Annotated in this window: 54 protein-coding genes and 1 tRNA gene; 24 read left to right on the forward strand and 31 right to left on the reverse strand. The window is 60.4% G+C overall.

What is annotated here, in order from left to right; translation table 11 throughout:
• Nucleotides 1–269: 269 nt before the first annotated feature.
• From msrQ to IE188_RS15990, 3 genes are all read right to left on the reverse strand, one after another.
• Nucleotides 270–914: a protein-methionine-sulfoxide reductase heme-binding subunit MsrQ gene (gene msrQ, locus IE188_RS15980; RefSeq protein WP_191287530.1), complete on the reverse strand. Its 645-nt coding sequence runs from the start codon at nt 912–914 to the stop codon at nt 270–272.
• Nucleotides 914–1,834: a protein-methionine-sulfoxide reductase catalytic subunit MsrP gene (gene msrP / locus IE188_RS15985; RefSeq protein ID WP_191287531.1), complete on the reverse strand. Its 921-nt coding sequence runs from the start codon at nt 1,832–1,834 to the stop codon at nt 914–916. The genes msrQ and msrP overlap by 1 nt, the downstream gene beginning before the upstream one ends.
• A gap of 105 nt (nt 1,835–1,939) precedes the next feature.
• Entirely contained in the window at nt 1,940–3,427 is a 1,488-nt protein-coding gene (locus IE188_RS15990) for an FMN-binding glutamate synthase family protein (protein ID WP_191287532.1), read from the reverse strand.
• A 389-nt stretch (nt 3,428–3,816) separates the two neighbouring features.
• Here IE188_RS15990 and IE188_RS15995 point away from each other — a divergent pair, with 389 nt between their 5' ends.
• On the forward strand, nt 3,817–4,056 hold the full coding sequence (locus IE188_RS15995) for an EF-hand domain-containing protein (RefSeq protein WP_191287533.1): 240 nt from the start codon (nt 3,817–3,819) through the stop codon (nt 4,054–4,056).
• 81 nt (nt 4,057–4,137) lie between these two features.
• Here IE188_RS15995 and clpB read toward each other — a convergent pair whose 3' ends face one another.
• Nucleotides 4,138–6,753, reverse strand: a complete 2,616-nt coding sequence (gene clpB, locus IE188_RS16000) for an ATP-dependent chaperone ClpB (RefSeq protein WP_191287534.1) — start codon at nt 6,751–6,753, stop codon at nt 4,138–4,140.
• A 221-nt stretch (nt 6,754–6,974) separates the two neighbouring features.
• Here clpB and pyrF point away from each other — a divergent pair, with 221 nt between their 5' ends.
• Entirely contained in the window at nt 6,975–7,694 is a 720-nt protein-coding gene (gene pyrF / locus IE188_RS16005; protein WP_191287535.1) for an orotidine-5'-phosphate decarboxylase, read from the forward strand.
• A gap of 156 nt (nt 7,695–7,850) precedes the next feature.
• Complete coding sequence (locus IE188_RS16010) at nt 7,851–8,579, forward strand: hypothetical protein (protein ID WP_191287536.1); 729 nt, start codon at nt 7,851–7,853, stop codon at nt 8,577–8,579.
• 21 nt (nt 8,580–8,600) lie between these two features.
• Here the strand turns inward: IE188_RS16010 and IE188_RS16015 are convergent, their stop codons facing one another.
• The 3 genes from IE188_RS16015 to IE188_RS16025 are packed head-to-tail and all read right to left on the reverse strand — an operon-like array spanning nt 8,601 to nt 10,243.
• Nucleotides 8,601–8,870, reverse strand: coding sequence for an NfeD family protein (locus IE188_RS16015; protein ID WP_191287537.1), 270 nt, complete (start codon nt 8,868–8,870; stop codon nt 8,601–8,603).
• Nucleotides 8,870–9,757, reverse strand: coding sequence for an SPFH domain-containing protein (locus IE188_RS16020; RefSeq protein ID WP_191287538.1), 888 nt, complete (start codon nt 9,755–9,757; stop codon nt 8,870–8,872). Before IE188_RS16020 ends, IE188_RS16015 begins: the two co-directional genes overlap by 1 nt.
• 12 nt (nt 9,758–9,769) lie before the next feature.
• Entirely contained in the window at nt 9,770–10,243 is a 474-nt protein-coding gene (locus IE188_RS16025) for an NUDIX hydrolase (protein WP_191287539.1), read from the reverse strand.
• A gap of 61 nt (nt 10,244–10,304) precedes the next feature.
• On the opposite strand from IE188_RS16025, the gene IE188_RS16030 reads away from it, so the two are divergent.
• Nucleotides 10,305–11,558, forward strand: coding sequence for a DNA polymerase IV (locus IE188_RS16030; RefSeq protein WP_191287540.1), 1,254 nt, complete (start codon nt 10,305–10,307; stop codon nt 11,556–11,558).
• Nucleotides 11,559–11,560: 2 nt separating this feature from the next.
• Here the strand turns inward: IE188_RS16030 and IE188_RS16035 are convergent, their stop codons facing one another.
• Nucleotides 11,561–12,421 (reverse strand): N-formylglutamate amidohydrolase, encoded by an 861-nt coding sequence (locus IE188_RS16035; RefSeq protein ID WP_191287541.1) that lies wholly within the window; start codon nt 12,419–12,421, stop codon nt 11,561–11,563.
• 165 nt (nt 12,422–12,586) lie between these two features.
• Between IE188_RS16035 and IE188_RS16040 the strand changes: the two genes are divergently transcribed.
• Nucleotides 12,587–12,661 (forward strand) — tRNA-Val (locus tag IE188_RS16040).
• Between the two features lie 81 nt (nt 12,662–12,742).
• Complete coding sequence (gene ykgO / locus IE188_RS16045; RefSeq protein WP_005850168.1) at nt 12,743–12,868, forward strand: type B 50S ribosomal protein L36; 126 nt, start codon at nt 12,743–12,745, stop codon at nt 12,866–12,868.
• A gap of 126 nt (nt 12,869–12,994) precedes the next feature.
• Here the strand turns inward: ykgO and IE188_RS16050 are convergent, their stop codons facing one another.
• From IE188_RS16050 to IE188_RS16085, 8 genes are all read right to left on the reverse strand, one after another.
• On the reverse strand, nt 12,995–14,473 hold the full coding sequence (locus IE188_RS16050) for a peptidoglycan-binding domain-containing protein (RefSeq protein ID WP_191287542.1): 1,479 nt from the start codon (nt 14,471–14,473) through the stop codon (nt 12,995–12,997).
• Between the two features lie 140 nt (nt 14,474–14,613).
• Nucleotides 14,614–15,813 (reverse strand): phenylacetate--CoA ligase family protein, encoded by a 1,200-nt coding sequence (locus tag IE188_RS16055; RefSeq protein ID WP_191287543.1) that lies wholly within the window; start codon nt 15,811–15,813, stop codon nt 14,614–14,616.
• A gap of 66 nt (nt 15,814–15,879) precedes the next feature.
• Complete coding sequence (locus tag IE188_RS16060) at nt 15,880–16,728, reverse strand: ABC transporter ATP-binding protein (RefSeq protein ID WP_191287544.1); 849 nt, start codon at nt 16,726–16,728, stop codon at nt 15,880–15,882.
• A gap of 77 nt (nt 16,729–16,805) precedes the next feature.
• Nucleotides 16,806–18,092, reverse strand: a complete 1,287-nt coding sequence (locus tag IE188_RS16065) for an ABC transporter substrate-binding protein (protein WP_191287545.1) — start codon at nt 18,090–18,092, stop codon at nt 16,806–16,808.
• A gap of 110 nt (nt 18,093–18,202) precedes the next feature.
• Complete coding sequence (locus tag IE188_RS16070) at nt 18,203–19,279, reverse strand: branched-chain amino acid ABC transporter permease (protein WP_191287546.1); 1,077 nt, start codon at nt 19,277–19,279, stop codon at nt 18,203–18,205.
• Nucleotides 19,280–19,282: 3 nt separating this feature from the next.
• Entirely contained in the window at nt 19,283–20,269 is a 987-nt protein-coding gene (locus IE188_RS16075; RefSeq protein ID WP_191287547.1) for a branched-chain amino acid ABC transporter permease, read from the reverse strand.
• A gap of 9 nt (nt 20,270–20,278) precedes the next feature.
• Nucleotides 20,279–21,109, reverse strand: coding sequence for an ABC transporter ATP-binding protein (locus tag IE188_RS16080; RefSeq protein WP_229836936.1), 831 nt, complete (start codon nt 21,107–21,109; stop codon nt 20,279–20,281).
• Entirely contained in the window at nt 21,106–23,271 is a 2,166-nt protein-coding gene (locus tag IE188_RS16085) for an AMP-binding protein (RefSeq protein ID WP_191287548.1), read from the reverse strand. Before IE188_RS16085 ends, IE188_RS16080 begins: the two co-directional genes overlap by 4 nt.
• A 215-nt stretch (nt 23,272–23,486) precedes the next feature.
• Here IE188_RS16085 and IE188_RS16090 point away from each other — a divergent pair, with 215 nt between their 5' ends.
• From IE188_RS16090 to IE188_RS16100, 3 genes are all read left to right on the forward strand, one after another.
• A complete protein-coding gene (locus IE188_RS16090; protein WP_191287549.1) occupies nt 23,487–25,409 on the forward strand; it encodes a hybrid sensor histidine kinase/response regulator in 1,923 nt (640 codons plus the stop codon).
• The gene (locus tag IE188_RS16095; protein WP_191287550.1) at nt 25,406–26,107 is read left to right on the forward strand and encodes a response regulator transcription factor; all 702 of its coding nucleotides are present in this window, start codon (nt 25,406–25,408) and stop codon (nt 26,105–26,107) included. Before IE188_RS16090 ends, IE188_RS16095 begins: the two co-directional genes overlap by 4 nt.
• A 343-nt stretch (nt 26,108–26,450) precedes the next feature.
• On the forward strand, nt 26,451–27,389 hold the full coding sequence (locus tag IE188_RS16100) for a COG3904 family protein (RefSeq protein ID WP_191287551.1): 939 nt from the start codon (nt 26,451–26,453) through the stop codon (nt 27,387–27,389).
• A gap of 312 nt (nt 27,390–27,701) precedes the next feature.
• Here IE188_RS16100 and IE188_RS16105 read toward each other — a convergent pair whose 3' ends face one another.
• The gene (locus IE188_RS16105; protein WP_191287552.1) at nt 27,702–29,021 is read right to left on the reverse strand and encodes an ammonium transporter; all 1,320 of its coding nucleotides are present in this window, start codon (nt 29,019–29,021) and stop codon (nt 27,702–27,704) included.
• Between the two features lie 19 nt (nt 29,022–29,040).
• Complete coding sequence (locus IE188_RS16110) at nt 29,041–29,379, reverse strand: P-II family nitrogen regulator (protein WP_191287553.1); 339 nt, start codon at nt 29,377–29,379, stop codon at nt 29,041–29,043.
• 237 nt (nt 29,380–29,616) lie between these two features.
• Here IE188_RS16110 and IE188_RS16115 point away from each other — a divergent pair, with 237 nt between their 5' ends.
• Nucleotides 29,617–31,830 (forward strand): transglycosylase domain-containing protein, encoded by a 2,214-nt coding sequence (locus IE188_RS16115; protein WP_191287554.1) that lies wholly within the window; start codon nt 29,617–29,619, stop codon nt 31,828–31,830.
• A 25-nt stretch (nt 31,831–31,855) separates the two neighbouring features.
• Here the strand turns inward: IE188_RS16115 and IE188_RS16120 are convergent, their stop codons facing one another.
• The 3 genes from IE188_RS16120 to IE188_RS16130 all read right to left on the reverse strand — a co-directional run bounded on the left by IE188_RS16120 (nt 31,856) and on the right by IE188_RS16130 (nt 33,787).
• Nucleotides 31,856–32,299 carry a MarR family winged helix-turn-helix transcriptional regulator gene (locus IE188_RS16120; RefSeq protein WP_191287555.1) on the reverse strand — a complete coding sequence of 148 codons (444 nt, stop codon included), beginning with the start codon at nt 32,297–32,299 and terminating at the stop codon, nt 31,856–31,858.
• 146 nt (nt 32,300–32,445) lie between these two features.
• On the reverse strand, nt 32,446–33,060 hold the full coding sequence (locus tag IE188_RS16125) for an MlaC/ttg2D family ABC transporter substrate-binding protein (protein WP_191287556.1): 615 nt from the start codon (nt 33,058–33,060) through the stop codon (nt 32,446–32,448).
• A complete protein-coding gene (locus IE188_RS16130; protein ID WP_191287557.1) occupies nt 33,044–33,787 on the reverse strand; it encodes an MlaA family lipoprotein in 744 nt (247 codons plus the stop codon). Before IE188_RS16130 ends, IE188_RS16125 begins: the two co-directional genes overlap by 17 nt.
• A gap of 208 nt (nt 33,788–33,995) precedes the next feature.
• Between IE188_RS16130 and IE188_RS16135 the strand changes: the two genes are divergently transcribed.
• The 5 genes from IE188_RS16135 to IE188_RS16155 all read left to right on the forward strand — a co-directional run bounded on the left by IE188_RS16135 (nt 33,996) and on the right by IE188_RS16155 (nt 39,596).
• A complete protein-coding gene (locus IE188_RS16135) occupies nt 33,996–35,750 on the forward strand; it encodes a type I secretion system permease/ATPase (protein WP_191287558.1) in 1,755 nt (584 codons plus the stop codon).
• Nucleotides 35,743–37,038: an HlyD family type I secretion periplasmic adaptor subunit gene (locus IE188_RS16140; protein WP_191287559.1), complete on the forward strand. Its 1,296-nt coding sequence runs from the start codon at nt 35,743–35,745 to the stop codon at nt 37,036–37,038. Before IE188_RS16135 ends, IE188_RS16140 begins: the two co-directional genes overlap by 8 nt.
• Nucleotides 37,039–37,151: 113 nt before the next feature.
• Nucleotides 37,152–37,613, forward strand: coding sequence for a RidA family protein (locus IE188_RS16145; protein ID WP_191287560.1), 462 nt, complete (start codon nt 37,152–37,154; stop codon nt 37,611–37,613).
• Nucleotides 37,610–38,377, forward strand: coding sequence for a glycerophosphodiester phosphodiesterase family protein (locus tag IE188_RS16150; RefSeq protein WP_191287561.1), 768 nt, complete (start codon nt 37,610–37,612; stop codon nt 38,375–38,377). The genes IE188_RS16145 and IE188_RS16150 overlap by 4 nt, the downstream gene beginning before the upstream one ends.
• Nucleotides 38,378–38,408: 31 nt before the next feature.
• Nucleotides 38,409–39,596 carry a GNAT family N-acetyltransferase gene (locus IE188_RS16155; RefSeq protein WP_191287562.1) on the forward strand — a complete coding sequence of 396 codons (1,188 nt, stop codon included), beginning with the start codon at nt 38,409–38,411 and terminating at the stop codon, nt 39,594–39,596.
• Here the strand turns inward: IE188_RS16155 and IE188_RS16160 are convergent.
• Nucleotides 39,593–40,087: a peroxiredoxin gene (locus tag IE188_RS16160; protein ID WP_191287563.1), complete on the reverse strand. Its 495-nt coding sequence runs from the start codon at nt 40,085–40,087 to the stop codon at nt 39,593–39,595. The genes IE188_RS16155 and IE188_RS16160 overlap by 4 nt on opposite strands.
• 82 nt (nt 40,088–40,169) lie before the next feature.
• Here IE188_RS16160 and IE188_RS16165 point away from each other — a divergent pair, with 82 nt between their 5' ends.
• Nucleotides 40,170–41,378 carry an NAD(P)/FAD-dependent oxidoreductase gene (locus tag IE188_RS16165; RefSeq protein ID WP_191287564.1) on the forward strand — a complete coding sequence of 403 codons (1,209 nt, stop codon included), beginning with the start codon at nt 40,170–40,172 and terminating at the stop codon, nt 41,376–41,378.
• Nucleotides 41,375–41,950, forward strand: coding sequence for a 16S rRNA (guanine(966)-N(2))-methyltransferase RsmD (gene rsmD, locus IE188_RS16170; protein WP_191287565.1), 576 nt, complete (start codon nt 41,375–41,377; stop codon nt 41,948–41,950). Before IE188_RS16165 ends, rsmD begins: the two co-directional genes overlap by 4 nt.
• On the opposite strand, the gene map is transcribed toward rsmD, so the two are convergent.
• Together map and sfsA are read right to left on the reverse strand one after the other, a co-directional pair.
• The gene (gene map / locus IE188_RS16175) at nt 41,932–42,780 is read right to left on the reverse strand and encodes a type I methionyl aminopeptidase (RefSeq protein WP_191287566.1); all 849 of its coding nucleotides are present in this window, start codon (nt 42,778–42,780) and stop codon (nt 41,932–41,934) included. The genes rsmD and map overlap by 19 nt on opposite strands.
• 36 nt (nt 42,781–42,816) lie before the next feature.
• Nucleotides 42,817–43,515, reverse strand: a complete 699-nt coding sequence (gene sfsA, locus IE188_RS16180; protein ID WP_191287567.1) for a DNA/RNA nuclease SfsA — start codon at nt 43,513–43,515, stop codon at nt 42,817–42,819.
• Between the two features lie 38 nt (nt 43,516–43,553).
• On the opposite strand from sfsA, the gene IE188_RS16185 reads away from it, so the two are divergent.
• From IE188_RS16185 to IE188_RS16200, 4 genes are read left to right on the forward strand one after another with little or no spacing between them, the layout of a single operon-like run.
• A complete protein-coding gene (locus tag IE188_RS16185) occupies nt 43,554–44,282 on the forward strand; it encodes a competence/damage-inducible protein A (RefSeq protein ID WP_191287568.1) in 729 nt (242 codons plus the stop codon).
• On the forward strand, nt 44,279–45,010 hold the full coding sequence (locus IE188_RS16190) for a GNAT family N-acetyltransferase (RefSeq protein WP_191287569.1): 732 nt from the start codon (nt 44,279–44,281) through the stop codon (nt 45,008–45,010). The genes IE188_RS16185 and IE188_RS16190 overlap by 4 nt, the downstream gene beginning before the upstream one ends.
• Nucleotides 45,011–45,021: 11 nt before the next feature.
• Nucleotides 45,022–45,597 (forward strand): peroxidase-related enzyme, encoded by a 576-nt coding sequence (locus IE188_RS16195; protein WP_191287570.1) that lies wholly within the window; start codon nt 45,022–45,024, stop codon nt 45,595–45,597.
• Nucleotides 45,594–46,535, forward strand: coding sequence for an OmpA family protein (locus IE188_RS16200; protein WP_191287571.1), 942 nt, complete (start codon nt 45,594–45,596; stop codon nt 46,533–46,535). Before IE188_RS16195 ends, IE188_RS16200 begins: the two co-directional genes overlap by 4 nt.
• Nucleotides 46,536–46,546: 11 nt before the next feature.
• Here the strand turns inward: IE188_RS16200 and IE188_RS16205 are convergent, their stop codons facing one another.
• The 7 genes from IE188_RS16205 to IE188_RS16235 form a co-directional block, all read right to left on the reverse strand.
• Nucleotides 46,547–47,452, reverse strand: coding sequence for a LysR family transcriptional regulator (locus IE188_RS16205; RefSeq protein ID WP_191287572.1), 906 nt, complete (start codon nt 47,450–47,452; stop codon nt 46,547–46,549).
• Between the two features lie 131 nt (nt 47,453–47,583).
• A complete protein-coding gene (locus IE188_RS16210) occupies nt 47,584–48,504 on the reverse strand; it encodes an AEC family transporter (RefSeq protein WP_191287573.1) in 921 nt (306 codons plus the stop codon).
• 31 nt (nt 48,505–48,535) lie between these two features.
• Nucleotides 48,536–50,563, reverse strand: coding sequence for an NADPH-dependent 2,4-dienoyl-CoA reductase (locus tag IE188_RS16215; RefSeq protein WP_191287574.1), 2,028 nt, complete (start codon nt 50,561–50,563; stop codon nt 48,536–48,538).
• A gap of 82 nt (nt 50,564–50,645) precedes the next feature.
• Nucleotides 50,646–51,131 (reverse strand): DUF523 domain-containing protein, encoded by a 486-nt coding sequence (locus tag IE188_RS16220; protein ID WP_191287575.1) that lies wholly within the window; start codon nt 51,129–51,131, stop codon nt 50,646–50,648.
• A gap of 3 nt (nt 51,132–51,134) precedes the next feature.
• Nucleotides 51,135–51,515 carry a hypothetical protein gene (locus IE188_RS16225; protein ID WP_191287576.1) on the reverse strand — a complete coding sequence of 127 codons (381 nt, stop codon included), beginning with the start codon at nt 51,513–51,515 and terminating at the stop codon, nt 51,135–51,137.
• A gap of 13 nt (nt 51,516–51,528) precedes the next feature.
• The gene (locus IE188_RS16230; protein ID WP_191287577.1) at nt 51,529–52,302 is read right to left on the reverse strand and encodes a DUF6478 family protein; all 774 of its coding nucleotides are present in this window, start codon (nt 52,300–52,302) and stop codon (nt 51,529–51,531) included.
• A gap of 115 nt (nt 52,303–52,417) precedes the next feature.
• Complete coding sequence (locus IE188_RS16235) at nt 52,418–53,083, reverse strand: hypothetical protein (RefSeq protein WP_191287578.1); 666 nt, start codon at nt 53,081–53,083, stop codon at nt 52,418–52,420.
• Nucleotides 53,084–53,266: 183 nt separating this feature from the next.
• On the opposite strand from IE188_RS16235, the gene IE188_RS16240 reads away from it, so the two are divergent.
• The 3 genes from IE188_RS16240 to IE188_RS16250 are packed head-to-tail and all read left to right on the forward strand — an operon-like array spanning nt 53,267 to nt 56,469.
• Nucleotides 53,267–54,214: a CPBP family intramembrane glutamic endopeptidase gene (locus tag IE188_RS16240; RefSeq protein WP_191287579.1), complete on the forward strand. Its 948-nt coding sequence runs from the start codon at nt 53,267–53,269 to the stop codon at nt 54,212–54,214.
• A 30-nt stretch (nt 54,215–54,244) separates the two neighbouring features.
• Nucleotides 54,245–55,198 carry an acetyl-CoA carboxylase, carboxyltransferase subunit beta gene (accD, locus tag IE188_RS16245; RefSeq protein WP_191287580.1) on the forward strand — a complete coding sequence of 318 codons (954 nt, stop codon included), beginning with the start codon at nt 54,245–54,247 and terminating at the stop codon, nt 55,196–55,198.
• A 32-nt stretch (nt 55,199–55,230) separates the two neighbouring features.
• Complete coding sequence (locus tag IE188_RS16250) at nt 55,231–56,469, forward strand: bifunctional folylpolyglutamate synthase/dihydrofolate synthase (protein ID WP_191287607.1); 1,239 nt, start codon at nt 55,231–55,233, stop codon at nt 56,467–56,469.
• The last annotated feature ends 459 nt before the right edge of the window (nt 56,470–56,928 follow it).

Here is a 56,928-nt window from a genome sequence, read left to right on the forward strand (position 1 = left end):
GCCGGTGAAGGGGGTTCTAGGCCTACCCGCAAAGAGTCGCAACCCCTTTTTTTAGAAAAATGCATCTTTTTGCCGATTTCCGATTTTTTCTTTGTTTTTGGTGGGTTGCGGCAATGTTCGGCAAAATCTGCGCGTCCGTGCGCAACAAAAATAGCCTGCGACCAAACCTTCCCCAACGGCAATTGTCCGCGATCCGCTTCGGGTCATGAATCGAGGGCAGGCACTGGCGTGAATCAGCACGATCTGTCAGGCCGGACCGTGGGAAATCATCAGGACACTGACCGCCGGGCTACCCGCGCACCCTGCTCGCGGCTCTTGCGTTTCTTCGCCGTCTGAATCACCCGCCATGCCAACAGCGCCAGGATGATCGCCAGATAAACAAGCGCGTCCTTTTCCCAGGTCTTGCCGATCATGACGAAGTGAACACCGCCCAGAATCGCGATCGGATAGACCAGCCGGTGCAGCTTGCGCCAGCGCGGGCCAAGTTTGCGCACCGACCAGTTGTTTGACGTGATGGCCAGCGGCACCATCAAAAGGAACGCGGCCATTCCGATGGTAATATAGGGGCGTTTCAGGATGTCTTTCCAGATTTCAGACAGGATCTGAACATCCAGGACAAGCCACACCAGAAGGTGAACCGAAACGAAATAGAATGTCAGCACGCCAATCGCGCGCCGGAAGCGGATCAGGTTGAGGCCGATCATGGCGCGCAACGGGGTCACGCACAGACCAAGGATCAGGGCTTTCAACGCCAGCCGACCCAGTTCATGTTCCAACGCCTTGACCGGCTCGGCCCCCATTCCGCCACTGGCCGCAAGATAGAACAGCCAGGCGGGCCAAAGCGCCCCGACCACATAAAGCCCCCAGACCGGCATCTTGCGCGCGGCGGCATTGATCCGGTCAACAAGGGACATCAGTGGTTCACCACCAGGTCCATACCATCATAAAGGCGCGCGACTTCTTCTTCATAACCGTTGAACATCAGGGTCTCTTGCCGCTTGGCAAACAACCCGCCGCCGATCGGTTTTTCATAAGCCTGCGACCAGCGCGGGTGGCTGACCTGGGGATTCACATTGGAATAAAACCCATATTCACTCGGTTGCAGCATGTTCCACGTTGTCTGCGGCTCTTTATCCGTCAACGTCACGCGCACAATCGACTTGATCGACTTGTAGCCATATTTCCACGGCACGACGAGGCGCAGCGGCGCGCCATTCTGTTTCGGCATCGGGTCGTCATAGATCCCGGTGGCCAGGATCGTCAGCGGATGCATCGCCTCGTCCAGCCGCAGACCTTCACGATACGGCCATTCCAGACTAACGGTTTTCTGCCCCGGCATTTCGTCCGGCCGATAAAGGGTTTCAAAGGCCACGTATTTGGCCGCGCCCTGCACTCCGGCGAGCGAGAGCAACTGGTTCAGCTCGAACCCGACCCAAGGCACGACCATCGACCAGGTTTCAACGCAGCGAAAGCGATAGATGCGTTCTTCGAGTGTGACCTTGCCCAGAATGTCCTCAAGCCCGTATGTGCCGGGCCGGTCCACCATCCCGCCGATCTCGACCGACCAGGGATCAATGGTCAGTTGATGCGCGTGTTTGGCCGGGTCGGTCTTGCCGGTGCCGAACTCGTAAAAATTGTTGTAGGACGAGATGTCCTCAAGCGCGGTCGTCTCAAGATCAGCCGAATATGGCGACGCATCTGATGACGCGCCCAGCGCCGGCCCCAGTGTCAGCCCCGCTGTCAGCCCGGCCGCACCGCCCATCAACTGGCGTCGGTTCAGGTAATCGGCGCGGGGTGTCACGTCGGAGTATTTCAGGACGGTCTTGTAAGCCATTTGCTTGCCCACCTTTCATGGTCGTCTGTCCTTGACGTATGACAGGGCGGGCACAAATCCAAACCACAATGGCTCACGTCCGCGCCATGGAATTGTAACAATCCCTCAGTCCAGCGGCGGTATCGCAGGATAGATGTGATTCATCGGCACCGAACGCCCGTTCTCCTGCACCAGACGCACATGCTGCCGTCCCATCTGTCGCGGCTCGGTCACACCGACGGAATGCGCAATGGTTTCCACCTCGTGGATGATGCCTGCGGCGTAGCGGGCCACCTTGTCCGCCTTGTCCTCTGGCACCAGACCTTTTTGCAAGCGCGGATCGTGCGTCGTGATCCCGGTGGGGCAGGTGTTGCGGTTGCATTTCATTGCCTGAATGCAGCCCAATGAAAACATGAAGCCACGTGCCGAGGTGACAAAATCAGCACCTGCGCAGATCGCCCAGGCCACGTCGCTGGGATTGATCAACTTGCCCGAAGCAACCAGACGGATTCTGTCCTTCAACCCGTGGCGATCCCGCAGGTCGCAGACCAGGGGCAACGCTTCGCGGATCGGCAGACCGACCAGATCAATCAACGGCATGGGGGCGGCGCCCGTGCCACCTTCGCCGCCGTCTATGGTGATGAAATCGGGCGCGTCCTGCATCCCGCGCCGGGTGATCCTTTCAAACAACTCTTCCAAGGGCTCAACTGACCCGACCACCGTTTTGACTCCGACCGGCTTTCCGGTCACCTCGCGGATATGGGCCAGGACATCCAGAAGATCGTCCCAATCATCAATCTCGGGATGCCGGTTGGGCGAGATCGAGGCGACACCTTCCGTGATCCCCCGGATCGCCGCAATTTCGGCCGAGACCTTGGCGGCGGGCAGGATGCCCCCTTTGCCGGGTTTTGCCCCTTGCGCCAGCTTAAGTTCGAACATCTTCACTTCGGGATACGCCGCGATCTCGCGCAGCTTGTCATCGGACAGGTTGCCCTCTGCGTCCCGCACCCCGTATTTCGCGGTGCCGATTTGAAACACGATGTCACCGCCACCCTTCAGGTGATAATGCGACAATCCCCCCTCGCCCGTATTCATCCAGATCCCGGCCTTGGCGGCGCCTGCCGACAAAGCCTCGACCGCCGGTCGCGACAAAGCGCCAAAGCTCATGCCTGACAGGTTGAAGAACGACTTGGCCGCATAAGGGTGCCGCGTCGTTGGCCCGATCTGTAGGGGTTCGGTCTTTGTGTACTGATCGCTGACAGGGGGAAATGCCGCGTTCACGAAGATTGGCGTGCCGGTGATACCAAGGTTCCGCGTCGACCCGAAGGCCACTGTGTTGCCATGGCCTGATGCCGCCCTCTCGACCCAATCCCGCTGGGCACGGTTGAACGGTAGCTCTTCGCGGTCCATGGCAAAGAAATACTGTCGGAAAAACTCGCCCAGATTGGTGAACACTGCCCTGAAGCGTCCGATCACCGGATAGTTGCGGCGCACAGCGTCATGGGTTTGCACCCGGTCGATGAAATAGAGCACGACCAGCAACAAAAACCCAAGGACCACCAAAAAGAACAACGCCTGCGCCAGCAGCTCGACCGCCCAGAACATGGATTGCATCGACACCCCTCCGTGATTCGGATCGAGTCTAACGCCAACGGCCTGAACGAAAAGACCGTTAGGTTACGCGGGCAAACGAGGCGATTCGCCGGGGCGGGAATCACCCGCAGCTGCGAGTCACCACAAGCACAAAGATGCCAAGGGGGTGTGACTGTGGTTTCTCGGCTGCGAATCGCCGAAAACACACCTTTGAATAGGAGCCGTTCTGCCGGGTTTCGACCCCTTTGCCTTCCCTTGCGGAACTTCGCCTGTAAGTGGAGGTCAATTTTGCAATTTAGCGCCCAAACAGAGTGTCTTAGCGCATTTCAGGTGAAGCAGTCAGGTGGTCGTGGTTTCTGTGTCTCTGCATCCAACACTGGGTGCGAACAATAACTCTTGGAGTATATCGTATGAAAACCACATCTCTTGCCGCCGCCCTTCTTATCGCTGGTTCGTCTGCTGTTTTCGCTGACATCGCCACGTTGGACGCAAACGAGGACGGAGAAGTCACCATGGAAGAGCTGGTCGCAGTTTATCCTGACGTGACGGCCGAAGCCTTCTCGACGGCAGACGCGGATGAAAGCGGCACCCTGAACGCTGACGAGCTGGCAGCAGCACAGGAAGCAGGCACGATCCCGAGCGAGATGTAAGGGCACTTAGCCACTTCCCCACTCACGGCAAAGCCCCGTCGGTTTACACCGGCGGGGCTTTCATCTGTTTAACGGCCTTGATCAATGAACCACGGCATCTCGTGGCGGGTGCTGGTTCGAACGCGACACACGGTCACCGATGATCAGGCCCTCGGACCCGGCGGACACCGAAATGGTGTCGCCGTCCATAACATCCCCGGCCAGAATCATTTCGGCCAGTTGGTCCTGAAGCGCGCGTTGGATGACACGCTTCAGCGGGCGCGCACCGAATACCGGATCATACCCTTCATCGGCCAGCCACTTGTGTGCGCCCTCATCCAGCTCAAGGGTGATGTTGCGACGCGCCAGGCGACGGGCCAGACGTTCCAACTGGATATCCACGATCCCGTCCATGTCGTTCCGGCTCAGGCGGTCAAAGATGATCGTTTCATCCAGACGGTTCAGGAATTCAGGGCGGAAATGTGCCCGCACCGCATCCATCACGTCACGCTTGGCATCGGACGAATCCGCCCCATCGGGCAGCTGGCTCAGCGCCTGCGCGCCAAGGTTCGACGTCAGGATGATCAGCGTCTGCTTGAAATCGACCGTGCGGCCCTGACCATCGGTCAGAACCCCATCGTCCAGAACCTGCAACAGCACGTTGAACACATCGGGGTGGGCTTTTTCAACCTCGTCGAACAGGACGACCTGATAGGGCCGCCGCCGCACAGCTTCGGTCAGCACACCGCCTTCGTCATACCCGACATAGCCCGGAGGCGCACCGATCAGACGGGCGACCGCGTGTTTCTCCATGAACTCGGACATATCAATACGCACCATCGCGTTGTCGTCATCAAAGAGATACTCGGCCACTGCTTTGGTCAGCTCGGTTTTACCCACACCGGTCGGGCCAAGGAACAGGAACGACCCAAGCGGGCGGTTCTCGTCGTTCAGCCCGGCACGCGCCCGGCGCACGGCATTGGACACAGCCGTCACGGCCGAAGTTTGACCGATGACCCGCTTGTGCAGTTCCTCTTCCATGCGCAAAAGCTTCTCGCGTTCGCCTTCCAGCATTTTCGAGGTCGGAATACCTGTCCAACGCTCAACCACACTGGCGATCTGCTCGGGCCGCACGGCCTCTTCGACCATCATGTCGCTTTCGGCGTTTTCGGCTTCTTCCAGCTTTTTCTGAAGGCCGGGAATGACACCGTAAGACAGCTCACCGGCACGAGCCAGATTGCCTTCGCGCTTGGCGGCGTCCAATTCGGCACGGGCGCGGTCCAGTTGCTCTTTCAACCCGCGCGCACCTTCAAGCTGATCCCGTTCTGCCTGCCATTTGGCGGTCATTGACGCGGATTTCTCCTGCAGATCGGACAGTTCGCCTTCCAGCTTTTCCAGCCGGTCTTTCGACGCCTTGTCATCCTCCAGCTTCAACGCCTCGGCTTCGATCTGCATCTGCATGATCTGACGATCCAGCGCATCCAATTCCTCGGGTTTCGAATCCACTTCCATACGCAAGCGGCTAGCGGCTTCGTCCACAAGGTCAATCGCCTTGTCCGGCAGGAACCGGTCGGTGATATAGCGATGGCTCAGCGTCGACGCGGCCACAAGGGCGCTGTCGGAAATCCGAACGCCGTGGTGCAGTTCGTACTTCTCCTTGATACCGCGCAGGATCGAGATCGTGTCCTCGACCGTCGGCTCTTCGACCATCACCGGCTGGAACCGGCGGGCCAGGGCCGCGTCTTTTTCGACATATTTGCGGTATTCATCCAGCGTGGTGGCCCCGACGCAGTGCAGCTCTCCGCGCGCCAGCGCAGGTTTGATCAGGTTGGCGGCGTCCATCGCCCCATCCGATTTACCGGCACCGACCAGCGTGTGCATCTCGTCGATGAACAGGATGATCTCTCCTGCCGCCGCCGTCACTTCGTTCAGAACGGCTTTCAGACGCTCTTCAAACTCGCCGCGATATTTCGCGCCGGCGATCAGTGCCCCCATATCCAGCGCGAGCAGCTTCTTGTTGCGCAGGCTTTCTGGCACATCACCATTGATGATGCGCAGGGCCAGCCCCTCGGCAATCGCGGTTTTCCCCACGCCGGGCTCGCCGATCAGAACGGGGTTGTTTTTGGTGCGGCGCGACAGAACCTGCATGGCGCGGCGAATTTCTTCGTCGCGGCCAATGATCGGGTCAATCTTGCCCTCTGCCGCAGCCTCGGTCAGATCGCGGGCATATTTTGACAAGGCTTCATAGCTGTCTTCGGCACTGGCACTGTCGGCCGTGCGCCCCTGACGCACCGCGTTGATGGCGGCGTTCAGCTTCTTGGCATCCACGGCACCGGCATCAAGCGCATCACGCGCCTTGGATTTGATCATGGCCAAGGCGGTCAACAACCGCTCGACGGGCACGAAGCTGTCCCCGGCCTGTTTGGCCAATTTCTGCGCCTCGTCCAGCACGCGGGCGGTGGCGTTGTCCATGTAAACCTGCGCGGCATCGCCCGTCACTTTCGACAGCTTGCCGATGGCCTCGTCCACGGCGGTGCGGACACGTTCGGGCGACCCACCTGCCTTGCGGATCAGGTTGGCGCTCATCCCTTCTTCGTCGTCCATCAGGGCTTTCAACAGATGCTCGGGAACCAGTCTTTGATGGTTTTCGCGCATCGCAATGGTCTGTGCGGCCTGAATGAAACCACGCGACCGTTCGGTGAACTTGTTCAAGTCCATATCACTCTCCTTCTAAAGCGCCCAAGACCGGAATGCCCACCCTTGCGGCACATCCCATTGGGCCTTGGAACAAAGATGGGAACGGGTCGGAAAAATGCAAGACAGCCTGCGCGCATCTGTGCCGGAATCCGCACACATATCCCCGTGGATCACGCCCATTTGCCTTTGTGCCAATCTGTGTTTAGGACAAGCCAACCGCGCCGCAAAAAAAGGAGCCTTCCATGTCCGATGACCGCCTGATCTTTGCCCTTGATGTCCCAAATGCACTGGACGGACTGCAACTGGCCGGGACGCTGGGGGATGCGGTCAGTTTCTATAAGATCGGGCTGGGCATGTTGACCGGGGGTGGGCTGGCGCTGGCCAACGAGCTGAAAAGCGAACACGGCAAGCGTATCTTTCTGGATATGAAGCTGTTCGACATCGGCAACACGATCGAAGCCGCCGTGCGGGGGCTTGCACAGTTTGATCTGGATTTTCTGACCGTCCACGGCGACCCCAACGTGGTGCGCGCCGCACAGGAAGGCAAAGGCGGCAGCGACATGAAAATCCTTGCCGTGACCATCCTGACCTCGCTGGATCGCGAGGATCTGGACGCGGCGCTGATCAAACAGGGTTCGGTGCAGGATCTGGTGCTGGAACGCGCCGCCCGCGCGCTGGAGGCAAGCGCCGATGGCGTCATCGCTTCGCCGCAAGAGGCAAGGCTGATCCGCGCCCTTCCCGAAGCAGAGGGCAAGCTGATCGTCACCCCCGGCGTACGCCCGGCAGGCACCGACCAGGGCGACCAGAAACGAACGGCCACCCCCGCGCAGGCGATTGCCGATGGCGCGGATCACGTGGTGGTGGGGCGTCCCATCCGCCACGCAAAAGACCCCAGGGCTGCCGCTCAGGCGATCATCGCCGAACTGAACTCGCCACAAGCGCGGCGGGCCAATCGCGGCTGATCTGCGGGGTTTCACGTCACGCTCTTGCAATCGTGAGGCCACGACCCGCCCTGCCGCCTTGCGCAGCAGGGGCAATCTTTCGATCATGGGGGCGATGTGCTTTCCAGACAGCACATGCAGCCAGGACCGCTGGTCCAGTCATTCGCGAGGTGCCCCATGCCCGAAACACGCCCCAACCCGGATATGTCGACCGTTCTGCGGCTCAGGCGGGCCATTGGCGCCATCGGGCTGACGCTTCCCTTTGTGCTGCTCACAAATGTTTATCTGTTCGACATTCCGATGCAGGAGTCGATTTCGGATTTCTTCTATACGGAACTGCGCGAGGTTTTCGTGTCGGCAGCCGCCGGTGTCGGTCTGTTCCTGGTGGCGTATGAGGGATATTGCCGGGAACCTGACGAGATCCTGTCCGACCGCGTGATCTCGTCCGTCGCGGGGGTTGCCATCTTCGCGACAGCCTTCGTGCCGACGCTGTGTGATCGCGAAAGCTGTTATTTTCCCCCGGCGCTGTTTGACCGGCTGATCCCGCCGTCGATGGATCAGATCCAGCAGAACATACATTTCTCGGCGGCGGGGCTGTTTCTGGTGTTCATGTCCATCACCTCGATCCGGCTGTTCACCCGCTGCACGGCAGACGACCCCGGACCGCACAAGAAACGACGCAATCAGTGTTATCAGATTTTCGGCTGGACCATCCTGGCGATGGTGATCCTGATCGGCGTGGTCAAGCTTTTCCTGCCCGAGCTTGGCAAGGCCTGGGACGCCGCGTGGTCTTTTACCTTCTGGGCGGAAAGCGTCGCCTTGTGGGCGCTGGGGCTGAGCTGGCTGTTGAAAGGCGGCACCATGGCCGAGCAGATGCCTTTTCTGTTCGAGGCCGAAGCCGCATAGGCCCGGCCCCGGCCGTCATTGTCACAGCTCGTTGATGTCGATGTCGATACGCTTGGACTGCCCTTTGCGCACACCGACCACACGGCGCAGCACCAGCCAGGTCACCAGTGAGATCGCGGCAAACAGCACCAGAATCCATGGCAGGCTTGGGGTAACGCCGATCAGCAGCAGCAGGCCGATGGCAGCAGCCCCGACCGCAAACCCCACGAATATGAAGCCGGGCGCCAGCATTTCAAGAATGCCAAGCGCGATGGCCCCCGCGATCCAAACCCACCATGTGGCCCACAGCATTACGGTCTCCCCTTCAACAGTTTGAACGCATCGCCAAACGCATCCAGCGCATTTGCCGGCAGGATGATAGTCTGCTTGCCTTCGCCCTTGCCGACAGCGGTCAAAGCTTCGACCTGTTTCAACGCGACCTGGTATTGCGCGGCTTCAAGCCCATTCTCGGCGATGGCTTTGGCGACAACCTGTGTTGCATAGGCCTCGGCATCCGCCGAAATCCGGCGCGCCTTGGCGGTTTGCTCGGCGGCATACAGTTCGGCATCGGCAGCCAGTTCAACCGCGCGGCGCTTCCCCTCGGCTTCTGTCACTTGTGCGCGACGCGCCCGTTCGGCGTTCAACTGCTGCAACATCGCCTCACGCGTGGCGTTGTCCAGGTTCACGTCCAGTATTTCGGCCCGCGTCACCTCGATCCCCCAATCATCCACCGCATCCGCGACCTGTTGCTTGATCTTTGCAATCAGTTGCTGGCGGTTTGACTGAACCTCGTCCAGTTCCATTTCGCCGATGCCCGACCGCACGATCCCCGCAACCGTTGTCGAAATCGCGGCATCCACATCACGGATGCGATAGACGGTCTTTTCGGGTTCAAGAATGCGATAGAACACGCTGGTGTCGACCTGCACCAGCACGTTGTCCGAGGTAATCGCGTCCTGGCTGGCGGTGGGCAACTGGCGCTCCAGTATAGACACACGATGGCGGACACGATCCAGGAAAGGCACGATGAAGTTGATCCCCGGCCCCAGAACCGATTGCAACCGCCCAAACCGTTCGACGACGAATTTCTGACTTTGCGGCACGATCTTGACGCCCAGAAGGACGACAATGATCAGAAACACCGCCAACAACAGCAATACGCTGTTGCCGCCAAGCAGGTCTGCGGGGATGTCATTCATGGAAAGACCCTTTCACTGTCCAGATTTGATCGGAGGATGATCTGATTTGAGGTCTTGTTCAACCGCATGTTGCGCCAGCCCTTTCAAAGCAGCGCGCAAACGAGGTTTGAAATGCGCAATGGCTAGCGGATGCGCCAGCCAGTCATCGGGCGTCATCAATGCCCAGCATTGCCCTTCGTCGCCCAAAGATATGTCATTCGCCCGGTGGGCAGGCAGAGCCGCCGCGAACCACCAGGATGTGGTTCCAGGCACCGACGGGCTATCGAGCTCGGTTCGCCAGATCAGATCATCCGGGGTCAGAGTTAAAGAAAGCTCCTCTTGCGTTTCACGCAACACACATTGTTCGGGGGTTTCCCCCTTGTCGCGCCCGCCACCGGGAAAATCCCACATTCCGGGAAACTGAATACCGACCAGGTCGTCACGAAGGATTGTCGCCACCCGACCGCCCACCAAAAGAACCAGTTTTGCGCCGATAAATTCGTGCATCACATCCTCGCCCGAACAGTCTAGTATTTGAGCCGCCGTTTTACATCGGATAAAACACCTCATGCCCGCCCTATGCCGAGACTGCCTGACCCAATTCGATGACGCACGCCGCTGCCCGTCCTGCCGCAGCCCGCGCGTCATTGCGCATCCCGAGCTGTTTGACCTGACCATCGCGCATATGGATTGCGATGCCTTTTATGCGTCGGTGGAAAAGCGCGACAATCCAGATCTGGCAGACAAGCCGGTCATCATCGGTGGCGGCAAGCGCGGAGTGGTATCGACCGCCTGCTATGTGGCGCGTATCCGGGGGGTGCGGTCCGCCATGCCGATGTTTCAGGCGCTGAAACTGTGCCCGGATGCCGTGGTGATCCGACCGCGCGGCAGTCACTATGCCGCCGTTTCCAAAGAAATCCGCGCCATGATGGACGAGCTGTCGCCCTCGATCGAACCCTTGTCGCTGGACGAGGCGTTTCTGGACATGACCGGTACTGCAAACCTGCACGGTGCGCCGCCTGCCGTGATGCTGGCCCGGTTGGTCAAACGGATGCAGGACGAATTGGGCCTGACCGGGTCCATCGGGCTGAGCCATAACAAGTTTCTGGCCAAAGTGGCGTCAGACCTCGACAAGCCGCGCGGGTTTTCGGTGATCGGCAAGGCAGAAACGGCCCGGTTTCTGCACGACAAACCTGTCGGCCTGATCTGGGGCGTAGGTGGGGTCAGTCAGGCGGCGTTGGAAAAGGCGGGCATTCGCACCTTCGCCGACCTTCTGCGCTGGGAAAAGACAGACCTGATCGCCCGGTTTGGCGGCATGGGGGAGCGGCTTTGGCATCTGGCTCGCGGCGAGGATAAACGGCGGGTGTCGGCCCACGCGCCGGTCAAGTCAATCTCGAACGAGACCACGTTTTTTGAAGATACCTCGGACCTCGACCTGCTGGATGGTCACTTGTGGCGCCTGTCCGAAAAAGTGTCCGACCGCGCCAAGGCCCGCGATCTGGCCGGGCGTGTGGTCACACTGAAACTGAAACGCGCCGATTTTCGGGCGCTGAGCCGCCAAAGCAATCTGGGCGACGTGACGCAGTCGGCGGATCGGATCTATCGCACCGTTCGCACATTGCTGGACACGGTTGCCGACCAAGGGCCCTTTCGCCTGATCGGTGTCGGGTTGAGCCATCTGGGAACGGCCGACAACGCCGACCTCAGCGACGATCTGCTGGACCCCCATGCCGCCAAACGGCGCGCGGCGGAACGGGCGACGGACAAGATCCGCGCCCGGTTCGGGCATGACAGCATCGTCAAGGGTCGCGGGATCCGCTGAACCTATTCGGCGGCCAGGGCGCTTTCGCTGCGTCCGATCTCGGCAATCTCGGCAATGACCGATACAAGGCGCGCGCGCACCTGCGCAAAATCGGCATTCGGACGCACCATGGTTTCATCAAGGTAAAGCGCACGGTCGATCTCGACCTGCACCACATGCTGCCCGCGCGACGGACGCCCGTAATGCTGCGCCATATAAGCGCCCGAAAACGGGGTGTTGCGCGCGGTTTCAAACCCGGCACGCACGAAAGCCGCCTCGACCCGGTCAACGATGGACGAGGCCGAGGATGCCCCGAACCGGTCGCCCAGAACGATTTCGGGGCAGCGTTTCGCCCCTTTGCACAGGTTGGTCACGGCCTCATGCGGCATTGAATGGCAGTCGATCAGAATTGCCGCGCCGAACATTGCATGGCTGCGATCCAGAAGCGTCTGCAACGCGGTGTGATAGGGATGCCAATGCGTTGCCAGCCGCGTTTGCGCGTCGCCCAGCGTCATCTTACCCCTGTAAATCGCCCGCCCACCGGCCACGACGCGCGGAATGACACCCAAACCGGACGAGACACGCGGATTGTGGTCAACCCGGCGCAGCCCGCTGATCAGGGCCGGGTCCAGTTCTTCCGGCCCGCGGTTCAGATCGACATAGGCGCGTGGCGTGTTCGCCACCAAAAAGGGCGCACCATGATCGGGTGCAACCGCATAAAGCTGATCGACATAGGCATCTTCCGAGGATCGCAGCGCCAGCTCGTCCAGCACACTGTTCCGGATCAACGCTGCCGGATAATCGCGTCCCGAATGGGGCGAGGCAAACACCACACTGGTTGTATGCGCCGTTGGCAATGTCAGCATATATGGCGGTGTCGACATCCGAAGCCCTTTGCGCCTTGTCCTTGGTGCATAATATGACAAAATTCTCTTGTTAAAAGGCCTTGCGCACCGGCTCGACTCCTTTTATAGAACCGCGAACCGGCGCGGGTTTTCCCGCGTCGCGTTTTTTGGATCGGTCTTTCAGGCTGGTTCGGGAAGATTTCCGGGCGATTAGCTCAGCGGTAGAGCACTTCGTTGACATCGAAGGGGTCACTGGTTCGATCCCAGTATCGCCCACCATGAACCGCCAGATGGCTGCAAGGTCAAATGGCATAAAGTAGCTTAGGCGCAACCGCAGCGCCGCGTTGAAGGAGAAGGAACATGAAAGTTCGCAACTCGCTCCGCTCGCTGAAAAACCGCCACCGCGATTGCCGCGTGGTGCGCCGGAAAGGCCGCGTTTACGTGATCAACAAAACGCAACGCCGGTTCAAAGCCCGTCAGGGCTGAACATATCAGCAGCGTTATCGAAAGGGCCGCCCAGTGGGCGGCTTTTTTGTTGCATCCGGTGCGCAGGCTGTCGAAAGCGCGACGGCGACGGAGGGATCAACCCCACCGCGCCATCGTGAGCCCTCGTCAGAAGTTCACGAGGATTCGCGCCAGGGTGATCTGGTCAACATAGCCCGTCACTGCCATCCCGCGACTTTTCTGGTACTGGCGCAACGCCTTTCGGGTCTTCTTGTTGAACTTGCCATCAACCGCACCAGGGTCCAATCCAAGACTGGCCAGCCGCTGTTCAACGATCAACCGAAGTGGTCCGTTCTTTAACAACGCCTGCTCCGAGGCTGCCAAAGCCTTCCGCTCGGTTTCGCGCACCTGAGCCTGTTTCAGCTCGTCGACCCGGGCCTTCGCCACATCCGCGAAATAGCCCTTGGGATGTTTCTTCAAATACGCCTCATAGGCCTGAACCGTGTCTTTGTCCTTCGCGACCTTCCAGCGTTCACGCTCGGCCTTGCCAGCCTTGTCGCCATCGCTGCGCTGCAACTTGGCAAGCGCCGCGTTCGCTTCATCTGCATGCAACCCGTCGGGATACTGCTTCAGATATGCCAATAGTCCCTTGGCGGTCCCGTCCTTCCCGGTCACATCCCAAAAGGCGTGATCCTGCCGTGCCTGTTCTGCGGCGCGTTTGCGCGCCGCATCCTCCAGCTCCGCCGCCCGTTTCGCGGCCTGGCGCCCCAGAACTTTCACTTGCACATCGTTGACATATCCCGTGGGGTCAAAACCCTGATCTTCCTGCCAATCCGCGATTGCCGCGCGCGTAACCCGGCCAAAGATCCCGTCGATCCCGCCGGGGTTGTGATCCAGAATTGTCAAATCGCGTTGTACATCCCGACGCTGGGTGCGGGTCAGGCGCAACGCCGCTTCGGCCTGTTCCGCCTCGCTCATCTCACCCATCGTGAACGGGGCACTGTCCAGAACATCCCCGAATGGCTCGATTTTGGGGTACTGATCCCGCAGCGCGCTGCGCATTTTCGCGTCGGGGACCAATGCAACCTTGTCGACAAACTCTTCAAGCGACTCGGTCGGGCCGATCAGCACGCCGACCCCATCCGGCACATCTGGGTCCGCGATTCCGGCGCGCAGGCTTTCGTCCAACTCGATCTCGTCGCCCAGCGGGGCCAGCAGCACGAGGGCGTGCTCCGGCGACCCGTCAACGCTGCGCAGGATCGCACTGAGCGGAACACCCACGCTGCCCACCGACAGGTCGTTCATGTCATCGGCATAACGCGTCAACAGCCAGCTTTCATGCTCTGTCGTCACGAAACGGCCAGCCATGAAGACCAGCAAACGGTCTGCACCTTCGGCTTCCTTGCGAAAGTCTTCAACCGTTTCCCAACTGTCTGGCGCCCCTTCGGAGCGGATGTCGAAAACGTCGAAGCCTTCGCTTTCAAGCCGGCGTTTCAGATCGTCCGCCGCGTCAACCTCATCTGTATCTTCAAGATAGCGATAGTCGTTGTTCACAATCATCAACGCCGCATCTTTGGCGGCCGCGCCGCTGGCAACCCCGCACAGCAAAGCCGCCGCAGCGACTGTGGCTTGAAACCGATTGGTCATATGCACCTCCTGTTTCAGACGACAACGCGCAAGCGTCTGATTGGTTCATTTTGGAGCATATCGAACCGTGCTCAACGAAAAAACCTGCCGGTTGGAAAAACCGGCAGGGAACGGGTTCAACACGGTTCCGAACCTTGCGGTCAGTCGTACACGCGCTGGTCGTCGATCACGATCCCATCGTTGGGCAGGCTGCCGGGTGCGACAAGTTCGATCCGGCCTTTCAGCTTCAAGGTTTCGGCCACCGATCTGGCATAGGCATCAGCGTCACCACCACTGGATTCGACTTTTACGGTCATCGCGTCCAACTCGCCCTCGCGGGTGGCGATGACGCGTGCTTTCGACACTTCGGCGTGCTTGGCCACGAAATCGGCGACCTGTTCGGGGCGCACAAACATGCCCTTGATCTTCGCGGTCTGGTCCGCACGGCCCATCCAGCCCTTGATGCGCATGTTGGTGCGGCCACACGGGCTGGTGCCGGGCATCACCGCCGACAGATCGCCGGTCGCAAAGCGGATCAAGGGGTAGTCCGGGTTCAACGTGGTCACAACCACTTCGCCCACTTCGCCATCCGCCACCAGGTCGCCGGTGCCCGGGCGCACGATTTCAACAATCACGCCTTCGTCAACGATCATGCCTTCCATCGCCTCGCTTTCATAAGCGATGTTGCCAAGATCAGCGGTTGCATAGCTTTGCAGGCAAGTGACACCGCGATCGGCGTATTCCTGACGCAGGCTGGGGAACAATGCTCCCCCACCAACGGCAGCCTTGGTGATCTTCAGTTTCACGCCATCGGCATCCGCGCGGTCCAGAATGATCTTCAGATAATCCGGGGTGCCGGCATAGGCCGTGGTGCCGATATCCGCCGCGGCCCTCACCTGCAGTTCTGTCTGACCCACACCGGCAGGCAGGACCGAGGCTCCAACCGCCTGTGCGCCGTTCTCGAAAATCATGCCCGCAGGGGTCAGGTGATAACCGAAGCAGTTTTGAACGATGTCGTCTGCGCCAATGCCGCAGGCATGCAAGAAACGCCCCATGCGCCACCAGTCATGGCTGACACCGCCGGGTTCATAGATCGGGCCGGGGGATTGGAAAATATGGGCTGGTTTCTTGACGGCAAAGCCACCGAACGGCGGATTTTCCTTCTGCCATTTGCTCAGCTCAGACTTTCGCAAAACCGGATATTTCGCCAGATCCGAAAGCGAGGCAATCTCGGGCCCATCCAGTTGACAGGCGTTCTTTGCAGTACGCGCGCGCGCGATCTGTGCGCGGAGGCCATCAATCAGTGCGCTCGCGCGTTCATCCTGCGAACGGGTTTCCAGCGCGTCAAAATACTTGGACATGAGTGACCTCTTGTCATCGCCGGCATGCACCGGCCCTACGTTGCATTTGTCGGTTTGTGGGTGGCGTCAGGCCAGCCAACGCTTGCGGCGACGATACGACCGCACGTCGCGGAAACTCTTGCGGCCCTCGTCCGACATACCGAGATAAAATTCCTTCACGTCCGGGTTTTCGCGCAATTCCGCGGCCGGACCGTCCATCACGACGCGTCCGTTCTCAAGAATATAGCCGTAATGCGCGTAACGCAGCGCGACGTTGGTGTTCTGCTCTGCCAGCAGGAAGGTCACGCCCTCTTGTTCGTTCACCTTCTTCACGATCTCGAAGATCTGCTCGACCAGTTGCGGCGCAAGCCCCATGGACGGTTCATCCAGCAGGATCATATCGGGGCGCGACATCAGCGCGCGGCCCATCGCGACCATCTGTTGCTCGCCGCCCGAGGTATAGCCTGCCTGGCTTTTGCGCCGCTCTTTCAGGCGCGGGAAATAGTCATACACCATCTCAAGATCAGCGTTGATCGCGGCCTTGCCATCGGTGCGGGTATAGGCGCCGGTCAGCAGGTTTTCCTCAACGGTCAGGTGTTCGAAACAGTGCCGCCCTTCCATCACCTGAATGACGCCGCGCTTGACCAGGGCCGAAGGGTTCAGCTCGGCCACATTTTCGTTCATGTGCAGGATCGTGCCTTTCGTGACTTCCCCCCGCTCCGATTGCAGCAGGTTGGAAATCGCCTTCAGCGTGGTCGTCTTGCCCGCACCATTACCGCCGAGAATGGCAGTGATGCTGCCCTTGGGCACGTTCAGGCTGACGCCCTTCAACACAAGGATCACGTGATTATAGATCACCTCGATATTGTTGACCTCAAGAAGGTTTTCGCCTGCATTCCTTGCGGTCTTTTCTGCGGTCTTTGCGGCGTCCAGCATATCGGTCGTCCTGTTCGTGTTCGTTGTTCGGGGATCGTCCGGGCCGATTGGCCCGAACGACAGTGCTTACACGCAGATCAGTTGCAGCGCGGTTCGATGTTGTTCTCGGCGGCATAGGCGGCCGAGTCTTCTTCGATCAACGGCTGGATCACTTCCATGTCCGACGGACCGTAGTCCGAGATCAGCGACCATGTCCCCGCAGCAGCATCCCATTGCTGGATCGCGCCAGTGCCCGGGCCACCGTGGTTTTCGCAGGTCACGGTGAAGGTCGGGCCGAAGCCGGGCATACCCAGTTCCGCCATCCGCTCTTCGGTGATTTCCAGGGCTTCCATACCGTCGCGCATCATTGACGAGGTGATGTCAGGCGTGCCGTGGATTTCCTGAGCCGTGCGGGCAGCTTCTGCCAGCAACATCGCGGCATAGACACCACGGTTATAGATGGCCTTGCCGATATTGTCGCCATTGCCAGCCGCCTTGCCTGCATCCACAACATATTTCTGGATGTCGTCGAAGACAGGATAGTCCGAGCCAACACCATGGAAGGTCACAGCCTTGTATCCCGTGGCCGCATCGCCAGCCGGGGCCACATCATGATCGCCACCAGACCACCAGACGCCGATGAAGTTTTCCATCGGGAAACGGATGTTTGCGGCTTCCTGAATGGCAACCTGGTTCATCACGCCCCAGCCGTACATGATCACGAAATCCGGGCGCTCGCGGCGAATTTGCAGCCACTGGGCCTTTTGTTCCTGACCGGGGTGATCCACCGGAATCGTCGTAAATTCGAACCCGTGCTTTTCCGACAGCTCTTCCAGCGTGCGGATCGGTTCCTTGCCATAGGCCGAGTTGTGATAGACCAGCGCGATTTTCTTGCCGGTCAGGTCGCCGCCGCTGACCTCTTTCAGGTGGTTCACTGCCAGCGACGCCGCGTTCCAGTAGTTGGCGGGGAAGTTGAACACATGGCTGAACACCTTGCCGTTGGCAGCCGAGGTCCGGCCATAGCCCGGCGTGTAAAGCGGGATGTCATCTGCGGTCACTTTCGGAATCAGCTGATAGGTGATACCCGTCGACAGCGGGTTATAGGCCAGCGCGCCCTGACCTTTCGTGGCCTCATAGCATTCCACACCTTTTTCCGTGTTATAGGCGGTTTCACATTCCGGCGCCGAGGTCATGACACCACCGATGCCGCCATCCCGTTCGTTCAGCAGCGTGAAATAGTCCGCAAAGCCGTCCGCATAGGGAATACCGCCCGCCGCGTAAGGCCCCGTCCGATAGCTGAGCGAGGGGAACACCAGGTCCGCCAGGACCGGGGTCGCCACCATGAGAGCCGTCACACTGGCTGCTGCGAGTTTCGTATATTTCATTTGCTTCCTCCCTAGATTAGCAAATTTCTGTGCCCGTTATGGGTCACGTTGCTTGGATCCCCCGGACCGCCTCCTCGTTGGTGCGGGGGAGTGAGTTGATTGCGCGGGCCCTAGTGCGGGAAGGGCCACAGGCGCAGTTTTTCTTTTGTCAGGCGCCACAGTTGCGCCAGTCCGTGCGGTTCGACGATCAGGAACAGGACGATCAGACCACCCACGATCATGAACTCGAAATGTGCCGCCAAATCGGTCGGCCAGCCCATGCCGCCCACCAAGACGTTTTTCAGGAACACAGGCATCAGCACCATGAAGGCCGCGCCCGCGAACGAACCGAAGATCGAGCCAAGGCCACCAATGATGATCATGAACAGGATCAGGAACGACTTGTTGATACCAAACGCCTCACCAGCCTCGGCAGCGCCAAGATAGACCGCGAAGAACAGCGCGCCTGCAATGCCGACAAAGAAGGATGACACAGCGAAGGCAGACAGCTTGGCCATCAGCGGGTTCACCCCGATGATCTCGGCGGCGATGTCCATGTCGCGGATACCCATCCATTTGCGCCCCATCATGCCGCGCGTCAGGTTGCGCGCCACCCAGGCCAGCACCACAACGAACACAAGGCAGATCATGTATTTCGCCCAGGCTTCGGTGTTGGGACCGGTGACGATCACCCCGAACACCGACCGTTCGGGCGCGTTGATCTGCCCGGACGCCGAATAGTTGTAGAACCACGGCACCTTGTTGAACAGCCAGACAAGGAAGAACTGCGCCGCCAGTGTGGCAACCGCCAGATAGAACCCCTTGATGCGCAGCGACGGCAGACCGAAGGCCACACCCACGATGGCGGTGATCCCACCGGCCAGGATGATGTGAATGACGATGCTGACCTCGGGAAAGCCGGTCATCAGCTTGTAGCAGGCATAGGCCCCCACAGCCATGAAGCCCCCGGTGCCCAGCGATACCTGCCCGGCATAGCCCGTCAGAATGTTCAGACCCAGCGCCGCAATGGCATAGATCAGAAACGGAGCGAACACCGCATTGACCCAATAGTCGTTGATGAAGAACGGGACCACCAGGAAGGCCACGAACATGAGGACATAGTATCCCATCCGATCAAGGCGGATCGGGAAGGTTTGACTGTCGTCACGATAGGACGTTTTGAAGTCACCTGCTTCGCGGTAAAACATGGATCAGACCCTCTCGATGATTTTTTCGCCAAACAGGCCTTGGGGCCTGAAGATCAGGAAAACCAGTGCCAGCACATAAGCGAACCAGTTCTGGGTTGCGCCGCCGATCATCGGACCGATGGCAAATTCGAACAATTGCTCGCCCACGCCGATGATCAGGCCACCGATGATCGCGCCGGGGATCGAGGTGAACCCGCCCAGCATCAGAACCGGCAGGGCTTTCAGCGCGATCAGCGACAGGCTGAACTGCACGCCCGACTTGGCACCCCACATGATGCCCGCGACCAGCGCCACGAAGCCGGCAATCGACCAGACCAGCACCCAGATGAAGCGCAGCGAAATGCCAACCGACAGCGCCGCCGAGTGGTCATCCGCCACCGCCCGCAGCGCGCGGCCCTGCTTGGTGTATTGCGAAAAGATCACCAGCGAGGTCACCAGAAGCGCCGCGACGACCGCCGCCACGATATCCAGATTGTCGATGAAGAACCCATAGCCGAACATGTTGTATGTCGCTTCATCAATCGCCAGGTTCATCCCTTGCGGCAGACCGACATCAAGCGTCTTGATCTCGGACCCCCACATGATGTCGCCGAACCCTTCCATGAAATAGGCCAGACCGATGGTCGCCATGAACAGGATGATGTCGGGCTGCCCGATCAGGTGTTGAAGGATGTATTTCTCGACCAGATAGGCGAACAAGACCATCACGCCCGCGGCCAGTATGATCGCGATGATCGACGGCACGTGCCAGGGGAAGTGGTGGATCTCGGTCCCGAAGACCGCGTTGATCAGGTGACTGAAGGGCACCTGGCCTTGTTGAATACCCACCAGCGTCAGGGCTGCAAACAGCGCCATCACGCCCTGGGCATAGTTGAAGATACCGGACGCCTTGAAAATCAAGACAAACCCCAGCGCGACCAGCGCATAAAGCACCCCGGCCATCAGGCCGTTCAGGGTGACTTCCATCGCAAAGAGAAGTTGTTCAGGCATAAGTCCCCCTTAATCGTGCGCCACGCCAAGATAGGCGTCGATCACATCCTGGTTGTTGCGCACCTCGTCCGGCGTGCCGTCCCCGATTTTCTTTCCGTAATCCATCACGACCACACGGTCGGACAGGTCCATCACAACGCCCATATCGTGTTCGATCAGGGCAATCGTGGTGCCAAATTCGTCGTTCATATCAAGGATGAAGCGCGACATGTCCTCTTTTTCCTCGACGTTCATGCCAGCCATCGGCTCGTCAAGCAGAAGAAGCGACGGTTGAGCGGCCAACGCCCGCGCCAGTTCCACGCGCTTTTTCAGACCGTAAGGCAGACGACCCACAGGCGTCTTGCGGATGTGCTGAATTTCCAGAAAGTCGATGACCTTTTCACAAATCTCGCGGTTTTCCAACTCTTCGCGCTCGGCTTTGCCCTTCCAGATCGCCTGCTGAAAAATGTTCGCCTTCATGTGGTTCAGACGCCCGGTCATGATGTTGTCCAGCACTGTCATACCGTCAAACAGGGCGATGTTCTGAAACGTTCGGGCCAGACCTTGGCGCGCGACCTGATAGGGCTTCATCGGCGGGCGTTTCGCGCCGCGGAACCAAACCTCGCCTTCCTGCGGTTTGTAGAACCCGGAAATCACGTTCAGCATCGAAGATTTGCCAGCCCCGTTCGGGCCGATGATCGCGCGAATTTCGCCTTCGCGGATGTCAAAGCTGATGTCCTTGATGGCCACAACACCACCAAAGCGCAGGGTGATGTTTTTCAGGTCCATCACAACCCCGCCAATGGTGCGGCCGTCTGCCGTGACATAGCTGTCGGCGTTCATGTCGGTTGCTGTCGTCATTCTGCCGCCATCTCCTGCTTTTTGCCCACCACGGCCGCATCGCGAATTTCCAGCGTGGCCTTGATCGAGCCCTTCCGGCCATCCTCATAGGTGACTTCGGTTTCGATGAATTGTTCTGACTTCCCGCCATAAAGTGCGTCGATCAGCGGGGCGTATTTTTCCTCGACGATCTTGCGGCGCACCTTCCGCGTGCGGGTCATCTCGCCGTCATCGGCATCCAGTTCCTTGTGCAGGACCAGGAAGCGGTGAATTTGGCAACCGGACAGCATTTCATCCTCGGCCACCGATTTGTTGACCGTCTCAACATGCTCCTGAATGGTTTCCAGCACTTTCGGGTGGCCGGCCAATTCCTGATAAGAGGCATAGGCCACGTTGTTGCGCTCGGCCCAGTTGCCCACGGCGGTCAGGTCGATATTGATGAAGGCCGTGCACATGTTGCGCTCGTTGCCGAACACCACGGCCTCAAGAATGTCGGGATAGAATTTCAGCTTGTTCTCGACATATTTCGGCGCGAACAGGCGACCATCGGCCATCTTGCCCACGTCCTTGGCCCGGTCGATGATGCGCAGATGGCCGTTTTGCTTGTCGAAGAACCCCGCATCCCCCGTCGCGACCCAACCTTCGGGATCCTTGGTGTCGGCGGTGCTTTCGGGGTTGTTGTAATACTCAACGAACGTGCCGGGGCTGCGATAGAAGATCTCGCCCGTATCTGACAGCTTGATCTCGACGCCCGGAGCGGGCACGCCAACGGTATCGTTGCGCACTTCGCCATCGGGTTGCACCGTGATGAACACCGTTGCTTCGGTCTGGCCGTAAAGCTGTTTCAGGTTGATCCCCATCGAGCGGTAGAACTCGAAAATCTCGGGGCCAATGGCTTCACCCGCGGTGTAACCGACGCGGATGCGGCCAAATCCAAGCGTGTCCTTCAGCGGGCCATAGACCAGCACGTCGCCCAGACGATATTTGAAATAATCATGCGCGTTGCCGCGATACAGCTTCAGGCCGATTGGATCCTTGGCCTTGAAATGCTTGCGCACATCCTTGCCATAACGCAGCTTGGCAAAGCCCAGACGGATCACATTTTCAACGATGGTCTCGGCGGCAAAGCCGATCCCCATCGCATAGCGGAAGCCATGGCGGATCTTCTGCTCAAGCGTTTTCTTCTGGGTCGTGACCTTGCGGCGCGGCATACCGTATTTCTCGCCCGCGCCCTTCTTGGCGAAATCCATGAAATGGTGAAACAGCGCGTATTTCAGATCGCCGCTGTCTTCCATGCGGATCATCACGTTGGTCAACTGCGTTTCAAACACACGCGGCGGAGCGAAGTAATAGGTCGGACCGATCTCGCGCAGGTCGGTCATCATGGTCTCGGCGCTTTCGGGGCAGTTCACGCAGAACCCGCACCACATCGCCTGCCCCAGCGAGAAGATGAAATCCCCGACCCAGGCCATCGGCAGATAGGCCAGGATATCCTCGTTCACGCCCAGATTGTCGAATTCCGACGAGTTCTTGGCACTTTCAATGATGTTGCGGTTCGACAGCACGACGCCTTTCGGGCGCCCGGTGGTGCCTGACGTGTACAGCATGACGCACGTGCTGTCGTAATCCAGCTCGGCCTCGCGCGCCGCCATCTCGCCTTGCAGGCGAGAATGGGCCGCATGACCTTCTTCCTGAATGTCGTGATACCAGTGCAGATGGCTGTGATCGTATTTGCGCAGGCCGCGCTTGTCGTAATAGACGACATGCTCGATGTGATGGATCTTTTCCTGCACCTCGATGACCTTGTCGACCTGTTCCTGGTCGCCACAGACCACGAACCGCGCGCCGCAATGCTCCAGCACATATTCCATCTCTTCCACGACGGCGTCCTGATAGAGCGGCACCGGAACTGCGCCAACTTTCTGCGCGGCAACCATCGCCCAGTAATGGGCCGGACGGTTGCGCCCGATGATGGCAACATGATCGCCACGATCAATTCCCAGCGCCAGAAGGCCAAGGGCGAGCTTTTCGATTTCCTCGGCCGCCTCGGCCCAGGTCCAGCTTTGCCAGATGCCAAATTCTTTTTCGCGATAGGCCGGGCGATTTCCATACGTCTTCACGTTCCGCGCCAGAAGCGCGGGAATGGACGCAAAGTCGCCTGCTGCGGCTAGTTCCTGTGACAAATTTTCCTCCCACCGTCGGTACGGGCGACATTCCCAAGCGCAAAGCGAATCCCGCCATGCAACCCTGACTTAAAAAACCTCGTCGTCAAAGGTTTCCGCACTTTTTCGCAATCCTAACGAATTGTTACATGACCCGTTTCCCGCCCAAATGCGCGGTGAAATGCCTTTTCACGCGGCGTCTCAGGTGCTAGCGAAAACAGCAACAGGAGGCGCTGTTGCCAACCAATTCGACCGAAATCTCGGCCCTGACACAGGCCGGCCTGAACCTTATTCAGCAGGCCCTTTCGATCTATGATCGCAAGTTACGGCTGGTTGTGGGAAACCGCCAGTTTCAGCAGATGTTCGACCTGCCCGACCATCTGGTGGCGCGCGGTGCAAAATTCTCTGAAACGATCCGGTTTCTGGCCGAACGCGGGGATTATGGTGCGGTTGGGGATATCGACGCGTTCGTCACCTCACGCGTTCAGCAAGCCATGGCTTTCGAACCCCACTACATGGAACGCACGCGCGCCAATGGTCGGGTCATCTCGGTCGAAGGGCATCCGCTGTCGCAGGGCGGCTGGGTGACGGTCTATACCGACATCACGCCCATCAAGCGGCAAGAGGCCCTGTTGCGCGCGCGATCCGAAGAACTCTCCGACCAGGTGCTGGCCTATACCGAAGAACTGACGCAGACCAACCGCGCGCTGGCCTCGGCCAACTCGGCACTGGAAGAAACCAAGCGCGAGTTGACCGAGATGGAAAGCCGCACCCGCCTGACGGCCGAGATGATGCCCGCCCATATCGCGCGCATCGACCAAGATCGGCGCTACACATTCTCGAACCGCAGGCTGGGGGATGTCATGCCGGGGCGACCGACTGATCTGGTCGGCCTTCATGCCAGTGAAGCATTGGGTGACGAATTCTACAGCCGCATCTCGCCCTATTTCGCCCGTGCCTTCACCGGTGAACCCAGCGTGTTCGAACTGGTCGACGACGCTTCGGGCCGACGCATCCGGGTGGCCCTGACACCCGATCACGATGAGGACGAAATCACCGGCGTCTATATCCTGTCCATGGACATCACGCAGGAAGCACAGGCCCGCGCCGCCCTGGCGCAGACCCGCAAGCGTGAACTGGCGGCACAACTGACGTCCGGCGTGGCCCATGATTTTTCAAACCTGCTGACCATCATCCTTGGGCTGCAAAGCCGTCTGGCGCAGATGCCGCTGGGTGACGAGGCCCAGAAGATGGTTGCCGCCACGACTGCCGCGGTGCGGCGGGGGGGCACGCTTCTGGATCGGATCGCCTCGATCTCGGGTCGGCGCGAGCTTCATGTCGAACCGACCTTGGTGCCCGACATGCTGCGCGGGTTGGAGACGCTGGCGCGGTCGACCCTGCCCGACGGGATCACACTTCGGATCGAGGTGACGGACCTTGACGACCCGATCATCATGGATGCTGGCGCCGTGCAGGACGGGATCCTGAACCTGATCCTCAACGCGACCCACGCCATTGGGTCAGGGCCGGGCAGCATCCAGCTGACTGCGCGCCCCATCCGGGAAACCTGGGTCGAATTTCGCGTCACCGATACCGGTCCCGGCTTTGCCCCCGAAGCTCTGGAACACGCGCTGGACCCGTTCTTCACCACCAAGGGTGGCGAAGGGTCCGGGCTGGGCCTGTCCATGGTCTATGACCAGACGAAGGTCGCGGGCGGGCAGTTGAAGCTGTTCAATGCGCCCGACACGGGCGGGGCTGTCGTGTCGATGCGCCTGCCTTTGCGCAAACCGCTGCAACCCATTTCACCGCGCCTTGTCCTGCTGATCGAAGACAACGAGGATATTCGCACCTCGGTCCGCGAAATGCTGACCGCCATGGGCCATCAGGTGATCGAAGCCACATCTGCCGAAGAGGCTCTGGGCCTGGTCGATCTGGACGGGCTTGGCCTGATCCTCAGCGATGTGATGCTGGAAGGGGCGCAAACCGGGCCGGAGTTCCTGAAAGGGTTGCGCGCGGCGGGCATAGATGTCCCTATGCTGGTCATGACATCGCTTCCCCCAGACGATCCACGCCGTGCCGAAGCCGGGTTTCCGGTTCTGCCCAAGCCCTTCACCCAGGGCGAGCTTGCCACATTCCTGTCTGACGAGGTCCGCGCATGACCCAGCCCCTGGTCGCCATCCTTGACGACGAACCCGAAATCCGCCGGATGCTGTCTGACGCGCTTGAGGATGCAGGCTTTCGCACCGCCAGCTTTGCCCGCGCGACCGAGTTCGAAGCCGCCCTGAACGCCATGCGCCCCGATGTCTGTCTTGTCGACCTTGGCTTGCCGGATCGCGATGGTCTGACACTGGTGCACCGTCTGGCCTTGGAAAGCGGCGCGTCGGTGATCATCATCTCGGGCCGCACGCAGGTGCAGGACCGGGTCACCGGGCTGGAACTGGGGGCGGATGACTATATCGTCAAACCGTTTGAACCGTCCGAGGTCGTCGCCCGCGTCCGCGCCCGCCTGCGCAGCCCGAAATCGGGGGTGAAGTCATCCCAAACCGCGCGCTTCAACGGCTGGACCGCCCATTTCGACCGCTATATTCTGGAAGATGACAGCGGCGAGGAAACGGCCTTTTCTCATGCCGAAGGCGAGGTGCTGCGCCTGTTCCTCGATGCTCCCAAACGCCTGATTTCCCGCGCGCAGATGCAGGAAACGCTTGGCGGCGTCGCCGGCGAAAGCTTCGACCGCGCCATGGACGTCCGCATCTCGCGCCTGCGCACGAAGCTGAAAGAAGACCCCAAAAACCCGCGCCTGATCAAGACGATCTATGGGGCGGGGTATATATTTTTGGGGGATGTGAAGTGGGGGTGAGCAGTTGTCGCGTTTGCGGGACTTTGCTGCCGTTAGCTTTATCAGACCGAGCGTCCGCCTTTGTGCGTTTCGTGTTTCCACAGAAAGCAAGCAGCGACAGGAAGCTCCTATTTAGCCGTCGGCCGTTTTCTGGCTCAAGTAGTAAGACTGTTGGACGAGACAAGCCCAGCTGCCTTTCGGGTCGCGAAACTTGGCCTCAATTTACAGCTCTTCTATAGGCGCGTACATTGCAGTTGAGAAAGATAACTGCCAACCTCGGATTAGGGCTGCCATTTTGAATCGAATAATAACCCTTGGAGCCTTGTTCTGGTGCCTCTTTTCGCCACTCAAGGCAATTTCTGATGTGGCCCAGATAGACGACATAACAATCCGGATCACAGGTAAGTTCGATGCGAAGGTGGTTAGCGATTTCCGTGCAGCCGTCTCAAGTGCTCCAAACGCCACCACGGTTGAACTTCACTCACCCGGCGGCCAAGTCTACAGCGGCTTAGAGATTGCTCGGATCATTCACAGTCTTAGATTGAACACATGGATCACGGCGGAGAGTGAATGTCATTCTGCATGCTCGATTGCCTTTCTTGCTGGCAACCTTCGACTGGCCGACGGCCTCCTAGGCGTTCATCAGGTCTCCGGCGCAAACGATGACTCATTGACGCAATCCGTTATCTCGGATGTCTTCGATGCTCTGCGGGAGTTCGGCACTCCAGATGCTCTTATTTCACGGATGCTGCGGACACCACCGGACGAGATCTACGTCTTCTCTGCGGACGAGCTCGAAAAACTGGGCATCAACCGACGGTCGGGAGATATCTCGTCTAACGACCTGCCACATTTGCAGGTTCTAACAAGCACACTGAACAAGGATTGGCTCACGGGTACATTCCTCAATACACGTACCCTCAAGCCGTTCTTTGCGATGGAGAGCAGGTCGCTCAATCCGGCCTTTCGCATCGTCTACTATCCCCATTCCAACATCTCGTTTGGCGAGATTATCTGGGAGGACCGGGAATTCCAGGTAGGCCAAACCGACTTGACTCTCGTATTTGAACGCCGCGGAGAGGAACCAGTATGGGCCCGCATCAGGGCTGATGTGGAGCAAAATGGATACTCCTTCGACCTGCCCTCAGATGGTGCGTCAGGCCTCACGGCTTTCTACTCCGCTTTCGCCTACGCCCATGAATTCCGTATCGAGGATTTCGCAGGTAAAACTATCGTCGACTACAGCCTAGCAGGGTCGCTCAGAGCGACGGAGCAGTTCATGAATCTTCTGAGGCAGCGCTGATGTTACCGGATGGGCTCACAATTGATCGTCTAATTGATCTTCTGGCTGATCAATCTGAATAGGTTGTAACAGTGATTAACCAATCAGCATGTGTTGAGGTCGGGCCATTCTGCCGGAGAAGAATGTTGGCTCTCGGAGCGCATTGCCGCCATTCGTATTCTGCGCAGCATCCGACATTTTGGGCTCAGAGCGGTCATCGAAACCTCGAAGGAACCACAAAAAAGAAAAGGGGACCTTCCAGCCCCTTTCCCACCCTGTTGGCCTTGGCATTTGCGCGGTCAGTGTGTCGGGGGTTTGCCCCCCGTTCACTTCTTACCCGTTGGTGAATTCCGGGTAGGCTTCCATGCCCAGCTCGGCCATGTCCAGCCCGTTGACTTCTTCCTCTTCGCTGACCCGCAGGCCCATGGTGGCCTTGATGACCCCGAAGAAGATGTAGCTGACCACGAAGACGAAGATGCCGATGGCTCCGAACCCCATGATCTGGGTGCCAAAGCTGGCGTCCGTGTTGGTCCAGGCCACGATGAACGTCCCCCAGAAACCTGCCACCAGGTGAACCGGGATGGCACCAACCACGTCGTCAATCTGCAAGCGATCCAAGAGCGGGACTACGAAGATCACGATTGCACCACCCACGCCGCCGATGATCAGGGACTGGAACAACGTGGGCGCCAGCGGCTCGGCGGTGATCGACACCAGACCCGCCAGTGCGCCATTCAGGGTCATCGTCAGGTCGACCTTCCTGAACATCACCTGCGTCATGACCATGGCGACAATGGCACCCGACGCCGCCGCCATGTTGGTGTTTGCGAAGATACGCGCCACGTCCGACACGTCGCTGATCGTGCCCATGGCCAGCTGCGAGCCGCCATTGAAGCCGAACCACCCAAGCCACAGGATAAACGTGCCCAATGTGGCCAGCGTCAGGTTGGACCCCGGCATCGGCACGGTGCGGCCATCCTTGTATTTACCGATACGCGGGCCGAGGATCAGGGCACCTGCCAGCGCGGCGAACCCACCGGCGGCATGCACCAGGGTCGAGCCTGCGAAATCCGAGAAGCCAGCTTCCGACAACCAGCCGCCGCCCCACTGCCAGCTTGCCTCAATGGGATAGATGAAGCCGGTCAACACGACGACGAAGGCCAGAAAGGGCCACAGCTTGACGCGTTCCGCCAGCGTGCCCGACACGATCGACGCCGTGGTGGCGCAGAACATCAGCTGAAAGAAGAAGTCGGATGCACCCGAGGCATATCCGACGTCCACGGCCTCGGCCGCGACGCCAACCGGATCCAGCGAAGTCACGGCAAAGAACGGACCCAACCAGCCTTCGATCATCCAGTCGCCCGGATACATGATGCCGTAGCCCGACAGCCAGTACATGATCGCCGCGATGGAAAAGAGCGCGATGTTCTTGGTCAGCTGCATGGTGACGTTCTTGGACCGGACCAGACCGGCCTCAAGCATGGCGAAACCTGCCGCCATCCAGAACACCAGGACGCCACCCAGAAGAAACAGAACCGAGGTCAGGATGAATTGCGTGTGCGCCGCAGCCTCACCGTTGGCGGCGTCTTGCGCGATGGCCAATCCCGGCAGGACCGTCAGTAGGGCCGATGAGATTATTAGTTTACGTATCATTGTCTTTCCTTTCGCGCGTTCAAATCGCATCCAAGCCGGTCTCGCCGGTGCGCACGCGCATCGCGTCGCTCACATCAAGGGTGAAAATCTTGCCGTCGCCGATCTTGCCGGTATGGGCGGATGTCGCGATGGTCTCGACGACATCTGACGCCAGATCATCATCCACAACGATTTCGAGTTTCACTTTCGGCAGAAAATTCACGGCGTATTCTGCGCCGCGATAGATCTCGGTATGGCCCGACTGCGCGCCGAACCCTTTGATTTCCGTCACCATCATGCCCGACACCCCGGCCGAGGTCAGCGCCTCGCGCACCTCTTCCAGTTTGAACGGCTTGATCGCTGCTATGATCAGTTTCACGTTCGTTTCCTTTCGTTCCCACATCTCCATTCAATGGGTCTGAAAGGGCCGAAGGACAGCGTTGGCACGGCTCCGCCGACCCGCAAAACGGCTGTTGCGCAAAATTTGCTGCGCATGCACAATGATGTGCTTAATTTTTGGACAATGCGAAAAGTCGCAGGGGCCGGATGAACCGGCTACACTCTTCGAAACCGATTCGTTACTTTGGATCGACCGAGCAGACGCGGAACCAGTATCATGAGCCCAACCGGACCAAAGCGCCCCAAACTGGTGGCAGACAAGCGGTATTCCAAAACAAAGCCCGCGGCGAAAAAGCCTGCGCGGCGCAAATCCCGCAAACCCGCCACCAAACGCACGACGCGCCGCACGAGCCCCAATCGACCCAAGGGCATCCTGGGCTGGCCGATCTTCCTGATCGGCTGGGTGTTTCGCCTGATCTGGCGGCTGACCTGGAAAAGCGCGGTGGTGGTCACGCTGCTTGTGGCGGGTGCGGTGTTCTATTTCGCATCGACAATCCCGGATCTGAACGCGCTGCTGGACGGGCGGGCCAAGGGGTCTGTCACGATCCTGGACCGTTACGGTGCGGTCTATGCCTGGCGCGGGGATCAGCGCGGGCGCACGATCACCACCGAAACCGCCAGCCCTCATCTGACCCATGCCATCATTGCCAGTGAGGACAAGCGGTTCTATGGACATCTGGGGCTAAGCCCGCGCGGCATTGCCAGCGCCATCCGCATCAACCTGAGCGAAGGGCGCGGACCTTTGTCCGGCCACGGCGGGTCGACCCTGACCCAACAGGTGGCAAAGCTGTTGTGCCTTGGTGTGCCGTTCGACCCGAACGAGTGGAAGAACGAAGCGGCTTACGAGGCTGATTGCCGCCAAGGCTCGCTGCGGCGCAAGATCAAGGAAGCGGTCTATGCGCTGGCGCTGGAAACCAAGTTCTCGAAAGATGAAATTCTGACCATCTATCTGAACCGTGCCTATCTTGGCGCCGGGTCGCACGGGTTTGACGCCGCAGCGCAGCGATATTTCTCGATCCCGGCGTCCGAGCTGAACCCGGCACAGGCGGCGATGCTGGCGGGCATGTTGCCCAAGCCGTCGGTCTATGCCCCCACCGCCAACCTGAAACGGTCTCAGGACCGGGCGGCAACGGTTTTGCGCCTGATGAACGAACAGGGCTATCTGAGCGATGCGGAAACCGCGCAGTTCCAGGCCAATCCCGCGACATTGTCCACCGCCGCCAAGGCGCAGGCCGGTGGATATTTCGCCGACTGGATCATGGGCGACCTGCCCGCGTTCCTGACGCGCAAAACCACCGAGGACGTGATCATCAAGACCACGCTGGACCCGCGCATTCAAACCGCGGCAGAAGAGGCGATGTCAGAAATCTTCGCTACCAAGGTCTCGGCCGGATCCGAAGCCGAGGCTGCGATCGTGGTGATGAGCTCGGACGGCGCCGTGCGCGGCATGGTCGGCGGGCGCGAAACCAAGGTGACGGGTGCCTTCAACCGGGCCACGCAGGCAAAACGCCAGACCGGGTCGGCGTTCAAGCCATTCGTCTATGCGGCGGCGCTGGACATGGGATATCGCTGGGACGATTTCATTCTGGATGAACCCTATTGTGTGAATGTCCCCGGATCGGGTGAATGGTGCCCCAAAAACTATACCCGCAAACATTACGGCAATGTCAGCCTGACCGAAGCGCTGGCCCGGTCGCTGAACATCCCCGCCGTCAAGGTGGCCGAGGATGTCGGGCTTGAGGCCGTGCGCAGCGTTGCCTCGATGTTTGGGATCGAAAGCGATCTGGCCGCTGGTCCTGCGCTGGCACTGGGCGCATCAGAAAGCACCTTGCTGGAAACCACCGGTGCCTTTGCGGGCATCCTGAACGGCGGTTCGGCAGTGATCCCCTATGGCCTGACGGAACTGAGCCTCGTCGGCGAAAGCGATCCTCTGATGACGCAAACAGGCGGGATCGGCGAGCGTGTGATCTCGCAACAGGCCGCGCAGCAACTGGTCTATATGATGAGCCGCGTGGTCGAAGCCGGTACGGGCAGCCGCGCCAAGATCGACGGCCTGGAAATTGCGGGCAAAACCGGCACCACCAACTCATCCCGCGACGCCTGGTTCATCGGCTTCACCGCAGAATATGTCATGGGTGTCTGGATGGGGTATGACGACAATACACCCCTGAAAGGCGTCACCGGTGGCGGTCTGCCTGCCGAGATGTGGCGCGAAGCCATGGTGCGCATCCAGTCAGAGCTGGTCCCCACGCCACTTCCGATGATCCGGCCGGGCAGTGCACCGCAGTTTGATGGGCGGCTCATCACCTCGGACGGACGGGTCATTCAGGGTCAGGGTCAAGGCAATCGCCCGCAAGGGGGGCAGAATGTCGGCCAAGCTGTCGAGGACGCGTTGATCGGTGTGCTCCGGTCGATATTCGGCAAGAACTGACACGGCATCACGCCACGGCGGCGGGTCAATCCGTCAGGGACAATACCCGCTGCAGAATGTTGATCAGCGCCGCGCGCTCGTCACCTGACAGCACGTTCAGAAAGCTGTCATTCAACCCGTGAATCAGCGGCGGCAGCTTTTGCGCCACGGCGCGCCCCTTGTCGGTCAGAAACACCCGAGTGGTGCGACGGCTGGACGGGTCCGCGCGGCGTTCGATCAGGCCATCCCGGGCCATCGCATCCAGATTTCGGCTGACCTGATATTCTGGCAAGGTCAACTTGGCGCCCAGCTCTCGCTGGCTTTGGCCGTCTTGCGCCAGCAGCTGCATCAGGGTCATGAAGAACCGAAAATCCAGATCCAGATCGGCCAGACGCTGCTTCATCGCCTCGTCCATCCGACGCGCCAACACCTGTGACAGGAAGCCAAAACTTTCCTTGTGTGTACCTTCGGGCCAATTCGCGCTTGTCATAGCCTGCTTTCCTTTGTCGACCCTTTCTGGATACTTGCGAATGCAACCTTTCGCAACCCGAAGGGCAGCGGCCTGACCATCAAAAAACGCCCCTGCGCGGGCGCAAGGGCGTTTGATATCATGGCGGGTGGCAGGGTTCAGACAGGTCAGCCGGCTTTCAGATCGGCGATCAACTTGTTCAGGTCGCCGCCGCGGCGGTCCAGCATGGCGCCGATTTCCTTGCGTTCGGATTTCACGATGGAAATGCCTTCAACAACCATGTCGATGAACTTGCCGTCGCGCTTGGCCACGATGAAAATGACATCAAAGGGCGATTTGCCCTTCAGGGTCGTCTGGGTCAGAACCTCATAGACGTTCTTGCCTTCCGACGTGCCGACCACATCAATGCGCCCCCCCTGAAACTCGCGAAAGCGGCTTCCGTAGCGTTGCGCGATATAGCCCTGAAAGGCCTTGGTGAATTCGCGCTTCTGCGCGGCGCTGGCCGACCGGCCATCAACCCCAAGGGCACTTTGCGCGATATAGCTAACCGCAGCATATTTGGCGAACACGCCTTCAAAACGCTTGATCATCACGGCCTCAGAGGCACCGGAATTGATGATCCCGTTGATGTCGCTGACCACCTGCCCGATCAGGCTTTCCGCCTTCGACGCAGAAATGGCCGCCCACGCCCGACCCGGCAGCAAGGCCACAAGGCCCAGCCCGGCGAGACCGCCCAAGACTGCGCGGCGTGTCAGTGAGGTATCGTTACCCGTCATACGCATCATAAATATCCTCAAGTTCGTTGTCCTCGACTTCGATGCCAAGCTCGTATCGCCGCGAATCAAGATAATAGAGCCGCATCAGCTCGTACCCGTCTTCACTATTATAGAACTCTTCAATCGTATCGCCGAATGTGTAGCGATCACCGAATTTTGACAGAACCCATGTGGCTTTGGGAAGGTGTTTTACCTCGGTCGGCAAAGCCAAGCTTAGTGGGTTCAGAACAAAGTCGACCAGAATGCCGAACCCGTCCCGCTCGGTCGACGGGCCAAAGAAGGGCAGCACCACGTAATCGCCTTCGGGGGCGCCCCAGACATGCAGCGTTTCGCCAAAATCGCTGTCGCGCTCTTCCAGCCCGATATCCGTTGCCACATCAAACAGGCCCAGCAATCCGAAGGTCGAGTTGAACAGGAACCGCACCGTATTGTGCACCGCGTCTTCAACATTGCCCTGCAGGATGTTGTTCGCCACGACGCCCGGCAGCCCGGCATTGTCCGAGAACACCGAGATCGTGTCGCGCACCTCGCGCGGCAAAACCTCGCCATACGCGGTGGATGCGGGCGAGACCAACGCGCGGTCCAGGTCGATATTCGCCCCGTGCGTGCGACGGTTCTGAACCTCGTGCGGATCGTCATAGCCCGTCGGGGCCGGTGCCTGCGCACAGGCGCCCAAAGCAACTAACACAAGCCCAGCCAGTGCCGGAGAAATCTTCGAAAACGGTTTGGTCACATTGATATCTTTGTCTTGGCAGCAATCATACATGTCGGGGCCACACATAATGTGCGGTGTTTCATTGCAAAGCCGTTAAGGGATTTGCAGCTTTTTATGTGTCTATTTGGCGACAGTTTACAAGCCGAATCCCGCTGATGCCAGTGCGCCAAGCCCGTGCCCTGTCCTGTCGGGTTTCGTCAGGTCAGGTCAGGTCGGTTCGGATCACATGGGACAGCACGAAAACAGCTTTGGCCGGGAACATCTGCGCCGTGTCCGTCACCGGATGCGCGGGCTGCTGGTCAATGCGGCCATATTCTCGGTGTTCGTGAACCTGCTGCTGCTCACCGCTCCGATCTATATGCTTCAGATTTATGATCGCGTCCTCAGCAGCGGGTCAGTGGCAACGCTCGTCACCCTGTCACTGCTGATGGCGTTTCTGTTTCTCATGATGGGGTGCCTGGATTATGCCCGTGGGCGGCTTCTGGCACGCGCAGGCGCCCGGTTTCAAGCTGAACTGGACGAACGCGCTTTTCAACTCGATCTGGCCGTGGACCCACCGCAACCGCAGCAACAACAGTCCGCACCCAAAGGCACGATCCAGAACATTGACTCGATCCGGCGACTACTGGCCAGCCCGGTCATGAGTGCCATGTTCGACCTGCCCTGGACTCCGGTATTCCTGCTGGCCATCACGCTGTTTCATCCGTGGCTGGGGGCGCTGGCCCTATCCGGCGGAGCAGTTCTGATTGGCGCCGCACTGCTGAATCAATGGCTGACCCGAGGTCCGGTGGCAGCGTCACTGGCCCATTCCCGCAAAGCCGATCTGTTGGCGGGTCGCTTGCAGACCGAAGGGCAAATGATCCGCGCGCTCGGGTTTACGGCGGGCACGGGGTGGCGCTGGCAAAAACTGCGACAGGTCGCACTTGGCGCCGCGCTGTGCGTTTCCGATCAACAAAGCCTGTTCGCCGTGATGACCAAGACATTCCGGCAGTTTCTGCAGTCGGCCATGTTGGGGCTTGGGGCCTATCTGGCACTGCAGGGCGAAATGTCACCGGGGGCAATGATTGCCGGGTCGATCCTGTTGTCCCGCGCGCTTGGCCCCGTTGACGTGATCGTCGGACAGTGGCCCATTGCCCAGCGCGCGCAGGCCGCATGGCGCACCTTGGCCGCCGATCTGTCAATCACACAGCCAACGGCTGCAAAAACGACCCTGCCCCGTCCCGCTGCCAATGTGCAGCTTGCGCATGTCACCGTGATTCCGGCGGGGCAGAGTTTCGCGGTCTTGCAGAATATCTCGTTCTCACTTCATCCCGGCACGGCACTGGGGGTGATCGGCCCCTCAGGTGCGGGCAAATCGACGTTGGCGCGGGTGCTGACGGGCGCGCTGCGCCCCACCGCCGGATCGGTGCGGCTGGATGGCGCGGCACTTCACCAATACGACCCGGCACAACTTGGCCATGCGATCGGTTACTTGCCGCAACGGGTGGTGTTCTTTGATGGAACCGTTGCCGAGAACATTGCGGGATTTCGCCCGGATACTGACGATGCCGATATCGTGGCCGCCGCCCGTGCCGCAGGCGCACATGAAGTCATCCTGTCCCTGCCCGACGGCTATGACACCATGGTCACACCGGGAATGACGCCGATCTCGGGCGGCCAGTTGCAGCGCATCAGTCTGGCGCGCGCGTTGTTTGGCGACCCGCCCCTGGTGGTGCTGGACGAACCGAACTCGAACCTCGACCACGATGGTTCACATGCCCTGAGCCTCGCAATCCAGGCCGTCAAGAACCGTGGCGGCGCAGTGGTGATCATGGCGCACCGTCCCTCGGTCATACAGCATTGCGACCAGCTGATGGTGCTGGAGCGAGGCCGGATCACCGACTTCGGGCCGCGCGAGGAGATCCTGCGCAAAACGGTGCGCAGCGCGCCGCAGCACCACGCCCTGTACAGTATAGAACAGGGTGGGGATGGCCATGCCTGATCTGTCCGCCCGCAGCTTCACGATTTTCGGCTTCCTGGTGCTGGCCGTCCTGCTTGCCGGCCTTGGCCTTTGGGCCGTCACCGCGCAAATCGCGGGGGCTGTAGTGGCCCAAGGCATGCTTCGGCCCGCGCATGCGCTGCATGTGGTGCGTCATTCGGACGGGGGCGTCGTCGAATGGATCGGGGTTGAAGAGGGTGACAGGGTAAAAGCAGGTGACAGGCTTCTGACGCTGGACGCAACGCGGCATCTGTCACGGCGGGCAGTTCTGGAAACCCAACTGGCCGAAGTGCTGGCCCGCATTGCCCGTCTGAAAGCAGAACGCGATGGGGCTGACGACATCAGCTTTCCCGCTCGATTACACAAAACCGTGCGGGCAAACCCGAACCTTGCCGATGTCATGCGGGGGCAAATCCGCCTGTTTCAGTCGCGCCGCGAGCTGACAGCCACCCGAGCCGCGCAACTGGACAAGCGGGCATCGCAAATCGGCCAGCAGAAGAGTGGGTTGACCGCACAAGCCACGGCCCTTGCGCGGCAATTGGATCTGCTGCGCGAGGATCTGAACCGGCAACGCGACCTGTTGATGCAAGGGCTGGCCCAATATCCGCGGATCGCCGCCCTGGAACGCGAGGAAGCCGTTCTGACGGGCCGCCTGGCCGAACTCTCTGCCTCGATGGCCGAGGCAGAGTTGCGGCTGACCGAGACGCAGTTGCAGCAATCGTCACTTGTGGCCGAACAGCGTGAACAGGTGATCGCAGAGCTGCGTGACTTACAGTCGAAATCGGCCGAGCTGACTGAAACCCTGCAAGGAATTGACTATGACATCCGACAGTTGACCCTGCGCGCGCCGGTTTCGGGCCGGGTGCACCAACTGACAATCCACACGCCGCAATCCGTGCTGAAACCCGGTCAACCTGTCTTGGACATAGTCCCACAGGACGGACCTCTTCGTGTCGCAGCGCGTATCCAGCCTCGTGATATTGATCAGCTTTTCATCGGTCAGCCTGTCACATTGACGTTTCCTTCGGTCGCACAACGGCATGGGGCAGATGTGAACGCCCATATCGACAAGATTTCGGCCGATGCCGTGACAGGCGATCAAACCGGTCACAGCTATTTTGAGGTCGAAATCACCATCGACCCCAAAGAGCACGCGCACCTGCCACCGGAAGTCGTTCTGGTTCCCGGCATGCCAGTCACGGCGTTCATCAAGACAGGGTATCGCAGCCCGATATCGTATCTGTTGCACCCGCTGTCCGGCTTTTTTCGCACCGCGATGCGCGAAAAGTAAGGCGCACCGTCACATGCGCGGGGCGCTCAGCGCGCTTTCACCCTTTTCACCGTACAGATAGCAAGTTAGCGTCCCCGCACTTGCCCGCGCCGGATCAGTTGAAAGGATGTAAGATGAGCAAATTTGAAACCCGACTTGCCGAACTGGGCGTCACCCTGCCCGATGCACCGGCACCCGCCGCGAACTATGTGCCCTATGTCAAGATTGGCGATTTGGTGCATGTGTCGGGGCAGATCTCAATGAAGGACGGGGCATTTCTGACCGGGAAGCTCGGTCAGACGATGACCGCCGAAGAGGGGGCCGAAGCCGCGCGCAGTTGCGCCATCAGCCTGCTGGCGCAGGTCAAGGCGGCTTGCCAGGGGGATCTGGACCGCCTTCAGCGGGTGGTCAAGCTGGTCGGATTCGTCAACTCGACTGCTGATTTTGGCGATCAGCCCAAGGTGATCAACGGGGCGTCGGACTTCATGGTCGAAGCGCTGGGCGATGCCGGGCGGCATGCGCGATCCGCCGTGTCCGCCGCCAGCCTGCCCTTTGGCGTTGCGGTTGAAATCGAAGGCGTTTTCCAGGTCAAATGACCCGCCCGCCTGTCCCCCTGCCAACAGGGTTTCTGACCCGCCCGATCGCCCATCGCGCGCTGCATGACATAACGGCAGGTCGCCCCGAAAACTCACGCGCGGCGATCCGGGCGGCCATGGCTGCTGGCTATGGAATCGAGATTGACCTGCAATTGTCGAAAGATGCGCAGGCCATGGTTTTTCACGACTATGACCTCAACCGGTTGACGGGCCAAAAGGGGCCGATCCAGCAACGCAATTGCGATGAACTGCGCGACATCCCTCTGCTGCATGGCGATGAGGGCATCCCGACCCTGGACGAGGTGCTTGATCTGGTGGCGGGACAGGTGCCGCTGCTGATCGAGATGAAAGACCAGGATGGCGCCATGGGGCCGCGCACCGGACCGCTGGAACAGGCGGTTGCCAAGGCGCTGTCCGGATATAAGGGCGACGTGGCGGTGATGTCGTTCAACCCGCATTCGGTCGCCACACTGGGTGCCCTTGAACCCGGCTGCGCCCTTGGCCTGACCACCGAAGCCTTCCTGCAAAAAGACAACCCGCTGCTTCCCGCAGCCACCCGCCAATACCTGCGTGACATCCCCGATTTCGACCGCGTGAACGCCAGCTTCATCAGCCACGACATTCACGACCTGAACAACCCCGCCGTTGCCAGGCTGAAGGCCAGGGGCGTGCCTGTTCTGTGCTGGACGGTCAAATCGAAAGGTGCCGAGGTCGAGGCACGCAAGATCGCCGACAACATCACCTTTGAAGGTTATGCGGCTTGACCGCGAGGGTGCGGTTTGGCCCAATGTTGCCGTGACAGATACTCAGATCGAAATCCGAACACACCAAAGCCTTGCCAGCATCGCGGCACAGGACTGGGATGCTTGCGCCTGTCCCGAGGTGACTGTTGGCGACCGTCCTGTCGATCCGTTCACGACCCATCGTTTTCTGTCGGCACTGGAAATCTCGCGCAGCGTCGGCGACGGCACCGGCTGGCAACCACATTACCTCAGCGTCCATGCCGATGGACAAATCATCGCTGTCGCCCCTGTCTATGCCAAGTCCCACAGCCAGGGCGAATATGTGTTCGACCACAGTTGGGCGGATGCCTACGCACGGGCGGGCGGGCGGTATTATCCAAAACTGCAAGTCGCGGTGCCCTTCACACCGGTGACGGGCCGACGTCTGTTGACCCGCCCCGGATACGAAACCATCGGGCGGGCGGGATTGGTGCAGGGGCTTGTGCAGATCGCGGCGGATAATAGCATCAGTTCGGCGCATGTCACTTTCTGCACGGACGACGAAGCGCAGGCAGGCGCGCAGATGGGCCTTCTGCACCGGATCGGGCAACAATTTCATTGGGAAAACAACAGTTATACGACCTTCGATGCGTTTCTGGGCAGGCTGAGTTCGCGCAAGCGCAAGCAGATCAGGAAGGAACGGCGCCAGGCGCAGGAGTTTGGCGGCAGGATCGCGGCACTGACCGGGGATGACATCAAGTCCCATCATTGGGATACGTTCTGGCAATTCTATCAGGACACAGGCGCACGAAAATGGGGCCGCCCCTATCTGACCCGCGCATTCTTTGACGAAATCCACCAGACGATGCGCGATGATCTGCTTCTGGTGTTGGCTGAGGTGGACAACCGCGCAGTGGCCGGCGCGCTGAACGTCATCGGGCGCGACACGCTGTTTGGGCGTTACTGGGGTGCGGTGGAGCATCACCCCTGCCTGCATTTCGAGCTGTGCTACTATCAGGCCATCGAATACGCGATTGCGCATGGGCTGCGCCGCGTCGAGGCCGGGGCGCAGGGCGAACACAAACTGGCGCGCGGGTATTTGCCAGTGGCAACCCAGTCGCTGCACTGGATCGCCGAACCGGCATTTCGGGACGCCGTTGAACAGTTCCTGACCGCCGAGAAAGAGGCCGTGGAAGAGGATATCGAGATCCTGACCTCCTACGGCCCCTTTCGGAAATCGACCAGGGGCGAAGGCGACTAGTCTGACATATCTGCCAGCAATGCCTCGCCGCCCGAGGTTTCGCACACGCCGGGGTTTTCTTCGGCGTTCAAGACCTTGACCACGCCGTCTTCAGCATAGAGCGCATAACGACGCGAGCGGTTGATCAACCCGGCAGGCGGGGCATCAAACGTCATACCAACGGCGCGCGTAAACGCACCCTCGGCATCGCCCAGCATGGTGATCCCGGCCTTTGTGGCGCCCGTGCTGTCGCCCCAGGCATCCATCACGAACGGGTCATTGACGGATATGCAGATCACCGCGTCGACCCCTTTCTTGTCGAAATCGGGTTTCGTCCGCATGAAACTGGGGACATGCGCTGTTGTGCAGGTGCCGGTATATGCCCCCGGCAGCGCGAAGATCACGACCTTCTTTCCCTTCGTGAAAGACGAAAGCTCGACCGGTTCCGGCCCGTCAGCGCCCAACCGCAACAAGGTCGCATCGGGCAGTTTGTCACCTACTGAAAGAGTCATTTTCTACATCCCTGATTGTGTTTCCGACCCCTCTAGTCATAGTCTGCAATCCGCGTCAGGTCAGTAGGAATGGAAAGCCCGCATGTCTCACATTGTTGTCATTGGCGCCGGTCAGGCCGGTGCGTCCTTGGTTGCAAAGCTGCGAAACACCGGGTTTGACGGCGACATCACGCTGATCGGGGCGGAACCGCAGCCGCCTTACCAGCGCCCGCCACTGTCCAAGGCTTATCTGCTGGGCGAGATGGAAGAAGAGCGCCTGTATCTGCGTCCCGCGCAATTCTATGCCGACAACGACATCACCTTGCGGCTGAACACCCATGTGGATGCGATTGATGCCAAAACGCGCGAGGTGGTGATCGGGGACGAGCGTCTGTCCTATGACCAACTGGCCCTGACCACCGGATCGGTGCCGCGCCGTTTGCCGGCCGCAATCGGGGGCGCGCTGGATGGCGTTCACGTGGTGCGCAGCCTTGCCGATGTGGACGGCATGGCCGCCGAGTTTGCCACAGGCCGCCGCGTTCTGATCATCGGGGGCGGCTATATCGGGCTCGAGGCCGCCGCCGTGGCCGCCAAGAAGGGTTTGCAAGTTACTTTGGTGGAAATGGCCAACCGCATCCTGCAACGGGTCGCCGCGCCTGAGACCTCGGATTACTTCCGCGCGCTGCACCGCGCCCATGGGGTCGACATTCGTGAAGGCATCGGGCTGGAACGCCTGATCGGCGACACCCGCATCACCGGCGCCGTCTTGTCGGACGGCACCACGCTTGAGGTGGATTTTGCCGTGGTCGGCGTGGGGATCGCCCCCGACACCGCCCTGGCCGAAACCGCCGGGCTTGAAATCGACAACGGCATCAAGACAGACGCCCATGGCCGCACCTCGGACCCGGCGATCTGGGCGGCGGGCGATTGTACGTCCTTCCCGTACCGCGGGGTGCGGATCCGCCTGGAAAGCGTGCCGAACGCGATTGACCAAGCCGAAATCGTCGCGCGCAACATGATGGGTGAAAAGGTCGAGTACATCGCAAAACCATGGTTCTGGTCAGATCAGTATGACGTAAAACTGCAAATCGCAGGCCTGAACGCAGGCTATGACAACGTTGTGGCACGGACGGGCGAGCATGAAGGCAGCATGAGCTTCTGGTACTATCAGGGCGACACGCTGCTGGCGGTGGATGCGATGAACGACCCCCGCGCCTATATGATCGGCAAGCGTCTGGTCGAGGCAGGCAAAACCGCCGACAAGGCGATCATTGCCGACCCGTCGGCGGATCTGAAGCCGTTGTTGAAATGAGGATCATCGCAGGCCGGTTTCGCGGGTTGGGTCTGGCAAATGTCGGCAAGGGCGACGCGGGTGCGCATCTGCGTCCCACCACCGACCGGGTGCGGGAAAGCCTGTTTTCGATGCTGACCGGAGGCCGGTTTGGCGATCCGATCTCCGACGCGCGTGTGCTTGACCTGTTTGCGGGCACCGGGGCGCTGGGGTTGGAGTCGCTGTCACGCGGGGCAGCGCACGTGACATTCGTCGATGATGGGCGCAAGGCCCTGTCGCTGATCCGCGAAAACATCGCCAAGTGCCGTTGCGCCGATCAGGCAACAATCATCAAGCGCGACGCCACGCGGCTCGGAGCCGGGCAGCCCCATGACCTCATCTTTCTTGATCCCCCTTACGGCAAGGGCCTGGGCGAAAAAGCCCTGACCACCGCCATCACCGGCGGCTGGCTCGCGCCAGACGCCTTGATCGTGTGGGAGGAGGATACGGCAATCACCCCGCCCGACAGCATCGCCGTGTTGGACACGCGGCGGTATGGCGATACCACGATCTCAGTTTGCGCGTTTCAGCCGGATCAATCCCAAGTCGGGTGAAACTTGCCTGCGGGTGAAAGCGTAAATATCTCGCACCCGTCCGCCGTCACCCCGACCGAATGTTCAAACTGCGCCGACAGGGACTTGTCGCGGGTGATCGCGGTCCAGTCATCTGACAGGATCTTGGTTTCCGGGCGGCCCAGATTGACCATTGGTTCGATGGTGAAAAACATGCCTTCTTCCAGCACCGGGCCGGAACCGGGGCGGCCGTAATGCAGCACATTGGGCGGGGCATGGAACACCTGCCCCAACCCGTGCCCGCAGAAATCGCGCACCACGGACATGCGGTGGCTTTCGACATGGGACTGGATCGCGTGACCGATGTCACCGAAGGTGTTGCCGGGGCGCACGGCCTCGATCCCTTTCATCAGCGCATCATGCGTCACCTGGATCAAGCGGTCGGCAAAGGGCTTGATTGTCCCGGCCTTGTACATGCGGCTTGTGTCGCCATACCAGCCGTCCACAATCACCGTGACATCGACATTCAGAATGTCGCCGTCGATCAGCTCGTCATGTTTGCGCGACGATTTCTCGTTCTTGCCCTTGGGGGTCTTGGACCCCGGAATGCCATGACACACAACATGATTCAGCGAAATGCAGGACGCGTGTTTGTATCCCTTGTAACCGATCGTCGCGGACACCGCGCCAGCTTCGTCCACCATCGCTTCGATTGCGGCATCGATTTCGGCGGTGGTGACGCCCGGCTTCACCATCGGCGCGATCCGGTCCAGAATGTCGGCGGCCAGACGGCCCGCCGCATGCATCCCGGCAAAATCGGAGGGGTCATACAGGCGGATGCCTTCTTTTGTCACGCGCATGGTGTCGTCCATGGTTTGATCCTTTTGCTTCGCCCCTAAATAGGGTGTTCAGGCCAAAGACGCCAGAGGCGCCGCGATTTCAATGCCCTCGGGGCTGATCCGGGTGCCAAGCACGATGGTGTCCACCCCGGCGGCGCGGGCCGCATCGAAGGCCGCGCCATAAGCCGGGTCGATATCGCGCGCCAGGTCGAACCGGTCACAATCGGTGCGCTGCACAAGGTAAAGCATCACCGCACGATGACCCTGCGCCACCATGTCCGCCAACTCTCGCAGATGCTTGGTGCCGCGGGCGGTCACGCTGTCCGGAAACTCGGCCAATCCGGGCTGACGGCTCAGGGTGACGGATTTCACCTCGAGATAGGTTTGCTGTGCGCCCTCCAGCAAGAAGTCGATGCGGCTGCCTTTCCCATATTTCACTTCGCGCAGGACGGTGTGGTAGCCTTGCAGGTCCGGGATCTGACGCGCCTCAAGCGCCGCCCCCAGCGCCCGGTTCGGCACCGAGGTGTCGACGCCCGTAAAATGCCCGTTCTCGTGATCGACAAGCCGCCAGCCGAAGTTCAGCTTTTTGCGGGGGTCGTCATTCGGCTCCAGCCAGATCTTCATGCCCGGTTCCGCCAGCCCCATCATCGAGCCGGGATTGGCGCAATGGGCCACCACCTCGCGCCCGTCCTCCAACAGGCAATCGGCCAGGAACCGTTTGTAGCGTCGAATGAGTCTGGCGGGCACAAGAGGGCTGGGAAATTGCATGGACCGGGCCTATACCGGAAGTAGGAAAGGAGCAAGCAATGCCAAACCCAACCGCCGCCATGCTGGTCATCGGTGACGAGATTCTGTCAGGCCGGACAAAAGATGCGAACATGCATCATCTTGCGGGCAAACTGACCGAACACGGCATTGACCTGAAAGAGGTGCGCGTCGTGTCCGACGACGCCCCTGCAATCGAGGCTGCGGTAAGATCCCTTTCCGGCACCTATGACCACGTGTTCACATCAGGCGGGATCGGCCCCACCCATGACGACATCACCGCAGATTGCATCGCGCGCGCCTTTGACGACCATATCGACATTCGTGACGACGCGCGCGACCTGCTGGCCGCCCATTACGCCCGGCAGGGGCAGGACTTCAACGCCGCGCGCCAGCGCATGGCGCGCATCCCGGACCGGGCCACGCTGATCGAAAATCCGATTTCCGTTGCACCGGGCTTCACGTTGGAAAACGTGCATGTGATGGCTGGCGTTCCGTCCGTCTTCAAAGCCATGGTCGACAGCGTGTTGCCCCGCCTGACCGGCGGCGCTCCTCTGCATTCACGCTCCATCCGGATCGAGCGCGGCGAGGGCGAAATCGCCGGTCCGCTGGGGCAATTGGCAAGTCAGAATGCAGACCTGAGTTTCGGATCCTATCCATTCATTCAAAACGGAATTTTCGGCGCCAACATCGTGATTCGCGGCACAGATCCAGCCCGGATTGATGCGGCAGCCAAATCCCTGTCCCAGTTGTTTTCGGAGGGCACATGAAACATACGCTTCCCAGTGTTGATCAGATAATCGAGGCCTGCGAGGTCACATGGCCTCCGGCCAAAACCGAGCGCGTCGGTGCCTGGGTCATTCGTGATGGTGCCGGCGGGGGCAAGCGTGTCTCGGCGGCGACGGAAAGCTGGCCCACCACCGAAGCCGATTTACCGGTGGCGGAAAAGGCGATGCGCGAGCTTGGAATGGACCCGCTGTTTCAGATCCGCCATGGCGACGAGCATCTGGACGATATGCTGGAAAAACACGGGTATCACATTGTTGATCCGGTCAATTTCTGGGTGATCGAGGTCGAGGAACTGACCCGCACCGCACCGCCTCCGGTCTCGGCCTTCTCGATCTGGCCGCGCCTCAAGATCATGAACGAATTGTGGGAAGCCGGCGGTGTCGGAGAAGAACGGCGCGCGGTAATGGACCGGGCAGATTGCCCCAAGACAGGCCTGTTGGCGCGCACCGACGATGCACCGGCGGGGGTCGGTTTTGTCGGCCTGCATGGCGACATCGCGATGGTGCATGCCTTGCATGTCGACAAGAACATGCGCCGCATGGGCACCGGGTTGAATCTGCTGAAACAGGCGGCGGTTTGGGCCAAATCGAAGGGGGCCAAATATGTTGCGTTGATCGTGACGCAAGGCAACCACGCCGCCAATCCGCTTTATGCCAATATCGGGATGCATCTGATCGGGCATTACCATTACCGCACCAAGCCGCAGTAAGAGGACGAGTTATGGCGCATAAAAACAACGGTGTGACGGCGCTTGACCTGCCGATGGTCGATCCGCTGCCCGAAGATATTCAGAAGTATTTCGACATCTGTGACGAGAAGCTGGGAATGGTTCCGAATGTGCTGAAGGCCTATGCCTTCGACATGGAAAAGCTGCGTGCATTCTCGGCGATGTATAACGAGCTGATGCTGGGTGAGAGCGGTTTGTCAAAGCTGGAACGCGAGATGATCGCGGTGGTCGTCAGTTCGATCAACCGCTGCTGGTATTGCCAGGTCGCCCATGGTGCCGCTGTGCGCACTCTGTCAGGCAACCCGAAACTGGGCGAAGCGATGGTGATGAACTGGCGGATGGCCGATCTGGATGACCGCCAGCACGCGATGCTGCAGTTTGCCGAACAGGTCACCAAGTCCTCTGCTGAGACCACCGAAGCGGACCGGGACGCGCTGCGCGCGGTCGGGTTTTCTGATCGGGACATCTGGGATATCGCGGCAACGGTCGGGTTCTTTTCGATGTCGAACCGCATGGCCTCGGCGGTCGGAATGCAGCCAAACGACGACTATCACGCCCAGAGCCGATGACATTTCGGTTCCGCTATCTGCTGTCAGGCACGGCAATGGTGCTTCTGACAGGCCTCGCCCTGCCCGCACGCGCCATCGACCTGCCCGCCGGGGCGAAGTTGCGCGCAGACGAACGTGAAGTCGCCGCCCGCGCGACCCTTGCGACAGGCCGGTATGACGGACAACAGGTGCCGATCATCGCCGCCGAGGGTCAGGTTATACGGCAGGCGTGGCGGGTGGACGGCACCAGCCAGACCAGTTTCCAGATCCTGACCGGGTTGCGTGATCAATTGGATCAGGGCGGGTTCGACATTCTGTTTCAATGCCAATCCGTTTCCTGCGGCGGTTATGATTTCCGGTTTGGCATCGGCCATTTCAAGGCGCCGGATATGTTCGTTGATCTGGGTGATTACCATTATCTGAGCGCCCGCAAGGGTGATCATCATACCAGCGTTCTGGTCAGCCGCTCGAAGGAAGCAGCGTTCATCGAACTGCTTCAGGTGACGCCACCCGGTAGCACCGGGACGGAGATATCAGCACCTGACGCGCCTGCCCCACCCAATCGACCCGCACCGTCGGATGGGCCGCTGGAGGCGCAGTTGGAAACGCTGGGTCGCGCCGTTCTTCACGGGTTGAGCTTTGCGACGGGATCCTCTGAACTCGATGATGGGAATGTGCCGGTCCTGACCGAGCTTGCGCAGTATCTGAATCAGAACCCCGGACGGCAGATTGTGCTGGTGGGCCATACGGATGCTGAAGGCGGCCTTTCCGGGAACGTCGCCCTATCGCGCAAACGGGCTGCGGCCGTGATGGAAAACCTGATCCGGCTTCACGACGTGAACCCCGCGCAGGTATCTGCCGAGGGGGTTGGTTTCCTGATGCCGCTGGCACCAAACCTGACGCCCGAGGGGCGCGAGGCGAACCGGCGTGTGGAAGCGGTGCTGATCAGCACGGACTAGGCCACCGGGCCTTACCAGTTGTCCGGCCCCTTTTCGGCAAAGGCGTGGACAAGGAAATCAATGAAGGCGCGCACTTTCGGTTGGGTGAAACGCCCCGGCGGATAGACCGCATAGATGCCCTGCACATCCTGCGGCAGGTCTGGGATCGCGTCGATGACCAGCCCCTGCTCCAACGCGTCTGCATAGAGGAAGCTGGGCAGATAGGCGATGCCAAGGCCCGAAATCGCCGCGTTCAGCAAGGATTGTCCGTCATTCACGCTCAGCCATCCGGCGGACCGGACCTGCCGCACTTCGCCCGAGGGGGCGGGCACTTTCCAGACATTGCCCGAGCTTTGGTTCGAGTAGTGCAAAAGTTTGTGTTCGTTCAGATCGTCGATGCGCGTGGGGCGGCCATATTGCTTGAAATAGTCAGGGCTGCCGACCATGCGGCGCGTCGTGGTCGAGATTTTGCGGGCCCGCAGCGAACTGTCTTCCAACTCGCCCACGCGGATCGCCATATCAAACCCTTCCGAGATCAGCTCGACATAGCGGTTGGCCAGATCCATGTTCACATGCACCTCGGGGAAGTCATGCAGAAACTGGCCCAGCACCGGGCTCAGATGATTGACGCCAAAATCGGTGGCGACAGAAATGCGCAGGATACCGGAGGGGGCGGATTGCATCGACGTGACCAGCGCATCCGCTTCGCCCGCATCGTTCAGCACGCGCCGCGCGCGGTCGTAATAGGCAAGACCGATTTCCGTCGGACTGACCCGCCGCGTCGTGCGGTTCAGAAGCCGCGCGCCCAATCGTGCCTCGAGGCTTGAAACATGCTTGGACACCGCAGATTTCGAGATTCCCATCTTCTTGGCAGCGTCCGTGAAACCGCCCTGATCCACGACAGTGGCAAAGGCTTCCATTTCGGTCAATCGATCCATTTCACTCTTTCCACAAGTTCACCCCAGTGCCCCCGTTTATCCGGGCCAATTGGGGCAAGACTGTGAAGAACACCCGACAATACGGGGGTAATTGCAGGGATCGTTATGACCTTGGAAACGACGTAGGTGCGCTAGCGCGTTGAAAAGACTAGTTCTGCCACGCTGATCCAGATGGGCAGGGTCAGGGCCGCCAGCAAAGTGGTCTGTGCGATCAGCGTGGCGACAAGGTTTCGGTCAGCGCCAAAGCCTGAGGCCAGCACATGCGCCGCCGACGCCGTTGGCAGCGCGGCAAAGACCACCAGAACCGAGGCGATCGCCGGATCAAGGCCCAGCAAAAGCCCGATGGTCAGCGCGAAAAGCGGCAGGGCCACCAGCTTGATCGCACAGATAGCGCCGCTGAACCGATCCAGCCGCGCCAGCGCGCCCCAGTTCATCGTCGCACCGATCGACAGAAGCGCGATGGGGATGGCCGCGCGCGCCAGCATTTCGATGGGCGCCATGATGGGGGCAGGCAAACGCCACCCCATCAGCCCGAACACCACACCACCCAGACTGGCCAGCAGAAACGGGTTCAGCGCCACCCGGGTCACCGTCGCGCCGACACCCAGCGCCCCACCACGTGACAGGGCCGACACGGCAAACAGGTTGGCAACCGGAACCCCCATGCCGACCGCCACGGCCATTTCACCCGCCCCGCCATGGGTCAGAAGCTCGACCGCGACCAGCCCAAGCGCCGTATTGAACCGCCAGCAGACCTGCCATGCCCCGGCAAAGTCCAGGAACCGCTCTGGCCCGGCGCGACGGGCCAGCCAGCCCAGCACCAGCCCGACCGACAGGATGGCCCAGACAATCGGCGCCATGACGAACAGCTTTTCAGGGTCGATGGGGCGGCTGGCGGCGGCGACGAACAGCAGCGCGGGAAACAGAATCTCGAAATTCAGGCGGTCCAGCCCCTGCCATGCGTTTTCCGACAGCCGTTTGCGCAGCAACCCGCCCAGCCCCACCAAAAGGAAGCTGGGCATGAGACCGGTAAAGACGGCGAAGAAAACCATGTGACCTCCGGGGGCATACCCCGTGGTCAGTTCAAAGCGAGGCCGCCAGGCGCGATCCTTGGTCGATTGCGCGCTTTGCGTCAAGTTCGGCGGCCACATCTGCGCCGCCAATCACATGCGGCGCCTTTCCACGCGCTTCCAGCGCTTCGGCCAGGCTGCGGTCGCTGACTTGTCCGGCACATAGAACGATGTTGTCGACCTTAATCATACGCGGATCTTCCCGCGCCTCGCCGGTCGAGACCATCAACCCCTCATCGGTGATGCGCTCGTAATTCACACCGCCCACCATCTCGACCCCTTTCATCTTCAGGGTCGCGCGGTGGATCCAGCCTGTCGTCTTGCCCAACCCTTTGCCCAGCGCCTTGGCCTTGCGCTGCATCAAGGTGACGTGGCGCGCCGGAGCTTCGGGTTTCGGTCCCTCTGGAGCCAGCCCGCCTCGTGCCTGCGCCGGGTCGGCCACACCCCATTCGGCCAGCCATTCTTCAAGGTTCTCGGTCGGGCTGTCCCGGGCCTGGGTCAGATACTCGGCCACATCAAAGCCAATGCCACCGGCACCGATAATGGCCACCCGGTCGCCCACCGGCACCTCGTGCCGCAAGACATCAATATAGGACAGCACCTTGTCAGATCCCTGCCCCTCGATGCCCGGATCGCGGGGAATGACGCCGGTGGCGATGATCACCTCGTCAAAGCCGTCAAGATCATCCACCGAGACATCCTTGCCCAGTTGCAGGTCAATACCCGACGCCGCAACTTGCCGGTCATACCAGTCGACCAGCCCAATAAATTCTTCCTTGCCCGGGATTTTCTTGGCCATGTTCAGTTGACCGCCGATCTGCTCGGCGCGATCAAACAAAGTGACCTTGTGGCCCCGCTCGTCCGCCACCAACGCCGAGGACAAGCCCGCTGGCCCGGCCCCGACAACCGCGATGGTTTTCGGGCTGTCGGTCTTGTCATACCGCAGCTCGGTCTCGTAACAGGCGCGAGGGTTCACAAGACACGTGGAAATCTTGCCACTGAACGTGTGGTCCAGACAGGCCTGATTGCAGGCGATGCACGGGGCGATGTCGCCCGCGCGACCCGCCGCAGCCTTGGCGACGAAATCAGGATCGGCCAGGAAGGGACGCGCCATCGACACCATGTCCGCCGCGCGCCCCGCCAGAACCTCTTCTGCCACGTCAGGGTGGTTGATCCGGTTTGATGTGATGATCGGCAGTGACACCTGCCCCATCAGCTTTTTCGTCACCCATGTAAACGCGGCGCGGGGAACCGAGGTCGCGATGGTCGGGACGCGCGCCTCGTGCCAGCCGATGCCGGTGTTGATGATCGTCGCGCCTGCTTTCTCGATCTCTTTCGCCAGCTGCACCACCTCATCAAAACTCGATCCATTCGGCACAAGGTCGATCATCGACAGGCGATAGATGATGATGAAATCCGGCCCCACGGCAGCGCGCACGGCTTTCACCACTTCGATGGGCAGGCGCATCCGGTTCTCATACGACCCGCCCCAACGATCTTCGCGCTTGTTGGTGTGGGTCACAAGGAACTGATTCAGGAAGTAGCCTTCCGACCCCATCACCTCGACCCCATCATACCCCGCCTCACGCGCGCGGGCGGCGGCGGTGGCGAAGTCGGCGATCTGTTTCTGGATACCGTCTTCGTCCAGCTCTTTCGGCGGGAAGGGCGAAATCGGCGATTTGATCGGGCTGGCCGAGACACAATCCGGCCCATAGGCATAGCGCCCGGCGTGAAGGATCTGCATCGCGATCTTGCCGCCTTCGGCATGGACGCGATCAGTGACGACCCGATGGTTGGCAATGTCCTGATCGGTATAAAGCCCAGCCGCGCCGGGATACACACCGCCTTCGGGGTTCGGCGCCATGCCGCCGGTCACGATCAGCCCCACACCGCCGCGGGCACGTTCGGCATAGAACTCGGCCACGCGCGGCCAGTCGCCGCGTTCTTCAAGCCCGGTATGCATCGACCCCATCAGCACGCGGTTCTTAAGCGTCGTGAAGCCAAGATCGAGGGGCGAAAGAAGGGTCGGATAGCTTGTCATGCGGGCGGTCTCCTGTCAGTTGCGGCAAATCTGGACGACCGGCTGCGCGCTGTCATTCAAAACGCTGCGTAACCGGTAAGGTTTACCATGCGCAATCCAGCGCCAGGGCGTCGATCTGATCCGGCGCATAGACGGCGATGCCTGCCGCACGCAATGCGGCGGTGGTGACGCCAAACCCGGGCCGCTGCCGTCCATCGTGATGCCCATTGTAAAGCAAGCGCGACCCGCAGGAAGGACTGGCCTCGGTCAACAGGGCATGGGTGCACCCGTGCGACAAGGCGCAGCTGACGGCCTGATGCGCGCCGTCAACAAACGGGGCCGTCACGTCGACCCCGGCGCTGTCCAGAACCCGCGCCCGGCCCGCCAGCACGTCATCCCCGTTTGCCCCCGGCTCAATCTCGGCGGGCAGACGTGGCACGGGCAGACCCCCGGCCAGTTCCGGGCAGAACGGCACGATACGGTCATCGGCGTCCCATCGGGTCAGGCAGTCGTGCAGTAAGGTCTTGGCACGCCCATCATATCGCACCTTCTGCCCCATCAGGCAGGCGCTGACCAACAGCCGCGACATGGGTCAGCCGGTTTCCGTGCAATGGCGCCGGAACGCGCGCTTGAGCATGTCCAGCTCTTCACGCAGCAGATCGACCTCGGCCCGGATGTCGGTTTCCAGCGGCTGGCCGGTCACGATCGAGAACGCGTTGAGCGTCTCGCCGCTGTCCCTGTCGGCAATCAGAAAGGTCTGGACCCCATCGGTCAGCAACTCTGCCGGAATGGGCACGGAGATGTTGAAAGCCCCCGGCTGATCCGGGCGCGGCGTGACGGTGATGCCGTCAATGTTCTGCGACAGATGTGTCACCTGCAGGTCGGCCGGCGCCGCACTCCCGTCCGGCATGGTCAAGACACCTTCCCAAACGCCGGCCTGAATGCGCGCCCTTACCAGTTGAGGTTTCGTCACGGCTTGCTCCTTCTCAGACCTCGGCGCGCGGGCGACGACTGAATGTCACGTCGCGCAGGATCATCTGGCTCATCTCGGGATTTTCAAAGACCAGATCGACCCACATCCGGTCGACCCGTTTTTCATTCAGGTTGGTATAGGCAAGGTCGAACTCGACAATCGCCTCGTCCTCATCCACGGGCACGGCGCGGACGATCTGTTCGGTGTTTGGGCCATGTTGGATATTCAAACGGGCGAACAGTTCAAGCGGCTTCTCTATCTCGACCTGGGTTGTCAGGCGCACAAGGTGATTGCGCTTCAACCCATCAACGGCACTTGGTGGAAGTTCGATCACCAGCGACAGGAAGGATCCGTCAAACCCGAAGACATCCATCCGGACGCCAAAAGGGGCAAGATCGCTTTCGCGTGTGTTGCGCACCTGGCGCACCGTCAATTCCGAGACACGGCAGTCGTGAAACACCGTTACCTCGCTGCCAAAGGCCGATTTGCTTTCGACCGCGGACCGGCCTGGCGGCGATAGCGGGCCGCGCCACAATTCCGGGCGATAGGCCCAATCGCAGTGCAGGGGTTTCTGAATGGCGTCCGATCCGATCAGTGGCAGGGTCAGTCGCCCATCTGCCACGTGCAGCACGCGATCCAACGCCTGACGCAACGCGCGCGCACGGGCGCGCGCACCGCGCAGCGCCGCAAGGTCCAGGGTTTCAGCGTCGCGCAGCACCGCCTGCCACCGCTGCAACGACCACCGTTGAAGCCAGTGATCCAGAATGCCGTTCACGCGTCGCACCATGATGAGCTGCCGTCCCGCCTAGATTCGTCTGCCTGCCCGCACCAGTTCTTAGACCAGATACGTTACCATTGCGCAAACCACCCTTCCAGCGTTGCGCGTCGTCGGCTCGGCCATGTTACCGGTTCGCCTTGCGAATTTGCGACACGAAATCACGCAGAAGTGCAAGGCCCTTGCCCTGCCCAAACGGCTGGTCGGCGAAGGCGGTTGCGCTGGCGGTGACAAGCCGGCCATTCACTTCAAGAAACGCCCGCCATGTGGTGTCGGACAGTGAGTCTGGCAGGCCGCCCGACGTGTCCCGGATGCGGACATACAGCACGCCCGAGGCTGATTTCGTGTCCAGCAAGGTGACGGTTTCCGCGCGCCCGTCGCGGCTGAGCGCTGCACGACCTGCGTCGCTCTGGACGAAACCGCGGGCTTCACGCAAGCGCGCATCGGGATCTGTGGGCAACCCCACCGCCTGCACGGGCATGGGAAGAACCGTCGCCGTCAGAAAGGCCGGTTTTTCGGGTTTGGGATCGGCAGCGTTCTTGGTCAGGGCAGCGCAGGCGCCGATTGGAATGAAGGCGCCGGCCTCGGTATCCTGATGGGACGTCGTGTCGATGCAGAACCCTTTTGGTGTCGCGATCGTCACGGCCCCACCCATGACCGTCTTGGCACGGACCAGATCCCCGCGCGGTGTCGCCCGCTGGGCCGAGAATATGGGACTGTCCGACAGGTTGGGCCCTGATGCACCGTCCCCCCCGAAACAACCCGCCAGCATAAAGGCGATCCCCGTCGTCACTGCTGCGCGCCAAGCGCCCCAACCGTGCCACCTGAACTTCCTACACATAACTCCCCCCACACGAGGCAACACATTCCGGGCCACAACTGACCGCCCGTGACTGTCCACCAACTGTTCCCGGTTGTCCATCCGTCAGAACGCCGCCATCATACCAAACAAGCATTCTCATCGTCAGGACTTCTTGTGACGCTTACACCCGACCCCGCCACCCAGGTTTCCCACGCGGCTTTCTGGTCACCGGCCTATCCCCGCATTCAGCTATGGCGCACATTCCTTGGCATCCTCGTGATTCATGCGGCGTTTTTTGCCGTCACCTTTGCCCTGTTCATGATCGGCGCGCAGTTGCTTGACACCGATCCGGGCCACATGCTGGGGGCGTCCACCCCGGCCGAGGCATCGGTGTTCTTCCTGACCTTCCTTGGCTACCACCTGGGACTTTGGATCACGGTCAGAACATTGCACAAACGCGGGTTTCGCAGCCTGTTCGGTCCCGCCCTGCGCATTGACTGGCGCCATTTCCGGCGCGGTCTTCTGGTCGCCATCGGCATCAGCGTCGCCGCCATACTGGTTCAGTTTCTGCATCCCCTGTTCCTTCCCCCAGCCCCCGAAGCCGCCGCGGAACAATCCATGCCTGTCGCCACATGGGCACTGTTGATCGTACCCGCGCTGACCCTGGTGTTGATCCAGATCTTCGCGGAAGAGCTGGTGTTTCGGGGATACCTTCTGCAACAGCTTCGCGCCCGGTTCCGGTCGATCTGGATCTGGGCCATCCTGCCGTCCTTTGCGTTTGGAATGCTGCATTTCGACCCTGCCACATATGGCATCAACGGCATTTTCTATGTCACCCATACAACGGTGATAGGGATCCTTCTGGCAATCGTCACCTTGCGCACCGGCAATATCGGGGCCGCCGCCGGATTGCACTTTGGCAACAACGCCATGCTGATCTTTTCCGGCACCAAGGGCACGCTGGACGGGTTTTCGCTGTTTCTGACCGAGATGGAGTTGACCAGCGCCCAGATGACCTGGTCGATCCTGACCCAGACTGCGGTCGTCGTAGTGGCCTTTGCACTTTGGTGGCGGCACTCCGGCCGCAACCAGCCAATTGCAAAAACCGCCAAGGCGGACTAGGTAAAACGAAACGACCAAGGAAGACAGGCGATGAACTGGATCTCGAACTACGTCCGCCCCCGCATCAACTCGCTGTTCTCGCGCCGCGAGGTGCCCGAGAATCTGTGGACCAAGTGCTCGGAATGCGGAACGATGCTGTTTCACCGCGAATTTGCCGAGAACCTGAACGTCTGCACCAACTGCGACCATCACATGGCCATCACCCCGCGCGAACGGTTTGCCGCGCTGTTTGACGGGGGCGTGTTTGCCGAGGTCGACGTGCCCGCCCCGGTCGAAGACCCGCTCCATTTCAAGGATCAGAAGAAATATCCCGAGCGCATGAAGGCCGCCCGCAAGGACACCGGCGAACGTGAGGCGATGCTGGTGGCCGAGGGTGAGATCGGGCGCACGCCCATCGTGGCCGCGGCGCAGGATTTCAGCTTCATGGGTGGCTCTATGGGCATGTATGTGGGCAACGCGATCATCGCCGCTGCCGAACGCGCCGTCGCCTCCAAACGCCCACTGGTCCTGTTCTCTGCCGCAGGGGGTGCACGGATGCAGGAAGGCATCCTGAGCCTGATGCAAATGCCGCGCACCACGGTTGCGGTGCAGATGCTGAAAGAAGCCGGGCTGCCCTATGTCGTCGTCCTGACCCACCCGACCACCGGCGGCGTCACCGCATCCTATGCCATGCTGGGCGACGTTCACATTGCTGAACCCAACGCGCTGATCTGCTTTGCCGGGCCGCGTGTGATTGAACAGACCATTCGCGAAAAGCTGCCCGACGGCTTCCAACGCGCCGAATACCTGCTGGATCACGGGATGCTGGACCGCGTCACCCACCGCAAGGACATGAAGGACGAGCTTGTCACGATCCTGCGGATGCTGACCGGACACGGCCCCGCCGTGAAGGGCGACCTGCCCAAGCCCGAGGATGTGCCGACCCCGGCAAAAGGTGACACCCCGGATCCCGCAAAGCCCAAGGCCGAGGCAAAGAAAGCGTGAGCGTGGCAGATTCGGACGTCATCCTTGACCGGATGATGTCCCTTCACCCGAAGATCATTGATCTGACCTTGGACCGTGTCTGGCGCCTTTTGCACACCGTTGACGACCCGCAGGACAAGCTGCCGCCAGTGATCCATCTGGCGGGCACCAATGGCAAGGGCTCGACCCTTGCGATGCTGCGGGCGGGGCTTGAGGGCGCGGGGAAACGGGTCCATGCCTATACATCGCCGCATCTGGCGCGGTTTCATGAACGGATCCGACTGGCGGGCGAGCTGATCAGCGAAGAGGCCCTGACCAAAGTGCTGGACCGTGCCTATGCCGCCAATGGCGGCGACACGATCACCTATTTCGAGATTACGACCGTTGCCGCCCTGATGGCATTTGTGGAAACGCCCGCTGATTTTACGCTACTAGAAACTGGGCTGGGCGGGCGGCTGGATGCGACCAATGTGGTCAACAAGCCCGCATTGACCATCATCACCCCCATCTCGATCGACCACACCCAATTTCTGGGCGACACGCTAACTGCCATCGCAGGCGAAAAGGCGGGCATCCTGAAACGTGGCGTGCCTTGCATCGTCGGCCCGCAACCCGACGAGGCGCTTGAGGTGATCGAGGCGAAGGCCGCACGGCTGGGCTGCCCGCTGTTCGCGCACGGTCAGCACTGGCATATGGCCGAAGAACGCGGGCGGTTCATCTTTCAGGACGAAACCGGGTTGTTGGACCTTCCGATGCCTGCCCTGATCGGTCCACATCAGCTGGAAAACGCGGGCGCTGCGGTTGCCGCCCTGCGCCAGTTGGGGTTTGGCGAAGCCGCCTGCGAAGCTGCGATGCGTAACGTGAGCTGGCCTGCGCGGATGCAACGGCTGCGCCACGGCCCGCTGGTGGAAGCCGCCGGGGATGCCGAGCTTTGGCTGGACGGGGGCCACAACCCCGCCGCAGGGGAAACGCTGGCCAAGGTGCTGGCCGGTCTTCCTGATCGCCCGACCCACCTGATCTGCGGCATGCTGAACACCAAGGATATCGCAGGCTATCTGCGCCCACTGTCGCGCGTGGCGGACAGCCTGACGGCGATCTCCATCCCTGATGAGCCAAACACCCTGCCTTCCGATGTCACAGCGCGCGAAGCCCGCGGCGTGGGATTTGCCGCAGGTGAAGCGGCCAGCGTGGCTGACGCGATCGCCGATATTCGGGCGAAAGACCCCGACAGCCGCATCTTGATCTGCGGATCGCTGTACCTGGCAGGATCGGTGTTGAAGCGGAACGGATAGCCGGTCAGACGCCCGAATATCTGCCGTGATCACAAAATAAATCTCGGAAATTCGGCACGCGAGGATTCACTTCGCCCACCAACCCCCCGAAAAGAATCAGTTTTTCGGGATCAGGCGAATCAACATATGATTCGGCACAATATGTTGACAGATTAAGTGGTTAGCCGCTACTAATAGGGTATTCTTCAGGTAAAGTTCACAACAAGTGAACGGCTTGTCGAGCAGTACTTTGACCAGGGGGCCTTATGTTTCGGTTGGTGTGGAAACGGACACGACAGTTTGTGATCACAAACTTGCGTCCGTCTTTGCGCGAAACAAAGGCCTCGCTTGCCAGCCCCGTCATCGGCACAGGATCATCGCATCCGGCATGAGCATCATGCCAGGTAGCCCTGTCCCTGAACGCGGGTTGTCCGGTTCGGGCGTGGTCACGATGGTCGACACGATGCGCGTAAGTTAGAC

The organism is Aliiroseovarius zhejiangensis (assembly GCF_014656375.1).
Lineage (GTDB): Bacteria > Pseudomonadota > Alphaproteobacteria > Rhodobacterales > Rhodobacteraceae > Aliiroseovarius > Aliiroseovarius zhejiangensis.

Bases quoted from the DNA above. Each gene is read 5' to 3' on its own strand.
- msrQ (WP_191287530.1), bottom strand. From the start codon at position 914: ATGTCCCTTGTTGACCGGATCAATGCCGCCGCGCGCAAGATGCCGGTC.
- msrP (WP_191287531.1), bottom strand. From the start codon at position 1,834: ATGGCTTACAAGACCGTCCTGAAATACTCCGACGTGACACCCCGCGCC.
- IE188_RS15990 (WP_191287532.1), bottom strand. From the start codon at position 3,427: ATGCAATCCATGTTCTGGGCGGTCGAGCTGCTGGCGCAGGCGTTGTTC.
- IE188_RS15995 (WP_191287533.1), top strand. From the start codon at position 3,817: ATGAAAACCACATCTCTTGCCGCCGCCCTTCTTATCGCTGGTTCGTCT.
- clpB (WP_191287534.1), bottom strand. From the start codon at position 6,753: ATGGACTTGAACAAGTTCACCGAACGGTCGCGTGGTTTCATTCAGGCC.
- pyrF (WP_191287535.1), top strand. From the start codon at position 6,975: ATGTCCGATGACCGCCTGATCTTTGCCCTTGATGTCCCAAATGCACTG.
- IE188_RS16010 (WP_191287536.1), top strand. From the start codon at position 7,851: ATGCCCGAAACACGCCCCAACCCGGATATGTCGACCGTTCTGCGGCTC.
- IE188_RS16015 (WP_191287537.1), bottom strand. From the start codon at position 8,870: ATGCTGTGGGCCACATGGTGGGTTTGGATCGCGGGGGCCATCGCGCTT.
- IE188_RS16020 (WP_191287538.1), bottom strand. From the start codon at position 9,757: ATGAATGACATCCCCGCAGACCTGCTTGGCGGCAACAGCGTATTGCTG.
- IE188_RS16025 (WP_191287539.1), bottom strand. From the start codon at position 10,243: ATGCACGAATTTATCGGCGCAAAACTGGTTCTTTTGGTGGGCGGTCGG.
- IE188_RS16030 (WP_191287540.1), top strand. From the start codon at position 10,305: ATGCCCGCCCTATGCCGAGACTGCCTGACCCAATTCGATGACGCACGC.
- IE188_RS16035 (WP_191287541.1), bottom strand. From the start codon at position 12,421: ATGTCGACACCGCCATATATGCTGACATTGCCAACGGCGCATACAACC.
- ykgO (WP_005850168.1), top strand. From the start codon at position 12,743: ATGAAAGTTCGCAACTCGCTCCGCTCGCTGAAAAACCGCCACCGCGAT.
- IE188_RS16050 (WP_191287542.1), bottom strand. From the start codon at position 14,473: ATGACCAATCGGTTTCAAGCCACAGTCGCTGCGGCGGCTTTGCTGTGC.
- IE188_RS16055 (WP_191287543.1), bottom strand. From the start codon at position 15,813: ATGTCCAAGTATTTTGACGCGCTGGAAACCCGTTCGCAGGATGAACGC.
- IE188_RS16060 (WP_191287544.1), bottom strand. From the start codon at position 16,728: ATGCTGGACGCCGCAAAGACCGCAGAAAAGACCGCAAGGAATGCAGGC.
- IE188_RS16065 (WP_191287545.1), bottom strand. From the start codon at position 18,092: ATGAAATATACGAAACTCGCAGCAGCCAGTGTGACGGCTCTCATGGTG.
- IE188_RS16070 (WP_191287546.1), bottom strand. From the start codon at position 19,279: ATGTTTTACCGCGAAGCAGGTGACTTCAAAACGTCCTATCGTGACGAC.
- IE188_RS16075 (WP_191287547.1), bottom strand. From the start codon at position 20,269: ATGCCTGAACAACTTCTCTTTGCGATGGAAGTCACCCTGAACGGCCTG.
- IE188_RS16080 (WP_229836936.1), bottom strand. From the start codon at position 21,109: ATGACGACAGCAACCGACATGAACGCCGACAGCTATGTCACGGCAGAC.
- IE188_RS16095 (WP_191287550.1), top strand. From the start codon at position 25,406: ATGACCCAGCCCCTGGTCGCCATCCTTGACGACGAACCCGAAATCCGC.
- IE188_RS16105 (WP_191287552.1), bottom strand. From the start codon at position 29,021: ATGATACGTAAACTAATAATCTCATCGGCCCTACTGACGGTCCTGCCG.
- IE188_RS16115 (WP_191287554.1), top strand. From the start codon at position 29,617: ATGAGCCCAACCGGACCAAAGCGCCCCAAACTGGTGGCAGACAAGCGG.
- IE188_RS16120 (WP_191287555.1), bottom strand. From the start codon at position 32,299: ATGACAAGCGCGAATTGGCCCGAAGGTACACACAAGGAAAGTTTTGGC.
- IE188_RS16125 (WP_191287556.1), bottom strand. From the start codon at position 33,060: ATGCGTATGACGGGTAACGATACCTCACTGACACGCCGCGCAGTCTTG.
- IE188_RS16135 (WP_191287558.1), top strand. From the start codon at position 33,996: ATGGGACAGCACGAAAACAGCTTTGGCCGGGAACATCTGCGCCGTGTC.
- IE188_RS16140 (WP_191287559.1), top strand. From the start codon at position 35,743: ATGCCTGATCTGTCCGCCCGCAGCTTCACGATTTTCGGCTTCCTGGTG.
- IE188_RS16145 (WP_191287560.1), top strand. From the start codon at position 37,152: ATGAGCAAATTTGAAACCCGACTTGCCGAACTGGGCGTCACCCTGCCC.
- IE188_RS16150 (WP_191287561.1), top strand. From the start codon at position 37,610: ATGACCCGCCCGCCTGTCCCCCTGCCAACAGGGTTTCTGACCCGCCCG.
- IE188_RS16160 (WP_191287563.1), bottom strand. From the start codon at position 40,087: ATGACTCTTTCAGTAGGTGACAAACTGCCCGATGCGACCTTGTTGCGG.
- IE188_RS16165 (WP_191287564.1), top strand. From the start codon at position 40,170: ATGTCTCACATTGTTGTCATTGGCGCCGGTCAGGCCGGTGCGTCCTTG.
- rsmD (WP_191287565.1), top strand. From the start codon at position 41,375: ATGAGGATCATCGCAGGCCGGTTTCGCGGGTTGGGTCTGGCAAATGTC.
- map (WP_191287566.1), bottom strand. From the start codon at position 42,780: ATGGACGACACCATGCGCGTGACAAAAGAAGGCATCCGCCTGTATGAC.
- sfsA (WP_191287567.1), bottom strand. From the start codon at position 43,515: ATGCAATTTCCCAGCCCTCTTGTGCCCGCCAGACTCATTCGACGCTAC.
- IE188_RS16185 (WP_191287568.1), top strand. From the start codon at position 43,554: ATGCCAAACCCAACCGCCGCCATGCTGGTCATCGGTGACGAGATTCTG.
- IE188_RS16190 (WP_191287569.1), top strand. From the start codon at position 44,279: ATGAAACATACGCTTCCCAGTGTTGATCAGATAATCGAGGCCTGCGAG.
- IE188_RS16195 (WP_191287570.1), top strand. From the start codon at position 45,022: ATGGCGCATAAAAACAACGGTGTGACGGCGCTTGACCTGCCGATGGTC.
- IE188_RS16200 (WP_191287571.1), top strand. From the start codon at position 45,594: ATGACATTTCGGTTCCGCTATCTGCTGTCAGGCACGGCAATGGTGCTT.
- IE188_RS16205 (WP_191287572.1), bottom strand. From the start codon at position 47,452: ATGGATCGATTGACCGAAATGGAAGCCTTTGCCACTGTCGTGGATCAG.
- IE188_RS16210 (WP_191287573.1), bottom strand. From the start codon at position 48,504: ATGGTTTTCTTCGCCGTCTTTACCGGTCTCATGCCCAGCTTCCTTTTG.
- IE188_RS16215 (WP_191287574.1), bottom strand. From the start codon at position 50,563: ATGACAAGCTATCCGACCCTTCTTTCGCCCCTCGATCTTGGCTTCACG.
- IE188_RS16220 (WP_191287575.1), bottom strand. From the start codon at position 51,131: ATGTCGCGGCTGTTGGTCAGCGCCTGCCTGATGGGGCAGAAGGTGCGA.
- IE188_RS16230 (WP_191287577.1), bottom strand. From the start codon at position 52,302: ATGGTGCGACGCGTGAACGGCATTCTGGATCACTGGCTTCAACGGTGG.
- accD (WP_191287580.1), top strand. From the start codon at position 54,245: ATGAACTGGATCTCGAACTACGTCCGCCCCCGCATCAACTCGCTGTTC.
- IE188_RS16250 (WP_191287607.1), top strand. From the start codon at position 55,231: ATGATGTCCCTTCACCCGAAGATCATTGATCTGACCTTGGACCGTGTC.